This window comes from Micromonospora chalcea, from assembly GCF_028768405.1.
Taxonomy (GTDB): domain Bacteria; phylum Actinomycetota; class Actinomycetes; order Mycobacteriales; family Micromonosporaceae; genus Micromonospora; species Micromonospora chalcea.
In genome coordinates this window covers 3,101,176-3,157,392 of record NZ_CP118233.1, presented here as the reverse complement: position 1 = coordinate 3,157,392, position 56,217 = coordinate 3,101,176, and the positions used below count along the sequence as shown (strand labels likewise).

The following is a 56,217-nucleotide window of genomic DNA, read 5'->3' as shown; positions in this document are numbered from 1 at the left end:
GTTCGCCCCCGAGCCGGGCGACGTCTACCTCACCTCCCAGGCCGACGCCGACGCCAGCTTCGCGCTGCGCCCCGGCGACACGGTCGAGACGCTCGCCGCCGCGTACGAGGCGGCCTGCGACGAATCCCGGCGGGTCGCCGCGCGGTTCGACCTCGACCACGTGGTGCCGCACCCGCAACTCGGCGAGGTGTCGCTGCGCTGGGTGCTGGTGCACCTGATCGAGGAGACCGCCCGGCATGCCGGGCACGCGGACATCCTGCGCGAGCTGACCGACGGCGAGACCGGCGCGATCTGACGCCTCAGGCCCGGGGCAGCAGCCCGTCCGGATACTCCATCCCGTCGTGCGTACAGGCCGCGGCGGCCACCCGGGCGGCGTACCGGGCCGCGTCGAGCACGTCCGCGCCGCGCAGCCGGGCGGCGATCACCCCGGCCGCGAACGCGTCCCCCGCGCCGTTGGTGTCCACCACCGGCCCCGGCGGGGTGGCGGCGGGCACGTGTGCGGGCGGCGCGCCGGGGGTGTGCAGCGTCGCGCCGGCCGCGCCGCCGGTGACCAGCACCGTGCGCGGCGCCAGCTCGGCCGCCTCCTTCGCGGCCCGCTCGCCGAGCCGGGTGTCGCTGACGAAGACCAGGTCCGCGATCCGGGCGAACGGACGGTGGTAGTCGTTCTCGCCGTCCCAGTCGTGCAGGTCGGTGGAGACCGACGTGGCGGCGCGCAGCACCGGCAGCGAGTCCCGGGCCCAATCCATGATCGACAGGTGGACGTGGGTCGCTTCGGCCACGAGCGCGGCCAGCTCCGCGTCGGCGAACGGTGCCGGCCCCGACCACGGGCGCGGGTCGTGCAGCGACATCCGCCGCCCGGCCGGGTCGACCAGGTTCACCGAGCGGCGGGTGCCGGCCGGCGCGTCCGCGAGCGTGGACCGCACCGAGGTACGCGCCAGCGCCGCCCGCACCACGTCACCTGCCGGGTCGGCGCCCAGCACGTCGACGAGCGCCACCCGCAGGCCGAGCGCGTGCGCGGCCAGCGCCACCCCGGCGCCGGTGTTGCCGATCCGCATGTCGATCGGCGGCACCAGCAGCGAGTCGGCGACGGGCGGCGGCAGCGCGGGCACCTGGACGCGGACGTCCACACCGAGCCCGCCGAGCACGAGAAGGTCGACCATGGCGCCGACGATAGCGACGCCCGGCGGCCTATCCTGACTCCCCGGGCGCCGTCTTCCGGCCCCGGCGTCGGCGAGGGGGAGCAGTGCTGGTCATCCACGGGCTGTGGCTGCCCGGTAGCGGGCTCGCCCTGTGGGCCGAGGACAGCACGCGCCCGGCGCGCGGGCCCCGCCGGCCCGGCCGCGTCCCGCGCGAGCGCCCGCACCCGTTCGCCGCCGACCACGCCACGCTCGCCGCCGCGCTCGACGGCATGCCGGGCGAGCCGGTCTCCGTCCTGCTGGACCTGCCGACCCGCGCCGGCTCGCCGGTGGACTCGCCGGAACTGATCCGGGCCACCGTCGGGGAACCGGTCCGCGGCCCGGTCACCCGCGCCGGATGGCGGGTCCCGGCCCTGGGGTACGCCCCGGACGCCGCGTACGAGCTGCTGCGCGTGCCGGCGCCGGGCCCGGTCGGGGCGAGCCTGCGTCACCTGTGCGAGCTGGCCGAATTCGCCACCGACCTGGTCGCACGCGGCCGGCTGCTGCCGGTCGCGCTCGACGCGTACCCCGGTGGTGGTGGACCCGACGGCGGGCCGGCCGCGACCGGCCGGCGTGCCTCGGCGCGGCGGTCACCGGCGGCCTCCGGCGCGAGGGCCGGGCGGCGGTTGCGGGCCGTCGGGGCGGACGACGTGGCGACCGGGTGGGCGCTCTGGCGGCCGCTGCTCACCGGCACCGACGCGGGCTGGGCGCGCGACCTGGCGACGGCGTTGCCACCGGCGGCCCGCGCCGCCCGGGAATGGGGGCCCGAGCCGTGGGGCCCGGCAGCGGCGTCGGTCGGTGCGGGCGAAGGCCCTGGCGGGGCCGCCGCCCCGGTGTCGGCGGATGTGCGGACGGACGCCGCCGGGCCCATGCCGGGCGGGCGCTCGCCGAGCGGGTCCGTCCGGGACAGCAGCCGGGCGGGCGGACCGGCGGGCGGCGCGTGGGCCGGGCGATCCGGCGACATCGGAGCCGGTGCGCTGGTCGCCGAGGCGCTGGACGCGCTGGTCGACGCCGCCGCCCGGGTGGCGCTGGCCGACACCCGGCTGCACCGGGGAATGCGCCCGGTCGGCGCGGTGCCGCGCTGGCTGGCCGCGCTGACCGGCCCGGAGCGGGCGTTCCCCGCCGAGCCGGACGCGCTGGCGACGCTGCGCGACGAACTGGACGCCTGGCAGCGCGACGCCGCGGGCGGCGCGGTACGGGCCACGTTCCGCCTGGTCGAGCCGGACGTCGACCCGGTCGCCGAGCTGGTCGAGGACGCCGTCTGGCGGGTCGAGTTCGGCCTGCACCCGGCCGACGAGCCGGGGCTCGTGGTGGACGCCGCGCACATCTGGCAGCGGCCCGCGCCGGCGCTGGCCGCCCGGGGCGTGGAGCCGCAGGAGACGCTCCTGGCCGAGCTGGGCCGGGCCAGCCGGCTGTGGCCCGAGGTGGACGCCGCGTTGCGTACCGCCGCGCCGGAAGGCATGGAACTGGACGCCGACGGCGCGCACCGGTTCCTGCGTGAGGGCGCGCCGGTGCTGCACGCGGCCGGGTTCGGGGTGCTGCTGCCGTCGTGGTGGCGGCGTTCCTCGTCGCGGCTCGGCGCGCGGCTGCGGGCGCGCAGCCGGAGCGCGCCGGGAGCGGTGGCCACAAGCGCCGGGAAGCTGGGGCTGGACGCGCTCGTCGACTACCGCTGGGAGCTGGCGCTCGGCGACCAGCCGCTGACCGCCGAGGAACTGGCGTCGCTGGCCGACCTGAAGTCGCCGCTGGTCCGGCTGCGCGGCCGGTGGGTCGAGCTGGACCCGCAGCGGCTGGAGGCCGGGCTGAAGCTGCTGCGCTCCTCCGGCGAGCTGACGGTGGCCGACCTGCTGCGGATGGGACTGTCCGGTGACGACAGTGCCGGTGAGCTGCCGGTGCTGGACGTGGTCGCCGACGGCGCGCTCGGCGAACTGCTCGCCGGTGAGGCGGAACGGCGGCTCACCCCGGCCGACCCGCCGCCGGGTTTCACCGGGACGCTGCGGCCGTACCAGCGGCGCGGGCTGGCCTGGCTGGCGTTCCTCCAGTCGCTCGGGCTCGGCGGCATCCTCGCCGACGACATGGGGCTGGGCAAGACCGTCCAACTGCTCGCGCTGCTCGCCGGTGACCCGCCGGAGGCCGGGCCCACGCTGCTGGTCTGCCCGATGTCGCTCGTCGGCAACTGGCAGCGGGAGGCGGCGAAGTTCGCGCCCGGCCTGCGCGTACACGTGCACCACGGCGCCGAGCGCGCCCGGGGCGAGGGCTTCGCCACCGCGGTGGGCGAGGCGGACCTGGTGCTCACCACGTACTCGGTGGCCGCCCGGGACGCGTTCGAGCTGGCCGGCGTCGACTGGCACCGGGTGGTGGTGGACGAGGCGCAGGCGATCAAGAACGCCGCCACCCGGCAGGCCGAGGCGGTCCGGTCACTGCCCGCGCGGCACCGGGTCGCGGTCACCGGTACGCCGGTGGAGAACCGGCTCGCCGACCTCTGGTCGATCATGCAGTTCGCGAATCCGGGGCTGCTCGGCCCGGCCGCGGCGTTCCGCAAGCGCTTCGCCGAACCGATCGAGCGGCACGGCGACGCCGAGGTCGCCGAGCGGCTGCGCCGGATCACCGGCCCGTTCGTGCTGCGCCGCCTCAAGACCGACCCGACGATCATCACCGACCTGCCGGAGAAGCTGGAGATGGAGGTGGTCTGCAACCTCACCGCCGAGCAGGCAGCGCTCTACCAGGCCGTGGTCGACGACATGATGGCGAAGATCGAGTCCAGCGACGGCATCGAACGACGCGGGCTGGTGCTGGCCACCATGACCCGGCTCAAGCAGGTCTGCAACCACCCCGCCCAGCTGCTGCACGACGGCTCCGCGCTGGACGGCCGCTCCGGCAAGCTGGAACGCCTCGACGAGATCGTCGACGAGGTGCTCGCCGCGGAGGAGAAGGCGCTGCTGTTCACCCAGTACGCCGAGTTCGGCGGCATGCTGCGCGGGCACCTGTCGGCGCGTACCGGTCGGGAGGTGCTGCTGCTGCACGGCGGCGTCGGCAAGGCCGACCGGGACGCCATGGTGACCCGCTTCCAGGCGCCGCAGGGGCCGCCGCTGTTCGTGCTGTCGCTCAAGGCCGGCGGCACCGGTCTCACGCTGACCGCCGCCAACCACGTGGTGCACGTGGACCGGTGGTGGAACCCGGCCGTCGAGGACCAGGCCACCGACCGGGCGTTCCGCATCGGACAGCGCCGCCGCGTGCAGGTACGCAAGTTCGTCTGCGCCGGCACCGTCGAGGAGAAGGTGGCCGCGATGATCGCGGACAAGCGCAGCCTGGCCCGGTCCGTGGTGGGCAGCGGCGAGCAGTGGATCACCGAGCTGTCCACCGACACGCTGCGGGACCTGTTCACGTTGGAGTCCGGGGCGGTGGTCGAGTGAGCCCCCGCTTTGACGACTACCGGCCGCCGCTGCGGGTCGAGGGTGGCCTGCGGGCGCGCAGCACCAGAGGCGCGATCGGGCAGTCCTGGTGGTCCCGGCGCTTCGTGGAGGTGCTGGAGTCGTTCGCGCTCGGCTCCCGGCTCACCCGCGGCCGGGCGTACGCGCGCCGGGGGCAGGTGCTCCGGCTGGACGTGTCGCCCGGCAAGGTCACCGCCGAGGTGCAGGGCTCCCGGCCGCGCCCCTACCCGGTGCGGATCGGGCTGGCCGCGTACCCGGAGAAGGTGTGGCGGCGGCTGGAGTCGGAGCTGGCCGGGCAGGCGTTCTTCAGCGCCCGGCTGCTCGCCGGTGACCTGCCGGCCGAACTGGAGGAGCTGTTCGCCGAGGCGGGCGCGCCGCTGTTCCCGGCCGAGATCGACGAGCTGGACCAGAGCTGCGGCTGCCCCGACTTCGCGGTGCCGTGCAAACACCTGGCGGCCACGTTCTACCTGCTCGCCGAGGCGTTCGACGCCGACCCGTTCCACCTGCTGCACTGGCGTGGCCGGTCCCGCGCCGAACTGCTCGACCGGCTGCGTACGCTGCGCGGCGCCGTGGCGGACGGCGGTGTGCTCGGCGCGGGCGCGGCATCGGTCCCGGGCGCCGGGCCGGACCCGGCGGCGACGACGGGTGTGCCGGTGGTCGGCGCGGCGCGGGCCCTGGCCGGGCTGCCGGCGGTCGAGCCGGACGAGGAGCTGGACCGGTTCTGGCTGGCGCCGGTGGCGCTGCCGGACCGGCCGCCCACGCTCGCCACCGGCCCGGAGCTGCTGCTGCGCCAGCTCGGGTCGCCCGGTGCCGCGATCGGCGGGCCTGGCCTGGCCGAGCGGCTGCGCCGGGCGTACCGGGAGTTCGGCAGCGCCGAGGGCGCGTCGCCCACGGAGTTCGGTCGCGCCGAAGGCGCGCGTTAAGAAGGGGCCCTTCCTCTACCGGAGGCGTTAAGAAGGGGCCCTTCCTTACGCCTACAGCAATCGGCGGCGGAAACGCCACATCACGGCGGCGTTGGCGACCAGCACCACCGCGCAGATCGCCCCGGCCAGCCGTCCGACCAGTACTGTCATCGCCGGTAGCGAGGCCCACAGCACGATCGTCAGCAGCATCATGTACCGGCCCCGGCGTCCCTTTATCCGGCTGTCCAACCGGGCGAAGAACCGAGGGTCGCTCTCCCGCAGACGGCGGGTGATCTGTTCGAACCTGCGCTGATCCTCTTGGCTGAGCATGGCGGTGCCTTCCCCTCACGGCTTCAGCGGTTCGGCGGCATACCCGGATCGGAGGGCGGTCACGCGCCGCCGCTGCTGCTGTTTCGCCGGACCGGACAGGCGGAACGAGGTTCTCAGCGCAGGCTTATCCGTACCTTAAGTTTCGGTGAGGCGGTGAACGCCCCCGGCGGCGTCGCCGGGCTGCGAAACCTCGCGTTCGGGCGGTGCGTGACCGGATCGGCCCTGCTCCGGAGGTCGCCGCGCACTCGCCGCCCCGCCGGGTCCTCCGCGGCGGGCCTGAGCACCGTCTTAAGTGCGCTCACGGGCGCGTCCGGCGTGCCTTGAGCGGCCGGGACGGCCTGGCTACTTTCCCGTAGGCAACTTCTCCGGCAACCGTCGCCGCCCCTGCGCCACCCGACCCCCCCGGGTGGCAGGCGTGCCGGCACTCGAAGAAAACGGGATAGGTACATGGCCGACCTGAACGTGCCACCGCGTCGACCCCGGGACGACCGCGGCTGGGACGGATACCAGCACCCCCATCCGGACGGGTACCGCGACCCGCACGCCGCGCCGTACGCCGGCGCTCACCCCGGCGCCGCGCCGGGCCCGCAGTGGGTCGGACCGGACGGCTTCGCCCCCGCCGCCGGTGGCTACCCGCCGCAGGGCGGCTTCCCCCAGCAGGGCGGCTACGCCCAGCCCGCCGGCGGGTACGGCCCGCCGCCCGGCCCGGGACTGCCCACGCTGGACGACGACGGCGACGAGCCGCCGAACCGGGGTCGCCGCCGCGCGCTGGCCACCCTCGGTGGGGCCGCGGTCGTCGCCGGTGGCGCCGCCTTCGCGCTGTCTCCGCAGGTACGCGGACTGTTCACCGGTGACGCAGCGGCCGGTGACGCCACCGGCACCGTCACCACCGACGGCAACGCGGCGCGGCCGAGCGGCCAGCAGCCCAGCACCGTGCGGACCTACACCGAGCAGAACGAGAGCTACATGGGCTCCCGGGCGGGCGAGGCGCTCAAGCGCAACGCGCCCACCGGCGGCCGGCTCTACGGCAGCCCGGCCGCCGCCGCCGAGGCGACCAAGGTGACCGTGAAGACGGTGCTCGCCAAGGATCCGATCCGGCACCTCGCCACCCGCACCACGTTCGGCGCGACCCCGAAGATGCTCGCCGACATCAAGCGGCTCGGCATCGACGACTGGCTGCGCCAGCAGCTCGAACCGGAGAAGATCGCCCCGACGAAGGCCGAGCTGAAGCTGGCCGAGCTGCAGTCACTCAAGCTCAGCCCGACGCAGCTGCGCGACCAGCGCGAGCAGCTCAACGAGAAGGGCGTCGACCCGGCCCGGGAGACGGTGGACGCCACCATCGCCCGGCAGATCTGGTCGGACCGGCAGCTGTTCGAGGTGATGGTCGACTTCTGGAACGACTTCCTGCACGTCGCCGCCGACTTCGACGGCGGGGAGAACTACCGCAACGCGTTCGACCGGGACGTCATCCGCAAGCACGCGCTCGGCAGCTACCCGGAGATGCTCGTCGCCGCGAACAAGCACCCGGCGCTGCTGCTCTACCTGAACCAGGTCGACTCGCGCAAGGACGCGGTCAACGAGAACCTGGCCCGGGAGAACCTGGAGCTGTACTCCGTCGGCGTCGACGGTGGCTACACCGAGAAGGACGTACGCCAGGCCGCGCTGCTGCAGACCGGACGCGGTGTCGCCGACGGCAAGTACAAGTTCTTCGCCGAGCGGCACTACCTCGGCAAGGTGAAGATCCTCGGGTTCAGCCACGCCAACAACTCCGACGATCCGGTGGCCGCCGACAAGGTCATCGACTCGTACATCCGCTACATCGCGACGCACCCGTCGACCGCCCGGTACGTGGCGCAGAACCTCGCCACCCGGTTCGTCTCCGACACCCCGCCGAAGTCCGTGGTGGACCGGCTCGCCAAGGCGTACACCACGAACAAGGGGCAGATCCGCCCGGTGCTGGCGACGCTGTTCAGCTCCTCGGAGTTCTGGGCCGCGGTCGGCCAGAAGGTACGCCGCCCGATGGAGTACCTGGTCGCCACGTACCGGGCGCTCGGCGTCTCGCCGGACGCGGCCCCCGGCTACTCCGGCGACAATCGGCGGACCCCGTTCGCGCAGGGCCTGCGGCAGATCCAGGACAAGATGCGCGAACTCGGCCAGTACCCGATGGGCAAGCCCACCCCGGACGGCTACGCCGACGTCTACCTGGCCTGGACCTCGGCCGGCACGATGATCGATGGCTGGAACGAGGCGGGCGACCTGATCGCGGGCTACCGCAAGCAGTTCACCTTCGCCAAGCCGGAGAAGCTGGTGGCGAAGCCGCCGGCCACCGCCGGGGCGTACGTGGACGCGCTGGCCCAGCGCCTGGTGCACCAGAAGCTCAGCGCCAAGGAGAAGAAGCTCGTGCTCGCCGTGGCCGGGGTCGCCGAGAGCGCCAAGGTCGACGCCACCTTCAACGGGGCCATCGCCGCTGTCGCGCGGACGATCCTCGCGTCCCCCCAGCACCACCTCCGGTGAGGCATTCGATGGAGATGACCGTGAACCCGTACCCCCTGCACCCCGAATGCCCCGACCTGCGGCGGCTGGCCGACAACCCGGCCGAGGCGCTGCTGCGCGCGGAGGCGGACATCGTCGCGGCCGAGAGCGCGGCCGAGGCCGACCGGTACCGCCGGCTGGAGGAGATCGAGGAGGCGCAGCAGGACGGCCGGGGCGTCACCCGCCGTACCTTCGTCGCGGGCGCCGCGGCCACCGCGACCGCGCTGGCGACGGCCCAGTTCGTCACCACGTCGGCGTCGTTCGCCGCGACCAAGACCGGCACGCTGATCCACGTCTTCCTCTACGGCGGGCTGGACGGGCTGAGCCTGGTCGCCCCGGCGAGCGACCCGGTGCTCACCAAGGCCCGCCCGGACCTGCTGCTCGGCGAGGACTCGCTGGCGCTGGCCCGCGGCTTCAAGCTGACCAGCGCGTTCGCGCCGCTGGAGAAGTGGCTCAAGGCCGGTCAGCTCGGCTTCGTGCCGGCCGCGTCCGACCCGCGGCTGTCCCGCAGCCACTTCCAGGCCGCCGACGCCTGCAACCTGGGCGGCCTGCCCGGCGAGACCGGCGGCCGGGGCTGGCTGGACAGCCTGGTCGACGCGCTCGGCAAGGGCACCGCGTTCCGCAGCGTCGGCATCGGCAGCACGCTGCCGCGCTCGCTCGTCGGCGTGAACGGCGCGATCTCCCTCAACAGCGTCGGCGACCTGCGGCTCAACGGCGACGACAAGTTCCGGGCGGCCACCGAGAAGGCGATCCGCGGCCTGTTCACCGGCATCAACCACCCGGTGGAGGAAGCGGTCATCGAGGGCATGGGCGCGCTCGCCACCGCCCAGAAGCTCGCCGCGAAGCCGTACGCCGCCGCCGAGGGCGTCGAGTACCGGGGCGTCGGCAACTCGTTCAAGCAGCTCGCCCAGCTCATCAAGGGCGGCGCGAACGTGCGGGTGGCCACCGTCGGCATGGGCGGCTACGACACCCACGAGAACCAGGGCACCCGCGAGGGCGGCCAGCTCTGGCGGCGGCTCAACGAGCTGGCCGCCGCGATGGCCGCGTTCTTCACCGACCTGGGCGACCAGGCGGCGGACGTGACGATCATGGTGTCCAGCGAGTTCGGCCGCCGGGTCGCCTCGAACGGCGGCGGCACCGACCACGGCCACGGCGGCGTGGTCACCGTGCTGTCCGGCCGCAAGCTGGCCAGCTCGCTGCTCGGCACCTGGAACGGGCTGGACAAGTTGGACAGCGGCGACGTGCCGGAGTACAACAACATGTTCAACGTCTACGGATCGGTCGCGCAGGGCCGCTTCGGCCTGACAAACGCCGAGGTGGACAAGATCTTCCCCCGGCAGAAGTTCACCCCGGTCAAGATCTACGCGTGACGTACCAGGAAACCCGCGCCGCCGGCCGTCGTACCGGGCACTCCGCCCCGTACGGCGGCCGTCCGGCTGCTCCCGTACCCCCGGCTCGTCCGCGCCGCGGACCCGGCGCCCGGCGGACGCTCGCCGCGCTCTTCTGGCTCGGGCTGGTCGCCGCGGTGGTGCCGTGGTGGCTGGACACCCCGGCCGGGTCGCTCACCGACACCGCCGACCTGCTCACCGCGGGCGGCCGGATCACCGGCCTGATCGCCGGCTACCTGCTGCTGGTCCAGGTGCTGATGATGAGCCGGCTCGGCGTGCTGGAACGCGCGCTCGGCGGCGAGCGGATCTCCCGGCTGCACCGGGACCTCGGCGCGACGCTGCTGGTGGCGGTGCTCACGCACATGTCGCTGCTGGTGGTCGGCTACTCCCGGCAGGAGCGCAACTCGGTGCTCGCCGAGGTCGGCGTGCTGCTGACCGACTACGAGGACATGATCACCGCGTTCGCCGCGGCCGGCGTGCTGGTCACCGTCGCGGTCACCGCGGTACGCGCGGTGCGCCGCCGCCTGCCGTACGAGCTGTGGCACCTGCTGCACGCGGCCAGCTACCTCACGCTGCTGCTCGGCTACGCGCACCAGTTCAGCAACGGCGCGCAGCTGCACCAGCCGGGCCTGGTGCGTACCGGCTGGATCGCCGGATACGTGCTGGTGGTGGCAGCGCTGGTGTGGGGCCGGGTGCTCGCGCCGCTGGCGTTCAACCTGCGGCACCGGCTGCGCGTCGCCGACGTCGTGGCGGAGAGCCAGGACACCGTGTCGGTCTACCTGACCGGGCAGCGGCTCAACCAGATCGACCTGCTCGGCGGGCAGTTCTTCCGCTGGCGGTTCCTCAACCCCGGCTGCTGGTGGCAGTCGCACCCGTTCTCCGTCTCCGCCGCCGGCAACGACAGGTGGCTGCGGATCACGGTGAAGGTCGTCGGCGGGTACACCGCCGAGCTGCGCGACCTGACGCCGGGCACCCGGGTCTGGGCGCAGGGTCCCTCCGGCACGTTCACGGCCGCGCACCGCACCCGGGAGCGGACGCTGCTCATCGCCGGCGGCAGCGGCATCGCCCCGCTGCGGGCCATGCTGGAGGAGCTGCCGCCCGGCGCGGCGCTGATCTACCGCGCGAGCACCCCGGCCGACGTGCTGCTGCACCAGGAGCTGGACTGGCTCGCGCAGGCCCGGCAGACCTCCGTCTGGTACGTCGTCGGCCGCCGTGACGACCCCGGCCCCCGCCAGGTGATGAACCCGGAGGGGCTGCGCCGCCTGGTGCCCGACCTGACCCGGCGCGACGTCTACCTGTGCGGCCCGGGCGGCCTGGTCGACGAGGCGGTCGCCGCGCTGCGCGCGGCCGGCGTGCCCCGCCGCCAGATCCACCTGACCGCGTTCGAGCTGTAGGAAAGGCACCACCATGCGTCGCGCGCTCCTCGCGATCACCGGACTGGCCGCCGGCACCACCGCGCTCGTGGTGCTCAAGGGCGCGCCGGGCAGTGGGCAGACCCTGCCGGACGCGCCGGTGGCGCTGGCTCCGGTCGCCCCGGGCGGCTCGGCCGCGCCCGAGCCGCCGTCGCCCACCGCCGCCGCGTCCGGCAGCGCCACGCCGTCGTCGCGCGCCTCGGCGAAGCCCACCCCGAAGGCATCCGCCGACCGTAGCCCGGCCAGCCGGGGCGGCACCCGTACCAGCACCGCACCCGCCGCGCCGCGGACCACCACCAGCGCGCCGAAGGTCACCACCCGCACGGTGACCGGGCCGTCGGTCACCTACGAGTACGGCTCACTGCAGGTGCGGATCACGCTCAGCGGCAGCCGGGTCGTCGACGCCACGGCGATCGGACTGCCGCTGGGCGGGCAGTCCGGGCAGCGCAGCGACGACGTGCAGGCCCGCTACAGCGGCACGTCCGGTGAGGTGGTGGCCCGGCAGAGCGCCAACCTGAGCACCGTCTCCGGGGCCACGTACACCAGCACCGCGTACAAGCAGTCGTTGCAGGCCGCGCTGGACAAGGCGTGACGGTTCGTTCCGGCCTGCGCCGGGTCGAGCACGTCATGGGTACGGCGATCAGCCTGGACCTGGCCGACGACCTGCCCCCGGGGACCCTGCACGAGCTGGCCGAGGACACGTTCGGCTGGCTGCGCGAGGTGGACGCGCGGTTCAGCACGTACCGGGACGACAGCGAGGTGTGCCGGATCGACCGGGGCGAGCTGCGGCCCGCCGACGCCTCCGCCGACCTGCGCGCCGTGCTGGCGGCCTGCGCCGACCTGTGGACCGCCACCGACGGGTTCTTCGACGTGTACGCGACCGGGCGGCTCGACCCGTCCGGCTACGTCAAGGGCTGGGCGGCACAGGTCGCCTCGGACCGGCTGGTGGCCGCGGGCTCGCCGAACCACTGCGTGAACGCGGGCGGCGACGTGCGGGTACGCGGCCACGACGCGGCCGGACAGCCGTGGCGGATCGGGGTGCGGCATCCCTTCGACGCGGCGGCGACCTGTCTGGTGCTGACCGGCACCGACCTGGCGGTCGCCACCTCCGGCGTGTACGAGCGCGGGCACCACGTGCTCGACCCGCGTCGAGGCGTACCGGCGAAGGGCTTGCGCTCGGTCACGGTGGCGGGCCCGGACCTGGGCGTGGCGGACGCGTACGCGACAGCCGCGGTGGCCATGGGTGAGCCGGGCCTCGCCTGGCTGGACCGCCTGCCGTCCCCCTGGCAGCACGCCGTGGTCACGGAGGAAGCCCACCTGCACCACTCCCGCGCCCTCCCCACCATCCCCACCCCAGCGCGATGATCAAGGAGTTTGTGTCCGTTTAGCCCGCGCTGGAGGACACAAACTCCTTGATCAACGGCATCGGCGGGGGTGAGGGGTGAGGGGGGTCAGCGGAGGGGGCGGTGGAGGATGGCTGGGCGGGAACCCGTCGGGCGGGGGCGGCCGGGGCGGACGCCCAGGGGACGGGTGAAGGCCCACGGGTGCACACGGCGGCGGGGCCGCGCCGGCTCGGTGCCGCCGGTGTGGCGGGCCGCGTCGTCCCTGGACATCCTCAAACCCCCGCTCCGGCGCGCACGCGCCCTCGCCAGGTTCAACGATTCCGGTGCCGGGGAGGTCGCTGTCGGCCACCCGTCCGGGGCGGACGGGTGGGTCAGCGGCCCCGCCGGGGCAACGGGAGGTGGCCGGGGAACAGGTCCGCGCCGAGCGTCACGCCGGCCGCGTGTAACGCGGCGATCAGCGCGTTCTGCACCAGGTACGAGTCGGGCAGTTGCCAGCGGGCCTGCTCCGGGGCGACCGCCCAGCGCACCGTCCCCTCGGGCAGCCGGGTCGGCGGGGCCGGGATCCACGAGCCGGGCCCGTGCCGCACCACGTGGAAGCAGTGCTCCAGTTCCGGGCGCAGCGGGTCGCCGGGGCGGACCAGGAACATCCAGCGGCCGGTCGGGGTGACCAGCGCCGGGCCGCGTACGCCGGGCCCGGCGGGATGGGTGGCGACCGCGTCCAGCACCTGCCGGCCCAGGTGGGCGGCGACCTCGAGGACGTCGAACGCACGGCCGGTGGGCAGCAGGACGCCGTGCGGGCGGCTGCGCCACCAGGTGGCCACCCGGGCCGGGTCGGTGCTGGCGGCGTGCTCCCAGTCCTCCAGGGCGGGGTGGCAGCCCACCGTGGGGCAGCCGGCCCGGCCGCAGACGAAGCGGCTGTTGGCCAGGCAGGCGCCGGGCGTGACCGGCCAGCCGTGCAGCGCGTACCGCACCGCGACGCGGCGCAGGCGGACCCGTTCCAGCGGGGACAGATGAGCGACGCGCGGCCGGACATTCCTCCACATGTCTGACATCCCCTCTCGTCCCGCGAAACCGTCCACATGCCACACGTCGAAAGCCGTCACTGCCGAAACTCACGCTCGTTGTGGTGACTAACGGTCGGTGCAACTTGCACGAAAACTACGAGAACTGGCTGGTCGGTGGACGCACAACCTGTGCGATCGGGGCAAGCCTGGGGGACGTGGGGGGACCGGCCGGCGCCGTGAGGGGGAGGGAGCAGGGATGGACGAACTACCCATAGGCCGGCGGGTGGCGTACTGGCGGAGCCGGCGCAAGATGTCCCAGCAGGTCTTCGCCGACCGGCTCGGCAAGTCCAAGAGCTGGGTGGACAAGGTGGAGCGTGGCGTCCGCCGGCTGGACAAGTTCTCCGTCCTCTACGAGATCGCCGACATCCTCCAGATCGACGTGCAACTGCTGCACGGCAAGGACCCGGAGCGGCGCACCGACGCGCTCAACTGCATCGACCAGGTCGAGGTGGAGGAGATCCGCACCGCCCTGGAGCGGTACGACTCGATGAGCGCCTACTTCGACGCGGCGCCCTTCCCGCCGCCGCTGGCCGACATGCGCAAGGCCGTCAACCACGCCTGGCTGACCTACCAGTACGGCCGGTACGGCATGCTCACCCGCGCGCTGCCGAAGCTGCTGCGCGACGCCCAGGCGGCGGACGCCGGCTACGCCGCCGACGAGCAGGTACGCGAGGCCGCCCACCTGCTCGGGCAGGTCTACCAGATCGCCTCCTCGGTGCTGCGCAAGCTCGGCGAGTGCGACCTCGCCTGGCTGGCCGCCGACCGGTCGATGGCGGTGGCCCAGCGCGCCGACGACCCGCTGCTCGCCGGGATCGCCACCACGAGGGTCTGCAACGCGCTGGTCGCGATGGGCCGTCCCCGCCCCGCGCTGGAGCTCAACGTGCGCATCGCCGGCCGGCTCGCGCCCGGCGGCGACAACGACGTGCGGCCCGAACGTCTCTCCGTCTACGGCATGCTGCTGCTCCAGGGCGCGATGGCGGCCGCCCGGATCGGCGACTCGGCGACGGTGGACGACCTGCTCGCCGGCGCCGACGAGGCGGCCAAGCTGCTCGGCGGCGACCACAACCACTACTGGACCTCCTTCGGCCCGACCAACCTGGAGCTGCACCGCGCCGCCGCGGCCGTCGAGCTGGGTGACGGCGGCCGGGCGGTGGAGACGCACCTGCGGCTGTCCGAGCCCGCGTTCAACGCGCTGCTGCCGGAGCGGCGCGCGCACCACCTGCTCGACCTGGCCCGGGGCTACTCGCAGATCGGCGACGTGGCGAGCGCGGGGGACATGTTGCTGCGCGGCGACCGGCTCGCGCCGTCCGAGATCCGGTGCCGGCCGATAGCGCACGAATTGATGTCCGAGATTCTCCGTCGCACACGTGGTGCGCCGCCTCAGCCGATCGCGGAGTTGGCTGAGCACATGGGAGTCGGAGTATGAGCGGTCCGGAGACCGCGAGCGAGCACCGGCGGGTGCTCTACGTCATCGCCTGCGGTTCGCCGCTGGCCCGTCACGTCGGCCGGCTGGTCGACCTCGCCCAGCGGGAGGAGTGGACGGTCTGCGTGGTCACCACGCCCGACGGCGCGAAGTTCGTCGACCGGGCGGCCCTGGCCCGGCAGACCGGCCACCCGGTCCGTACGCACTACAAGAACCCGGGTGACCTGGACGTGCTGCCACCGGCGGACGCCATGCTGGTGTGCCCGGCGACGGTCAACACGATCAACAAGTGGGCGGTCGGCATCACCGACACCCTCGCGCTCGGCCTGCTGGTCGAGGCGCAGGGGATGGGGGTGCCGATCGCTGCCGTCCCGTACACGAACGAGGCGATGGCCGGGCACCCGGCGTTCCGGGCCAGCCTCGACCGGCTGGCCGGGTGGGGCGTCCGGGTGGTCTTCGGCGACCACGTCGTACGCCTGCATCCGCCCGGCACGGGGGAGCGGCGCGCGGACGCCTTCCCCTGGGACGCCGGCCTGGCCGCCCTGCGCGGCGCGGACCGGCCGGTCGCCCCGGTCGGCTGACGGTGTGAGCGTGGCTCCCGGCGCGCCCGGGAGCCACGCCCGACGGCGGTCGGCGTGTAGCGGCCCGGACGCCGGTAAGCTGGCCGCCCGTGAGCACAACCGTCGCCGACGTGGTGGCCGCCCTGGACCGCCGTTACCCGCCCGCCTGGGCCGAGGAGTGGGACCGGGTCGGCCTGGTGGTGGGTGAGCCCGACCACCCGGTACGCCGAATCGCCTGCGTGGTGGACGTGGTCCCGGAGACCGTGGACGAGGCCCTCGAAGCCGGCGCGGACATGATCGTCGCGCACCACCCGCTGCTGCTGCGGGGCGTCTCCTCGGTGGCCGCCACCACGTACAAGGGCCGGATCGTGCACCGGTTGATCAAGGCGGACGTCGCGCTGTACGTGGCGCACACGAACGCCGACGTGGCCGATCCCGGCGTGTCCGACGCGCTCGCCGCCCGGTTCGGGCTGACCGGGCTGCGCCCGTTGCACCCGCCCCGCCCCGGCTCGCCCGCCGCCGGGCCCGGCCGGGGCATCGGCCGCATCGGCGAGCTGCCCGAGCCGATGACGCTCGCCGAGCTGACCCGGCTGGCCGCCGCCGTGCTCCCGGTCACCGCCTGGGGAGTTCGCGCCGCCGGGGATCCCGGGCGTATGGTTCGTACCCTCGCCGTCAGCGGCGGCTCGGGGGACGGCTTCCTCGCCGAGGCGACCGCGGCCGGGGTGGACGCGTTCCTCACCGCGGACCTGCGTCACCACCCGGCCGGGGAACACCTCGCCGCGGGTGGCCCGGCGCTGCTGGACGCCGCCCACTGGGCGACCGAGCGACCCTGGCTGGACGACCTGGCCGCCCACCTGGCCGGCGCGCTGGGCGTCGAGACCGTGGTGTCCGACCTGGACACCGACCCGTGGACCGTGCACGCCGCCGCGCCCCGGCCGGACGACAAGGAGCCCCGACGTGAAGGCTGACCCGAAGGTGCAGCGCCGCCTGCTCGACCTCCAGGCGATCGACACCGCGCTGGCGCAGCTCGCGCACCGCCGCCGCAGCCTGCCGGAACGCGCCGAGCTGGAGGCCCTGGCGCGTGAGCTGTCCGCGCTGGAGGACGAGCGGGTCCGCGCCCAGGTGGCGGTCGACGACCTGGACCGGGACATCGCCCGGATCGAGAAGGACGTCGACCAGGTGCGGGCGCGCAAGAACAAGGACGAGGCCCGGCTGGCCTCGGGCAGCGGCCCGGCCCGCGAGCTGGAGGCCCTCCAGCACGAGCTGGTCTCGCTGAACCGCCGGCAGAGCGACCTGGAGGACGCCGAGCTGGAGCTGATGGAGCAGCGGGAGACCGCGCAGGGCGTGCTCGACGGCATCGAGAGCCGGCTCGCCGAGGCCCGCGAGCGCCGCGCCGCGACCGAGCAGCGCCGCGACGAGGCCCTGGCCGAGATCGCCAAGGAGGAGGACTTCAAGCGCACCGCCCGCCAGCCGCTCGCCGGTGACCTCCCGGCGGACCTGGTCGGCCTCTACGACAAGATCCGTGAGGACACCGGGCTGGGCGCCGCGCTGCTGACCGGGGGCCGCTGCGGCGGCTGCCGGCTGGACCTGTCCGGCGCCGACCTGGCTCGCATCCGCAAGGCCGACCCGGACGACGTGGTCCGCTGCGAGGACTGCCGGCGGATCATGGTCCGGACCAACGAGTCGGGGCTGTAGCCGCCGTGGCGGTGCGCGCGGTAGTGATCGAGGCCGACGGCGGCTCCCGGGGCAACCCGGGCCCGGCCGGTTACGGCGCCGTGGTCCGGGACCCGGAGACCGGCGAGGTGCTGGCCGAGCGGTCCGAGTCGATCGGCACCGCCACGAACAACGTGGCCGAGTACCGGGGCCTGATCGCCGGGCTGGAGGCCGCCGCCGAACTGGGCGCGGCCGAGGTCGAGGCGCGGATGGACTCCAAGCTGGTGGTCGAGCAGATGTGCGGCCGCTGGCAGATCAAGCACCCCGGGCTGCGCCCGCTCGCCGCCCAGGCCGCCGGGCTGGTCGGCCGGTTCACCGCCGTACGCTTCACCTGGATCCCCCGGGAGCGCAACCGGCACGCCGACGCGCTCGCCAACGCGGCCATGGACGCCGCCGCGTCCGGCGCCGCGCCGGAGGCGAAGGCCGAGGCGCGGGAGGCGGCGCTCGTCCGGGCCACCGGCACCGACCCGGCCACCACGCCCGCCTCCTGGGAGCCGCGCCCGACCGAGGAGGCCACCCGGCTGATCCTGGTCCGGCACGGCGAGACCGAGCGCACCGTGTGCAAGCACTACTCCGGCCGGGGCGACGTGCCGCTGACCGAGCGGGGCCGGGCCCAGGCCCGGGCCACCGCAGCCCGGGTGGCCGCGCTGGCGCCGTCCGTCGCGGCGGTGGTCAGTTCCCCGCTGTCGAGGTGTACGGCCACCGCCGAGGCGATCGCCGCGCGGGTCGGCAACCCGCCGGTACGCACCGACGACGACCTGATCGAGTGCGACTTCGGCGTCTGGGAGGGGCACACGTTCGCCGAGGTACGCGAGCGCTGGGCGGCGGAGCTGGACGCCTGGCTCGCCTCCACCCGGGTCGCCCCGCCGCAGGGCGAGTCGTTCGTGGCGGTCGCCGAGCGGACCGGGCGGGCCGTCGACCGGCTGCGGTCGGCGTACCCGGGGGAGACCGTCGTGGTGGTCTCCCACGTCTCGCCGATCAAGCTGGTGCTGCGCGACGCGCTCGCCGCCGGCGACGCGTTCCTGCACCGGCTCTACCTGGACACGGCGGGCATCTCGGTGCTGGACCTGTACCCGGACGGCGGCGTCGCGGTCCGCTCGGTGAACGACACCTCGCACCTCACGGACGCCTGACGGCCGTTCGGCGCATGCCGGCGGCCGTTTGGCGCATCGACATCACCCGATCGGACGTGACCCCCGTCACAGGGTCGTAGCCTCCGGCCGTCACATGGCCCGCTACGAATGCCCGGAGGGGTGTCACATGTCCGAACCGGAACCGGAGGCGCTCGACACGGCGCGATCCAGGGCGAAGGACAAGAGTCCCTGGAACTGGTTGCTCTTCATCCCGATCGTGGTGCCGCTGATCCCGGCGCTGTTCAACGCCGACTCACCCCGGCTGTTCGGGTTCCCGCGGTTCTACTGGCTGCAACTGGCCTGGATCCTGCTGGGCGTCGGCACCACCACGCTGGTCTACCAGATGACCAAGAAGCGGGGTGACCACTGATGTGGCGGGACCACCTCACCGAGATCATCGTCTTCACGCTGTTGTTCCTGCTGGTCAGCGCCATGGGCTTCGTGGCGGCCCGGTGGCGCAGACCGACCGACATGGCCCACCTGGACGAATGGGGGCTGGGCGGGCGCAGCTTCGGCGGCTGGATCACCTGGTTCCTGGTCGGCGGTGACCTCTACACCGCGTACACGTTCGTCGCCGTCCCGGCGCTGATCTTCGGGGCCGGCGCGGCCGGCTTCTTCGCGGTGCCGTACACGATCGTCATCTACCCGCTGGTGTTCCTGGTGCTGTGCCGGCTCTGGTCGGTCTCGCACCGGCACGGCTTCGTCACCCCCGCCGACTTCGTCCGCAACCGGTTCGGCTCGCCGATCCTGGCGCTGCTGGTCGCGATCACCGGCATCGTCGCCACCATGCCGTACATCGCGCTGCAACTGGTCGGCATCGAGGCGGTGCTCAAGACCATGGGCGTGACCGGGGACAGCGCGCTGGCCCGGCACCTGCCGATCATCATCGCGTTCGCGATCCTGGCCGCGTACACGTACCAGTCCGGGCTGCGCGCGCCGGCGCTGATCGCGTTCGTCAAGGACTCGCTGATCTACATCGTGATCCTGGTCGCGGTGATCTGGCTGCCGTACAAGCTCGGCGGCTGGGGCGCCATCTTCGACGCCGCCGACGCGAAGTTCCAGGCGTCACCCGCGCCTGGCGACGGCATCCTGCTCAACCAGAACAACCAGATCCAGTACGTGACGCTGGCGTTCGGCTCGGCGCTGGCGCTGTTCCTCTACCCGCACAGCATCACCGGTGTCCTGGCCAGCCGGAACCGCGACGTGATCAAGCGGAACATGTCCGCGCTGCCCGCGTACAGCCTGCTGCTGGGGTTGATCGCGCTACTCGGCTACATGGCCATCGCGGCGAACGTGAAGCCGCTGCCGGGCGCGAAGGAGGGCACCACCGACGGCAACACAGTCGTGCCGCTGCTGTTCGACCAGCAGTTCCCGGACTGGTTCGCCGGGGTGGCGTACGCCGCCATCGGCATCGGCGCGCTGGTCCCGGCGGCGATCATGTCGATCGCGGCGGCGAACCTGTTCACCCGCAACATCTACAAGGAGTACCTGAAGCGCGACGCCACCCCGGCGCAGGAGGCGAACGTCTCGAAGATCACCTCGCTGGTGGTGAAGGTCGGCGCGGTGGCCTGCATCGTCTTCCTCGACCCGCAGTTCTCCATCGACCTGCAGCTCATCGGCGGCGTGATCATTCTGCAGACGCTGCCGGCGGTGGCGCTGGGCCTCTACACCCGCTGGTTCCACAGGGGCGCGCTGATCGCCGGCTGGGCCGCCGGCATGGGCCTGGGCATGTGGATGCTCTACCAGATCGGCAACCCGGCGACCGGCAAGAAGCACTTCGCCGGGTCGGCGTTCCCGCTGGAGAAGTTCGGCTTCGACACGCCGAAGACCATCTACGTGGGCATCGTCGCGGTGCTGGTGAACCTGGTGGTGGCCGCGCTGCTCACGCTGGTGCTGCGCGCCGCGAAGGTGGCCGACGGCCCCGACCACACCACGCCGGACGACTACTTCGCCGACGAGGACGACCCGCGCGTGACGCCCTCCGCCGACGCAGCCCGCGAGCCCGTGGCATGAAAGGAAGGGCCCCTTATTAACGCCTCGTGCATTGAAAGGGGCCCTTCCTAACACCCTCAGCGGCGGCGGGTGCGCGCGTCGAGCGCCTCGTTGAGGCGGTGCAACATGTCCGCGAGCGTCTCCCGGTCCGCCTCGGGCCAGGCGGCGAGGATGTCGCCGTACAGCCGGGTGCGGGCCGCCCGGACGGCGGCCATCCGCTGGAGCCCGGCCGCCGTCGCGGAGATCACCGTGCCGCGCCCGTCGGCCGGGTCGGGGGTACGCGAGATCAGGCCGTCGCGCTGGAGCGCGGAGACCTGCCGGGTGACTGTGGAGCCGTCCAGGCTCAGCCGTGCGGCGAGCGCCGAGACGTTCTGCGGGCCGGCCGCGTCCAGGTGGCGCAGGATCACGTACGCGGCGCGGTCGAGCAGCCGGTGCTCCATCGTGCCGGTGCCCCGGCGGGTGGCCTCGCCGAGCCGCATTAGCAACGCGACCTCGGTTTCGATCCGGCCGAGGGTGACTTCGGTGCCGTGGACGTCCTCGCTCATAGCTGTATGATACAAGAAAATTACCTGTACAATACAGCTATCTGGGAGGTTGCGGAGTGGATCGCCGATCCGAGCCCAACCGCAGTGCCATCTACGCCACCACGCTCGTCGCGTTCCTCGCCATTGCCGGCATCGCCGTCGTCGACCCGATCCTGCCCGCCATCGGCGAGGCGATCGGCGTCACCGCCTGGCAGGTCGAGCTGCTCTTCACCGCGTACATCGCGGTCATGGCCGTCGGCATGATCCCGGCGACGCTGGCCAGCGGGCGGTTCGGTTTCAAACCGGTGCTCGTCACCGGCGTCTCCGTCGTCGGCCTCGCCGCGATCCTCGCCTCCTTCAGCAACGACATCGTGCAGCTCTCAGTGCTGCGCGGCGTCTGGGGCCTGGGCAACGCGATGTTCTTCGCCACCGCCATGGTGGTGCTGGTCAACCTCGCGAACGACAGGGAGTGGGTGGTCGGCCTGTTCGAGACCGCCCTCGGGCTCGGCTTCGCCGTCGGCCCGCTCATCGGCGGCCTGCTCGGCGAGGTGAGCTGGCGGCTGCCGTTCTTCGTCTGCGGCGTGTTCATGGTGCTGGCGCTCGGCGTCGCCGCCCGCAAGCTGCGCGAACCGGCGAACAAGCAACCACCGGTACGCGTCGGCCAGATCTTCGCCACCTACCGCAAACCCGCGTTCGTGACGCTGTGCGTGGTCACCGCCGCGTACAACTTCGTCTTCTTCGTCGTACTCGGCTACACGCCGCTGTTCCTGCGCCTCGACGTCATCCCGCTCGGCCTGGCGTTCACCGGCTGGGGCCTCGGCCTCGCCGCCGGCATCCTGCTGATCGGGCACCGGCTGGCCCACCGCATCGGCGCGGTGCAGACCGTCGGCGTCGCCCTGCTCGGCCTGCTGGCCTGCATGGTCGCGTTCGCCACCTCCACCGGCACCGCCATGTCGCTCGTCGTACTCGTCGTCGCCGGCCTGTTCATGGGCCTCGCCAACGCCAACCTGACCGACCTGGCACTCGGGCTCGGCTCCGCCGACCGGCGCGTCGCCACCGGCGCGTTCAACCTGGTGCGCTGGGGCGCCGCCGCACCCGCGCCGATCATCTCCGGCAAGCTGGCCGAACACGGCCTCGCGCTGCCGTTCTGGGTCGGCTTCGCGGTGCTCGCCGCCGGCGTGCTGGTCTACCTCGCGTTCGGTCACCTGATGGCGGCCGGCTACGGCGAACGGGTCATCTGGAACCGGGCCGCCCGCCGTGCCGAGCACGCCCCGGAGGAGCCGGTGGGGGAGGCGTACTGACGCTCCGGTCTTGCCCCGGGCGGCGTCAGGTCAGCGCGCGCCACAGCAGGTAGCACCCGATGGCCGTGCCGAACACCACGATCACCGTCTTCAACACCACCTGCGGAAGCCGGCGGGCCAGCCGCGCGCCCGCGTACCCGCCGAACAGCGTGGCCGGCGCGACCACCGCGACCGCCGCCCAGTTCACCGGGCCGAACAGGGCGAACACCACCAGCGTGGTCAACCCCACCACGGCCGAGAGCAGGTTCTTCACCGCCGACACCCGGGCCAGCGTCGCGTCCAGCACCAGCGCCAGCCCGGCCACCAGCATCACCCCGAGGGCCGCGCCGAAGTAGCCTCCGTACACGGTGCCGAGCGCGACCATGGTCTGCACCGTGACGGTACGGCGGCGCGCGCCCAGCCGTTCCGGATGGCCGACCAGCCGGCGCAGCGGACCCTGGAACGCGAGTACGGCGGTAGCGCCGAGCACCAGGAACGGCACCACCAGCTCGAACGCCCGAGCCGGGGTGGCCAGCAGCAGCGCGCACCCGGCGATCGTGCCGAGCACGGCGGTCGGCAGCAGCGACCACAGCTGCCGCCCGCGCGGCAGGTCCATCCGGCTGCCCGCCACGCTTGCCACGTACCCGGGAAAGACCGACACCGAGTTGGAGACGTTCGCCGCCACCGGCGGCAGACCGGTGGCGATCATCGCCGGGAACGTGATCAGCGAGCCACCTCCGGCCACCGCGTTGACTGTGCCCGCGGCGAGACCGGCGGCGAGCAGGAGCGCGGCGTCGGAGAGATCCATGGTCCCCCGAGGCTAGTCGGTCGGGCGGGCGAACGCGCATCGCGCCGGTTCGGGGAGGTGGCTGTATCGAGAGCCGGTTGATGCCGGCACCTCCCCGAGGTGGTGGGCGGGAAATGGGCGCGGCGGGTGCGTCGTTAGGATGAGAGCGCGACGGACGAGTCGACCGGGCGGTCGCGTCGACGGGCTCCGGCCCGTCGCCGAGGAACGTCCGGACTCCACAGGGCAGGGTGGTTGCTAACGGCAACCCGGGGTGACCCGCGGGACAGTGCCACAGAAAACAGACCGCCGGCCCGTAACGGGACGGTAAGGGTGAAACGGTGGGGTAAGAGCCCACCAGCACCCCGGGTGACCGGGGTGGCTCGGTAAACCCCACCCGGAGCAAGGCCAAGAAAGGGCCGTCACCGCAAGATGACGACCCGCGCAGACGCTTGAGGGCTGCCCGCCCGATGTCTGCGGGTAGGCCGCTGGAGCCTGCCGGCAACGGCAGGCCGAGATGGATGGCCGCCGCCGGTGCGCCTACGGGCGTGCCGGGCACAGAATCCGGCGTACAGGTCGACTCGTCCGTCGCCCACCAGGTGAGCCGCCCGCTCTTGGTCGGCGTTCGACGCCCCTGTGACGGCCCCGACGGCCCAACGACGGCCCAACCACGGCCCAGGAGGGTGGCGGCACTGCCCGCTATCGTCCTCGCATGTTCGTCGAGATCATCGGAGATCAGCCACTACCTGACGCAGTCGACCGGGACGACGTGGAAGACCTCCTGGAGCAGGCCATCGGCGACGAGGGCAGCGTCACGGGTGCCGGCACAGGCGACGGGCGTTGGCACCTGGACGTCGAAGTGGACACCGCCGGACGGCAGGCACAGCTACTCGTGCGGCGGCTCGCACAAGCACTCGTCGACGCTGAGCTCGGCTGGGTGCGCGTCCGACCTGAGGCAGAAGACACGGGATTGCCTGCCTCGGCACTCGTCTGAGCCGTACCGTCGCCGAAGCGCGACGCACGACCTCTTCCTCCCGAAAGACTTTGTCATCCCACCAGCTGGTTGAGTCGCGCACGAGCTATTCGGGTAGCGAGCCCTGGCCCGGCAAGGAGTATGACGAGCATGCCGGCCCCGATCAGCGGGAACGGGGCGAGTGTTTGCACACTGCTGGTCACGTAGCCATCCCTGGTCGCGACGAACTGTGGGTCAGTCTCCGACACATAGATGGTGACGCTTTCGCCTCGCGAGTAGCCGGGCCCATTACCCCAGGCGCTCTCCAAGGGAACGCTCCAGGTTCGGCCACGAGCCACGTACGTGGCATGATCGCCGAACTTGAACCCCTCCATCACTGCTTGGACCGGTTCGCCGGTCGCCACGAGTTGGCGGATGCGAACTTCAGTACGGCGCGGCTGAAGGATTCCCCCGGCGACAGACAGGCACCGACCAGATAGCACAGAACGATGCGCAGCCAGGACCGAGCTATCCAATCGAACAGCGGCACAGGACTGTGAGGCTGGTGTGAAGAGACCTAGGCTGACGTCCATGCCGCGGAGCATGCAGTGATCGACCTGGACGACCACGATCACCAGTCGGCGGGGTCGGGTACCACCGTCCATGACCGTCTCCTGGCCAGACAGAAGATGATCCTGCGGCTCGTCGCCGCTTTCGTGGTCGGCGTTGTGCTTGGCGGCTTCGGTGTCAGCCAACTGCGGGACTCGCGTGATCAGCGGGAGCGGAACGCCGTGGTCGCATTCGTGGCCTTCCCTCAATCGGCCGACTCTGGAAGCGCGGCCTCCGCGGGACCCGTCCGACTGTCCGGGTATTTGGCGTTGGCCAACGCCGGCCCCGGGCCGATCACCGTTCGTCGGGTTCACGCAAAGAGGCCGGGCGTCGTGATACACAGCATCGGATCGCCCCGGTTGTTACCGCCTGGCAGCACCGGTCAGCTCGCGGTCGAGCTGTGGTTCGATTGCTCGGTCGCACGCCTCCAGCGAGAGCCGCTGCCGCTAGGGTTGTCGGTCGAGACCGATGACAAGCAAGGCAGAAGGGTCAGCTACCCCGTCGCTCTCGTAGGAAGCGACTGGGAGCGCGAGGCTCTGAGCAAGTGTTCACGCATAGGCACGGTGGGCTGACGCGTAACGAACCAAGGCCAAGCGCTGAAGCGGATCTCTGCGCGGCTGCCCCTCGTGCCCGCTGCGCACTCCGCTACTGCCCCTCACCGCCCCTGAAGTTCTCGCCTACAGTGCCGGCTGTGGATCTCGCTGACTGCGTGGGGCGTGTGCTCGAACTGCGGACGCTCGACCTCGCAACGCAACCTCCACCCAGTCCCGGGCCCGCTGCTCTACCCGTGGTGGGATACGACTTCCTGGCTCTGTATCTGAGTGTCACCGAAGAGTTCGACGACAACGTGCAGGTTCTTGAGGTCCTGGAGCGCTTCGAACAGGACTGCGCCTCTCTCGAAGAGGCGTTGAGCCGGCTGTGGGGACCAGCCGAGAGCGTGGACCTACGGCCGTACATGGATCTCATGGTGCGGGGAGAGAGCGTTCCGGAACTTCCCGGGTTCCTTCTCGGCGTCATGTCGGATGTGGCTGTGTGGCGCTTTGCAGATCGGAGTATCTGTGTCGGCGTCGGGGTGTCGGACACCCACGGCCCGGTGGTCCTGGTAGCCGCAGCGGGCGAGCTGTAGCGGGAGCGTGCTTCGGGGCGTTTGTGCTGGTAGTAGTTCCGGTTCCGCCCATCGGGATCCGTGCTCAGCGAGGATACTTGTGGGGTGGGGGATCTTTTCTGAGCAGCGCGAGCGAGATCGCGATCACGGCGAGGCCCAGGCCTGCCAGCACGGTCGGCGCCTGCAGGAGAAGATCCTCCGTCGCGTACCCGTCAGGCGTGGCAGCCCTGGTCGGATCCGTCCGGTCGACGCGTACATCGAGTACGTCCCCGACGTGGAACTCACTCTCGTCGAGTTCGCTGGAGAACCGCTTCCGGTGCCGTATGCCGTCGAACGTGTAGTCCACGGTCAGCCTCGTGGCGGCGAACGATCGGCTGATCTTGAACCGTTCGACGTGAACCACCTGGCCGGTCGTCTCGGCGCCGGCGAGTACCCGCTCGTCGATCGCCGTGCTCAGCCGATCGTGGAGCAGCATCCCGCCGCCGACCAGAAGGGTGCCCAGGACAACCGCCAGGACCAACTTGAGTTCCCGTCGGCCGAACGGGCTCGCCATTGCCGGTCCTCCCAGCATCCTCGGGATGAGTGCGTTGTAGCACGTCCTCGCTCGTCGCCAGCCGCCATGGCCGCCGGCGCTGCAACCCGTGCCACTCTGCGATGATCACGTGTGACCTCCTACGTGTCCCACACCACCGTGGACTGTGCCGACGCCTATGCCCTGTCCCGCTGGTGGGCATCGGTTCTGGACTACCGCGAGGACCCGGTCGACCCGAACGAGCCGGGCCATGAGGAGTGCATGATCTACTCGCGGGACGGGCGGCACCGCCTGCTGTTCATCGAGGTGCCGGACGCGAAGCGGGTCAAGAACCGCATCCACCTCGACCTGCGCCCGGTCGAGGGGACGCGCGACGAGGAACTGGTCCGGCTGACCGGGCTGGGTGCGGCGGTGGTGGCCGACCGGCGGGAGACCGACGGCACCGGCTGGGTGGTGCTCGCCGATCCGGAGGGCAACGAGTTCTGCATCCTCCGCAGCGACGCCGAGGTGGCCGCCACCCGCCCGTGACAGCGATCGAGCCCAGGTGCTCGACCTGGCTCCCACCGATCTTGGAGTTGTGGCGCCCACAACGCCCCGTTTCGCGAAGTTCGGCAGGCACCACAACTCCAAGATCGACGGGGAGAGCGAGAGGTGGGGGGACGGGGAGGGCGGGGAGAGCGGGCAAGGGCGGGGAGAAAGCCGGCGGGTTGCTTGTGGCACGCTGCGGTGGTGATCGAGCTTGCGGACATCCAGGCGGCCGCCGACCGGATCGCCGACGTCGTGGTGCACACGCCGACCCTGCCCAGCCCGGGACTGACCGAGCTGCTCGGCGTACCTGTGACCGCCAAGCTGGAGCTGCTGCAACGTACCGGATCGTTCAAGGCCCGGGGCGCGGCGGCGAAGCTGCTCGCGCTCGACGACGCCGAACGGGCGGCCGGGGTGGTGGCGGTCAGCGGCGGTAACCATGGCATCGCGGTCGCGGTGATGGCCGGCGCCCTCGGGGTGGCGGCGGCAGTGGTGATGCCGCGCAGCGCGCCCGCCCGCGCGGTCGAGATTGCCCGCGCGGCCGGGGCGGACGTGCGGCTGACCGAGGACATGGCCGGCGCGTTCGCGCTGATGAACCGGCTGCGGGACGAGGGTGTGACGCTGCTGCACCCGTTCGACGACCCGATCGTGCTGGCCGGGCAGGGCACTGTCGGGCTGGAGCTGGCCGAGGATGCCGGTGAGCTGACCGACGTGCTGGTCAGCATCGGCGGCGGCGCGCTGATCTCGGGCGTGGCGGCGGCGCTGCGGGCGCGCCGGCCGGGGGTACGCGTCTGGGGCGTGGAGACCGAGGGTGCGCAGGCGATGTCGCAGGCGATCGCGAAGGGTGGCCCGGTCGAGGTGCCGTTGTCGTCGATCGTCACCACGCTCAGCGCGCCCAGCGTCTCGCAGCTCACCTACGATCACGTGACCGCGCTGGTCAGCGACGTCCTCGTGGTCTCCGACGCCGAGGCGGTGCGGGGCACGCTGGAGTTGGCCGAGCACGCCAAGGTGTGGGCCGAGCCGGCCGCCGGTTGTCTGCTTCCTGCCGCCCGCCGGGTGGTCGAGCGGGTGGGCGGTGACGCCCGGCTGGGCCTGGTGGTCTGCGGCGGCAACGCCACGGTGGCCGACGTGACGACGTGGGCCGGCCGCTTCGGCGTCTGACCCGCCGGGCACGGGACCACCGAGCACGGGACGGCCGCGCCGGAGCGGGCGACCGCCGCGCACAAGCTACCGAACCTGGGGTACGCCGGCCGGCTCGGTTCGGACGGGTGGGACCGAGCGGCCGGCGTACGTCAGGACGTGGTCGGACTGACCCCGTCGAGCAGCTCGGCGAGCTTGGCCGCGGTGGTCGGGGCGTGCAGGTGCAGGCGCGCCACGTTGATGCTGTCCGTGCCGACCACGGCGAGCAGGGCCTGGCCGTTGATCGCGTACACGCTGAGGTAGCCGCCCGCGTTGCGGACCGTGGACTGCTGGAAGTCGCCCTGTCCGAGCCGGAGCCCGACCTGGCGGCCGAGCCCGTACGTGGTGGCGGCGAGCGCGGCCAGGTCGTCCGGGTCGGCGCCGTTCTGCAGGTTGTGCGTGACGAGCAGGCCGTCGACGCCGCCGAGGACGCACCCGTGCACGCCGGGGATCTGCAACCGCAGCGCGGACAGTTCCTGGGCGATGGCCGGGTACGGCAGGGTCGGGTTGCCGGCCAGCGAGGGCGGAAGCGCGCGTGGTGGCGGCAGGGTGCCGGTCTGGGGGCGCGTACGGCGGGGGAGGTCGTCCACCCGGCTCACAGTTCCAGGCTCTCCTCGATCGTGCGCAGTTGGTGCCGCGCCATCGCGAGGTTGGCCCGGCTCTTGCTGACCATCAGGTAGAGGAACAGGCCCTTGCCGGTGCGGTTGCTCAGCGGGCGGATCAGGTGGTACTGGCTGCCGAGCGTGATCAGGATGTCCTCGATCTCGTCGTCGAGCTTGAGCATCTCGATGGTGCGCAGCTTGGCGCGTACGACGTCGGTGTTCCCGGCGGCGGCGACGGTCAGGTCGATCTCGCCGGTGCCACCGGCGACGCCGAGGGTCATGCCACTGGTGTAGTCGACGAGCGCGGCGCCGATCGCGCCGTCGATGTTCATCGCGTTCTTCAGCGCGATGTCAAGGTTGCCCACGATTTCTCTCCCCAACTCGGGCCGCTGTCCGCTGGAAGCGCGACAGCGGATTCGTCCGTCGAGGCTCGCATATGGAGGTGCGAGGTGCACACGGACCACCGGTGATCCACCTGAGCGGGCCCTCCGGACGGGCCACCGGTCCCGCGGGAGGGACCACGCCGTCCATCGCCGATCGCCGTCCGTCCCGGCAAGACGGTGCATCCATGCTATGTAGAGTTCCGATAGAGTGCCGCTGTGCGACTGACCATCCCGGTGGCGAAGGTGCTCTCGGCGCTGCTCGCCGAACCCGAGGCGCCGCGCTACGGCCTCGACCTGATGCGGCTCACCGGCCTGCCCAGCGGGACGCTCTACCCGGTGCTGCACCGCCTCCAGGCGGCCGGCTGGCTCACCGCCGACTGGGAGGCCGTCGACCCGGTCGCCGCCGGCCGCCCGGCCCGCCGCTACTACCGCCTCACCGGGGAGGGCATCCGCTCGGCCCGGCTGGCGCTGGCCGAGCTGCGTGCCCTCGTACCCGCCGAACGTGCCGGCGCGGACCCGGCGTGGTGACCCGGCGGGTGGCGCGTACCGCCGGGGTGTTGCTGTTCGCGCCGCCGGCCTGCCTCGCGGTCCTCGTGGCCGCGGCCGCGGCGATGGCCCTGGCGCACGGGTGGCTGGAGATGCGCGCCGCCGCGCAACTGCCGGCCTGGTCGGCGCTCACCGCGCTGCTCGGCGTGGCGCTCGCGCTCGTCGTCGCCCGGGCCGCGCGCCGGACCGTACGCGTGGGGGCGCTGCCCACCGCGCTCGGCGTGGTGCTGCCGATCGCCGCGACGGTGACCGCCACGTCGGCGCTGCTCGCCGCCCGGGGCGAGAGCCGGGTGGGGGAGAAGGTGCCCGGGGTGCTGCTCTGGCTGGCGCTGCTGGTCGCGGCGCTGTGGGCCGCCGGGGCGCTGGCACGCCGGGGCCGGGTCCGGGCCGCGTGGCTGGCCGGGCTGCTCGGCGCGCTGGTGGCGGCCGACGCGGCGGTGGTGCTCGCGGTGGTCACCTCGATCCCGGCCGGCGCGCCCGTGGCGGACGGCCTGCCGCCGGACTCGGTGGACCGGATCTCCGCGCCGCTGTGGCTGTTCACCTGCTGGACCGACTCGTCGTTCGGGCTGCCCCGGCCGACCGGCTGGGAACGGTTCCTCATCACCGACCGGGTGCTCGTCGAGCCGATGTTCTACCTGGCGTGCACGCCCTACGTCCTGGCGTACGCGATCGCGGCGGCCCGGCCGGCGGCGGCCGCCGCGCCCGTCCCGGCTCTCGCCTGAAGGGTCAGGAGTTCCAGCTCAGCGCCCGGCCCGCCCGCTCGTAGTGCCGTGCCAGCTCGGCGTCGATCCGCGCGGCCCGTTCCTCGGTGAGCGTCACGGCCGGATCCTGCCAGGGCCGCGCGCCGAGCATCCGGTGCCGCAGGCCGTTCGGCGGGTGGGTGGCGAACAGCGAGGTTTCCTCCCGGACGGTGAGCTGGCGTTCCAGCGACAGCCGTTCGGTAGCGGCGTCCAGCGCGCGCCCCGTCTCCACCCGCCAGGCGTCCGGCCCGTGTCCGCCGCGTACCGCGTTGCGCACCACGGTGGCCACCGTGTCGGTACGCAGCAGCGTGTCCATCAGGCGGGTCGCACCAGCGGTGCCACCGGCGCGGGCGGCCATCTCGTCGGCCAGGTACTCGGCCCGCTGGCTCTCCCGCAGCGCGGTGGCGACCAGCACGACGTGCCCGGCGAACAGCAGCCGGGACAGCGTCCAGGACGCCAGGCGCCCGAGCCATTCGCCGACCATCACCAGCAGCCCGCCGCCGTCGGAGCCGCCCCGGGGCCGGAACAGGTCGGCGGCGTTGCCGAGCATGGTCAGCGCCGGCTGGGTGACCGGCCTGCGCCGTACGTCGCCGTTGACGAAATGGCCCAGCTCGTGCCCCAACAGCGCCACCCGCGCGGGCCCGTCCAGTGCACCCCACAACGGCAGCCCGAGGCCGAGCACGCGCCGCCGGCGCAGCCCGACCGCTGTCGCGTACGCGTTGATGCCGCCGTCGACGCTGATCACGTGCGGCATCGGCGCGCCCACCGCCGACGCCACCTCGCGGACCAGGGCGTGCAGCTCCGGCGCCTCCTGCGCGGTGAGCACGTCCAGGTCGCCGTCGATCCGGCCGAAGCGCGGGCGCAGCGCCACCGCCAGCGCGATCAGCGCCACGCCGCCGACCACGGCGAGGTTCGGGAAGGGGTACGCGAACAGCAGCCACACGCCGGCCACCGCGAGCCCGGCCACACCGAGCAGGAGCAGCACCGAGATGCCGGTGACGAGGAGGCCGGCGAACCCCGGCCCGGTCGACTTCAGCGACCGGGCGACCAGGGCGGCGTACTGCTGACGGGTGAGCCGCGCGGCGAGCCGGTGGGTCCGCCGGTCGACAGGCGACCAGCCGAACTCGGGCGCCTGGCGGCGCGCGTCGTAGGTGTCGAGGTTCCAGTCGCATCCGGGGCACCACGGCAACGCCCCGTCCAGCGACACCGGCGTCGTGCCGCAGCGCGGACAGGCCCCCGTGCCCGTCGTCATGGTGATCACGAGCGCCGATCCTGTCCGGTTCGCACCACTGGCGGTACCCGCCGTTCGGACGAGGACGGGCTTGCGCGGTTCCCCACCGCAACCGTCCCGACCAGGTCTAATGTGGAGAAGCGTGACTATTTGGGCCGTTCCGGTGGCGGACGGGCGGTTACCAGTGCACAGTGATCGCATGAGCGACGACGGAAGTGGTGGGCACTACTACTGGTGCACGCGACACCACCGGGTCGAGACCGATGCCGACGTGTGTCCCGCACGGCACGTTCTCGGACCGTACGCCTCAGCCGCCGACGCGGACAACGCCCTGCAGACGGTGCGGGAGCGGAACGACGCGTGGGACGCCGAGGACGCCCGTTGGGCCGGGGAGGGCCGCTAGACGGCGCGGGAGGGCCCGCGTCGAGGTGATCCGTGCTCCCGCGAGGGCGGGAGCACGTCCCCAGGAAAGGGAACCGAGATGGCCGAAGCACAGCAGGCCACCCGCCCGGCCGCGAAACGGACGACCGCGAAGAGGACCGCCGCGGGCAGGTCGACGACGGTCACCAAGGCGTCGCCGAACGCCTCGGGCGCCGGCGCCGGACGGACGCCGGCGAAGAAGGCGGTGGCGAAGAAGGCGGCCGCCAAGAAGGTCGTGTCGGCGGTCCGCGGGGCGCCGGCCACGAAGGCCACCACCAGGACGACCGCCAAGAAGACGGCCGCGAAGAAGGCTGGTACCCGGACGGCGCCGGCCGGCCGGGCCACCGCCAAGAGCGCGCCCGCCAAGAAGGCCACCGCGAAGAAGACGACGGCGAAGAAGACCACCGCGGCGAAGAAGACGACGGCCGCGAAGAAGACCACCGCCGCCCGGAAGAGCACGGCGGCGAAGTCGACTGTCACCGCGCGCAAGAGCACCACCGCGAAGAAGGCGCCGGCCCGCAAGACGACCGCGAAGAAGACGGCGGCGGCGACGAAGGCGACCGGAGCGCGGAAGGTCACCGCGGCGGCGAAGAAGACCACCGCCGCCAAGAAGACCACAGCGGCGAAGAAGGCTCCGGCGAAGAAGGCCACCGCCTCGACCCGCCCCACGGCGCGCAAGGCGGCGGCGAAGAAGGCGCCCGCGCGCAAGACCACCACCACGGCGAAGAAGACCACAGCGGCCAAGAAGGCGCCCGCCCGCAAGACCACCACCGCCAAGAGCACCGCCCGGAAGGCGCCGGCCCGCCGCGCCTGACCCCCGCCGCCCTCCCGCGGGGCGCCGCACGGACACGGCGCTCGCCCCGAAGGGCGGAACGAGCGGGGCGCTGTCAGGATTGACCACGTGGTGATCCGACGCGTACTGGCGCCCCGTATCGACTTCGGCGCGCTGCGCCGCGAGCTGGGACTGCCCGAGAGCTTCCCGGCCGCGGCGCAGCGCGAGGCCGACGCGGCCGCAGCCGCGCCGCCACCGGCCGTCGCCGACCGGACCGACGTCCCGTTCGTCACCGTCGACCCGGCGACCTCGCGCGACCTCGACCAGGCCATGCACCTCGCCCGCCGTCCCGGCGGCGGCTACCGCGTCCGGTACGCGATCGCGGACGTGCTGACCCACGTACGCCTCGGCGGTGACCTGGAGGCCGAGACGTGGCGCCGGGGGCAGACGGTCTACCTGCCCGACGGCAACGTGCCGCTGCACCCGCACACGCTCAGCGAAGGGGCGGCCAGCCTGCTGCCCGACGCCGACCGGGCCGCGGTGCTCTGGACCGTCGACCTGGACGCCGACGGCGCCACCGTCGCGGTCACGCTGGAGCGGGCGCTGGTGCGCAGCCGGGCCAAGCTCGACTACGGCGGCGTGCAGCGCGACGCCGACGCCGGCCGGCTGCCCGAGCCGATCGCCCTGCTGCCCGAGATCGGGGCGCTGCTCACCGCCCGTGGCCTGAGCCGGGGCGCGATCAACCTGCCGCTGCCGGAGCAGGACGTCGAACCCGACGGCGACGGGTGGCGGCTGGTGCTGCGCGGCCCCGGCCCGATGGAGGAGCACAACGCCCAGATCTCGCTGCTGACCGGGATGGCGGCGGCCGACATCATGCTGGCCGGCCGGATCGGGCTGCTGCGCACCATGCCGCGTCCCCGCGCGGAGGCGGTCGAGCGGCTGCGGCTGGCCGCCGGACCGCTCGGCGTGCCCTGGCCGGACGGCACCCCCGTCGGTCAGGTGCTCGACGGGCTGGACACCTCCCAGCCCCGGGTGGCCGCCTTCGTCGACCAGGCCGCCGAGCTGATGCGCGGCGCCGCGTACACCGCGTTCGACGGTGAGCTGCCCGAGCAGCCCGAGCACGGCGGGGTGGCGGCCGCGTACGCGCACGTCACGGCGCCGCTGCGGCGGCTGGCCGACCGCTACGCCACCGAGGTCTGCCTGGCGCTGCACGAGGGCCGGGAGGTGCCCGAGCAGGTGCGGGCCGCGCTGCCGAAGCTGCCCGAGGTGATGGCCACGACCGACCGGACCGCCGGCGCGGCCAGCCGCGGCGCCGTGGAACTGGCCGAGGCGGTGCTGCTCGCGCACCGGGTGGGGGAGACGTTCGAGGCGGCCGTGCTCGACGTCGACGAGCCGCGCCCGGCGGGCAACGGCCGGTCCGGCCGACCGCCCGGCGGCACGATCGCGCTGGACGAGCCGCCGGTCCGCGCCCGCTGCACCGGCGAGCTGCCGCTGGGCGAGCGCGTCCGGGTACGCCTCACCGTCGCCGACCCGGCCCAGCGCCGGGTCGCCTTCGAACGGGCCTGACCAGCGGCCATTGTCACAGCATCGGGATGCACCGCACGCCGCCTCGCTTTGCGAGGATGAGCGCATGGCTTACGACGCGACCACGCTGCCCGACGTCTCCGGGCTGACCGTCGGCATCATCGGTGGCACCGGCGACCAGGGACGAGGTCTCGCCTACCGGTTCGCCCGCGCCGGGCAGAGCGTGCTGATCGGCTCCCGCACCGCGGAGCGGGCCTCCCAGGCCGCCGCCGAGATCGCCGCCCTGCCCGGGGTGCCCGACGGCGCCATCGTGTCCGGCGGCGACAACGAGGACGTGGCCCGGCGCAGCGACGTGGTGATCGTGGCGGTGCCGTGGGACGGGCACGCGGTCACCGTCGCCGCGCTCGCCGAGCCGCTGGCCGGCAAGATCGTGGTGGACTGCGTCAACCCGCTCGGCTTCGACAAGCAGGGCCCGTACGCGCTCGACGTACCAGAGGGCAGCGCGGTGCAGCAGGCCGCCGGGCTGCTGCCCGAGTCCCGGGTGTGCGCCGCGTTCAACCACGTCAGCGCGCCGCTGCTGGCCGACCCGCAGATCGACCGGATCGACCTCGACGTGCTGATCTGCACCGAGGACCGGGAGGTGGCCGGCGTGGTGGCCGCGTTGGCCGCGCGGATCCCCGGCATGCGGGGCATCTACGCCGGCCGGCTGCGCAACGCCCACCAGATCGAGGCGTTCACCGCCAACCTGATCGCGATCAACAAGCGCTACAAGGCGCACGCCGGCATCCGCGTCACCGACCTCTGAACCGCCGCGCGCCGCGCGGCGCGCGGCGCGCGCGCGTGTTAAGAAGGGGCCCCTCCTCTACGCCAGGCGTTAAGAAGGGGCCCTTCCTTACACCCTCAGAAGGTGTGCTCGGCCGCGGGGAAATCGCCGCCGCGTACCTCGTCGGCGAACCGGCGGGTGGCGTCGGTGAGCGCGCCCGCCAGGTCGGCGTAGCGCTTCACGAAGCGGGGCGCCCGGCCGGTCCGCAGCCCGGCCATGTCCTGCCACACCAGCACCTGCCCGTCGGTGTCCGGGCCGGCCCCGATGCCGACGGTGGGGATGGCCAGCTCGGCGGTGACCCGCTTGGCGACCTCGCCCGGCACCATCTCCAGCACCACCGCGAACGCGCCCGCCTCGGCCACCGCCCGCGCGTCGGCGAGCACCTCCTCGGCCGCCTCGCCCCGGCCCTGCACCCGGTAGCCGCCGAGCGTGTGCTCGCTCTGCGGGGTGAAGCCGATGTGCGCCATCACCGGGATGCCGGCGCCGGTGATGGCCTCGATCTGGGCCGCGCAGCGCCGTCCGCCCTCCAGCTTCACCGCGTGGCAGCCGCCCTCCTTCATGAACCGCACCGCGGTGCGCAGCGCCTGCGCCGGGCCCTCCTCGTACGAGCCGAACGGCAGGTCGCCGACGATCAGCGACTGCTTCGTGGCCCGCACCACGGCGCGGACCAGCGGCAGCAGCTCCTCGGCGGTCACCGGCAGCGTGGTCTCGTAGCCGAACACGTTGTTCGCCGCCGAGTCGCCGACCAGCAGCACCGGGATGCCCGCCTGGTCGAAGATCGAGGCGGTGTACTGGTCGTACGAGGTGAGCATCGCCCAGCGCTCGCCGCGCTCCTTGGCGGCGATCAGGTCGCGGGTGCGTACCCGCCGGGTGGCCGGGCCGCCGTAGAGCGCCGTCACCTCGGCCGGGGTGGACTCCACCATGACAATCTCCTTCCTCGAGGCCGCGCACGCGGTCCCCGGGTTCCCCGCGATCGTCGCACCGGGCGACGGCCCGCGGGCAGATCGGAGTGGAGGATGTCACTCCCCGGCCGGGGAGCGGTCAGCCGTCCTCGCGCCACCGGTTGGTGATCGGCAGCCGCCGGTCCCGCCCGAACGCCTTCATGGAGATCTTGGTGCCGGGCGCGGACTGCCGCCGCTTGTACTCGGCGGTATCCACCATCCGCAGCACCTTGTCCACCACGGCCGGGTCGTGGCCGGACTCGACCAGGCCGTCGCGGCCCAGGTCGCCGTCGACGTAGCCGATCAGGATCGGGTCGAGCACGTCGTAGTCGGGCAGCGTGTCGCTGTCGAGCTGGCCGGGGCTCAGCTCGGCCGACGGCGGCTTGCCGATCGAGTTCTCCGGGATCGGCGGCGTCTGCCCGCGGCGCGCCGCGTCGGCGTTGCGCCACTTCGCCAGCCGCCACACCAGCGTCTTCCAGACGTCCTTGACCGGGTTGTAGCCGCCCACCGAGTCGCCGTACAACGTCGAGTAGCCCACCGCCAGCTCACTCTTGTTGCCGGTGGTGAGCACCAGGTGGCCCTCCTGGTTCGACAGCGCCATGAGGATCACGCCGCGTACCCGGGCCTGGAGGTTCTCCACCGCCACCCCGGACAGCGACATGTTCGCCAGGAACGTGTCCACCATCGGCTGGATCGGCTCGACCCGGTAGTCCAGGCCGGTGCGCTTGGCCAGGTCCTCCGCGTCGGTGCGGGAGTGCTCGGAGGAGTGCTGACTGGGCATCGAGACGCCGACGACCCGCTCCGGGCCGACCGCGTCCACAGCGATGGCCGCCGCCACCGCCGAGTCGATGCCGCCGGACAGGCCGAGCACCACCGACGGGAAGCGGTTCTTGTCGACGTAGTCGCGCAGGCCCAGCACCAGCGCGTGCCACACCTCGGCCTCGTCGGCGACCGGCTCGATGATCCCGCCGTCCGCAGCCGGTCCGGGCGGCGTGGCCGGGATCGTCGCCACCTCGCCGCGGACCACCCGCATGCCGTCACTGAGCCCACCGGCCTCGCCGGGCGTCCCGGCCGCCGCCGGCAGCTCCAGGTCGTGCACCAGCAGGTGCTCGACGAACTGCGGCGCCCGGGCCAGCAGCGTGCCGTCCGCGGCGACGATCATCGAGTCGCCGTCGTAGACCAGTTCGTCCTGGCCGCCGACCATGTTCACGTACGCGATCGCGGCCCCGGCCTCGGCGGCGCGCCGGCGCACCAGCGGCAGCCGCACGTCGTCCTTGTTCAGCTCGTACGGCGAGCCGTTGATGCTCAGCACCAGCCCGACGCCGGCCTGCCGCGCCGCCGCGAACGGCCCACCGGCCTGCCACAGGTCCTCGCAGATGGTCAGCGCCACGTCCACCCCGCCGACGCGCACCACGGTGAGCATGTCACCGGGGACGAAGTAGCGGTCCTCGTCGAACACGCCGTAGTTGGGCAGGTGGTGCTTGAAGTAGGTGGCGACGACCTCGCCCCGGTGCAGCAGCGCCGCCGCGTTGCGGGCGCCCCTGCCCGGCTCCGCGTCGGAGCTGACCTGCGGCGGGCCGTCGGCGTCCAGGTAGCCGACCAGGACCGGCAGGTCGCCGTGGCCGTCGGCGGCGAGGTCGGCGGCGAGCCGGTGCAGCGCGGCCCGGGACGCGGCCACGAACGAGCGGCGGAAGACCAGGTCCTCGACCGGGTAGCCGGTCAGCATCAGCTCGGGGAACAGGACGAGCTGGGCGCCGGAGCCGGCCGCCTGGCGGGTCCACTCGCGGACCAGGCCGGCGTTGCCGGTGAGGTCGCCTACCGTCGGGTTGACCTGGCACAGGGCGAGACGCAGGGTGGGCATGTCCTCATCTTCCCCCAGCCCTCCCGGCCGAATCCGACCGGTTGGGGCAGACAGGCGTGCCGGCCCGCGCGTCCCAGCGCGGCGGACACGGCGGGACGGCCGGCCGGGGAGGGCGTAACGTCGGCGTAACGAGCCCGGTGGAGACTGGGCGGTCAGGCCGAGCCGGCCCGGCGCCGGTGCGGACGTACGTGTAACGAGGGGTGGAAGTGGACCGTCAGCAGGAGTTCGTCCTCCGTACGCTGGAAGAGCGGGACATCCGTTTCGTCCGGCTGTGGTTCACCGATGTGCTCGGCACGCTCAAGAGCGTCTCGGTGGCCCCGGCGGAGCTGGAGGCGGCCTTCGACGAGGGCATCGGTTTCGACGGCTCCGCGATCGAGGGCTTCGCCCGGGTCTTCGAGTCGGACATGGTCGCCATGCCGGACCCGACGACGTTCCAGGTCTTCCCGTTCGAGGGCGGCGTCAGCGGCGAGAGCGCCCGGATGTTCTGCGACATCTCGCTGCCCGACGGCAGCCCGTCCTGGGCCGACCCGAGGCACGTGCTGCGCCGCATGCTCTCCCGCGCCGCTGACAAGGGCTTCACGTTCTACACCCACCCGGAGATCGAGTTCTTCCTGCTGGAGAACGGCCCGCAGGACGGCTCGGTGCCGATCCCGGTGGACACCGGCGGCTACTTCGAGCACACCACGCACGCCGTGGCGCGGGACTTCCGCCGCCAGGCGGTGCTGGCGCTGGAGCGGATCGGCATCTCGGTGGAGTACAGCCACCACGAGGTCGCCCCCGGCCAGCAGGAGATCGACCTGCGCTACGCCGACGCGCTCACCACCGCCGACAACATCATGACCTTCCGGCACGTGGTGAAGGAGGTCGCGCTCTCCACCGGCGTGCAGGCCAGCTTCATGCCGAAGCCGTTCACCGACCAGCCCGGCAACGGCATGCACACCCACCTGTCGCTGTTCGAGGGGGAGCGCAACGCGTTCCACGACGCCGGTGACCCGATGAAGCTGTCGAAGGTCGCCAAGTCGTTCATCGCCGGGCTGCTCACCCACGCGCGGGAGTACACCGCGGTGACGAACCAGTGGGTCAACTCGTACAAGCGGCTGTTCCCGCAGGCGCTGCCGGACCGGATCACCGAGAGCCCCGCGTACGTCTGCTGGGGTCACCTGAACCGGTCCGCGCTGGTGCGGGTGCCCGCGTACGGCAAGCCGAACTCGGCCCGGGTCGAGGTCCGCTCGCTGGACTCCGCGACCAATCCCTACCTGGCGTTCGCGGTGATGCTCGGCGCCGGCCTCAAGGGCATCGAGGAGGGGTACGAGCTGCCGCCGGGCGCCGAGGACGACGTCTGGTCGCTGAGCAGCGCGGAGCGCCGCGCCATGGGCTACGAGGCGCTGCCGGAGAACCTGGCCGAGGCGATCGACGTGATGGCCGGCTCCGAACTGGTCGCCGAGGTGCTCGGCGAGCACGTCTTCGACTTCTTCCTGCGCAACAAGCGGGCCGAGTGGGAGCAGTACCGCCGCGAGGTCACCCCGTACGAGCGGCAGCGCTACCTGTCTCTCTAGATCATCCTGGCGCGGTGCCGCTATCGTCTGCGGCACCGTCCCGGCACCTGGCCGGGCGGGTGAGCCGGGGAGGCGTTGGGTGCTGGGAGACCTGCTCGACGGGGCGTGGCAGAGCATCGTGTTCGGGATCGTCGGGGTGGCGCTGATGGCCGCCGGATTCCTGCTCGTGGATGTGCTCACCCCGGGCAAGCTGCGGGAGCTGATCTGGGTACGCCGCAACGGCAACGCCGCGCTGCTGCTCGCCGCGAACCAGCTCGGCATCGCCGGCATCGTCTTCACCGCCGTGCTGACCAGCTACAGCTCGTTCACCAAGGGGCTCGCCTCCACTGTGGTCTTCGGGCTGGTCGGCCTGCTGGTGATGGCGCTGGCGTTCCTGGTGCTGGACCTGCTCACCCCGGGCCGGCTGGGCGACGTGATCGCCGCCGAGGAGCCGCACCCGGCCGCCAAAGTCAGCGCCGCCACCCACTTCGGCGCCGCGCTGATCGTCTGCGCCTGCATCGCCTGAGCGGTGTCGTACCCCCGGGTTAGCGTCCGGGGGTGAACCGCACCGATCGCCTCTACGCCCTGGTCGAGGAGCTGCGGGCGGTGTCGCCGCGCCCGCGCAGCGCGAGCTGGCTGGCCCGCCGCTTCGAGGTCAGCACCCGCACCGTCGAGCGGGACATCTCCGCGTTGCAGGGCGCGGGCGTGCCGATCTGGGCCGAGCCGGGCCGCACCGGCGGCTACGTCGTCGACCGGGCGCGCACGCTCCCGCCGGTCAACCTGACGGCGGCCGAGGCCGTGGCGATGGCCGTCGCGCTGCACCGGCTCGGCGGCTCCCCGTTCGCCGCGGCGGCCGGCGCCGCGCTGCGCAAGCTGGTCGCGGTGATGCCACCGGCCGCGGTGGCCGAGGCGCACCGGCTCGCCGGCCGGGTGCACCTGGTCGGCGACGGGCCGGGCACGCCCGTCCCGGCCGTCGTCGCCGACGCGGTCGCCGCCGGGCGGGTGCTGCGCCTGCGGTACGCCGACCGCGACGGCGCCGACTCGGTACGCGACGTGGAGCCGCTGGCCTACCTGGGCAACTCGGTGCACTGGTATCTGGTCGCCTGGTGCCGGCTGCGCGACGGTGTGCGCTGCTTCCGCACCGACCGGATCCGCTCGGTGCGCCCGCTCGCCGAGCCGGTGACCCGGGAGTGGTGTGCTGACGACCTCGATGTGCCGGTCGACCGGGTGCGCCCGCTCACGCTGGTCTGATCCCTGTGGAAACACCGACAGGACGCTGTCGTGTCCCGGCACCACGCTGATTCCTGACGACGTCGGCCGACCGCTGGCGCGAACCTCAGGAGGAAGCATGTCCAGCACGCCCGTGACCTGGTTCGAGATCAGCTCCGACCGCCCGGACGAGGCGCAGCGGTTCTACGCCGACCTGTTCGGCTGGAGTTTCGAGGAGCAGGGCGGCCCGGCCGGGTCGTACCGGCAGACGACCGCCGGCGGTGAGCGGGGGATCGGCGGCGCGATCCGGGGCACCGACGCCGGCAACTACGCGATCTTCTACGCCGAGGTGGCGGACGTCGCGGAGATCTGCCGCCGGGCCGAGGCGACCGGCGGCGTCGTGGTGACGGGGCCGGTGACCACGCCGGCCGGTCTGGTGCGGGCTCTGTTGCGCGACCCGTCGGGCAATCTGCTCGGCGTCTTCACCCCGCCGGCCGGCGGCTGACCCCGGTCCGTCCACCCGTGGCGGCCGGCCACGGTGGAGCGACGGCGGGCGAGAGACCGGTCGATGTCGGGTCCGGTGATCGCCGGAGAGGATCTTGGATGCGCCCCCTACCTCGGGTTATGTTCAAGATCCTCCGAGTCGGACGGCCAACACCGGCCGGCTCGCACAGTCAGGAGAAGCGTATGACCAACGACGGCCACCCCTCTTCCCCCGCCACGGACATCACCGGATCCACTGTGAACCGACGCCGCATGCTGACCATCGCTCTCGGTGGCGCCGCCACCGTGGCCCTGCCCGCGCCGGCCTGGGCGGCCGACGACAAGCGCCCCGGATCGAGCCGGAAGCCGGCGCTCACGTCGGACGATCGCAAGATCATCGCCCAGGTCTCGGCCGAGCGGGCGCTGGCGCACCTGCGCGTCCTCAGCGAGGAGATCGGGCCGCGTATCGGCGGGACCGCCTCGGAGCGGCGTGCCGCCGACTACATCGCCAAGCAGCTCGACCGCCTCGGCTACCAGGTTCGGCTGGAGCCGTTCGCGGTGGCGGACAAGTTCCTCGCCCAGCTCGCCTCGCCGGCCGGGCTGCCCACCGACCTGAACTGGCAGGCCGGCGCCTCCCCGCAGGCCGCGCTGGACACCACAGTCCAGGGTGACGTGGTGGACGTGGGCGCGGGTGCTGAAGAGAACTACCCGGCGAGCGTCACCGGCCAGATCGTGCTCGTCGACTACGTGGCCGCCCGGCGCGAGCAGTTGGTCGCCACCGCTGTGGCGCGCGGCGCGGCCGCCGTGGTGTTCCTCGCCGCCGACGGGGTGCCGCCCCGGCGCAGCAGCGCGTTCTCGCCGACCCTGCCGGGCTCGGCGGGCACGCCGGTGCCGATCCCGGTGGTCGGCGTCGCGCAGGCGCAGAAGGAGCGGCTGCGTGCCCTGCTCGCGGCCGGGCGGCTCACGCTCACGATCTCCACCGTCGCGCACCGCAACCTGACGTCCCACAACGTCATCGCGGAGCGGGTCGGGCGGTCCGGCGCGAACGGGCCGGTCGTCATGGTCAGCGCCCACTACGACACTGTCATCGGCGCCCCCGGCGCCAACGACGACGGTTCCGGCACGGTGCTCTGCCTCGAACTGGCCCGGGTGATGAAGGCGATCCCGGTTGACGCCACCCTGCGGTTCGCGCTGTGGGGCTCGGAGGAGCAGGGCCTGCTCGGCTCGCGTCACCACGTCCGGCAGCTCCCGCAGGCCGAGCGGGACCGCTTCCTGGCGGTGTACCAGAACGACATGGTCGCCACGAGCTGGGACCCGGCCACCCTCTACTGGCTGCTGTCCTTCACCGGCCAGTCCAACCGGGCCACCGACGAGGTGGCCGCCGCCGGTGTACGCCTCGGCTACGACCCGCGGATGTCGCCGGTGACGCAGCGCGGCTCCAGCGACCACCAGTCCTTCCAGGAGGTCGGCATCGCCAGCGCCAACTTCTCATGGCGGGGTGAGACGAGCCCGGCGCTGCTGGAGCCGCCATACCACACCCCGGAGGACACCATCGCCAAGAACATCAGCCTCGAGCGACTCCAGGTCTCCCTCGAACTCATCGGCTGCGCCGCGTACGCGACAGCTCGCTGATTTACTGCCGTCCCCGTGCCGCCGGCCGCGGTGTCACGGGGACGGCGACCGGCGCCGCACCGGGGAGCCCCGGTGCGGCGCCTCTGTCCCGCCCGCCTGGTGTCAGGCGGTGGCCTCGCCGGCGCCGGTCACGAGGAGGGCCGGCCGGCGGGAAACGGCGTGGCCGTGCGGTCACTTGCCGTCCGGGCCGTCCTTGCCGCGCTCGCCGTGCGGGCCGCCCTTGCCGTCGTGGCCGGGGCCACCCGGGAACACGCCCGCCTCGGTGGCCTTGAGCACCGCGTCGGCCTGCTCCTGGGTGAGCTTGCCGTCGGTGACGGCCTGGTCCAGGCGCTCCTTCAGCGCCGCCTGCCGGTCCTCGGTCGACGGCCGCTCCGGCCGCTCCGGGCGGTCGCCCTGCCGCTGCTCGTGCAGCTTCTCCAGCGCCGCGGTGACCTTGTCGGTCGACACGCCCAGCTCCTTGGCGAGCGCCTCGGCGAACTCGGCCTGCCGGTCGGCGTGCTTCTGGCGGCGTTCGTCACCCTGGTCGGTGCTGCTGGCGCTCGAGGACGGCTTCGGGTTCTTGTCGTCGGCGAGCGCCACCGTCGGGGCGGCGATCCCGACGCCGAGCACGCCGGCAGCGGCCAGGCCGGCCAGCAGGTGCTTCTTCGACATCGTGCGGATCATGCGATTCTCCTGTTCGGTGGTGGTGCGATGACGTCACCGACAGTGAGCCCCGGAACTGAGGGCAACCCGTGGCGAACCTGTCAGCAGGCTGGCAATCCCGTCCGGAAGGCCCGTTTTATTCGTGTTGCAGGTGTGCCGGAGCGCCCGCGAGGCTGGGCGAAACCCGACGAAAGGCCACGCCATGACACAGCCTGCCATCCGCGAGATCCCGCTCACCGGGCCGGGCTCCGGCCCGTACTCGATCACGGTCGGGTCCGACGGCGCGCTCTGGCTGGCGCTGGCCGGCTCCGGCGGCGTCGCCCGGCTCGGCCCCGACGGTGAGGTGCGGACCTACCGCGACGACCCACCCGGCAGCCGCCCGCTGATCATCGTCGGCGGCCCCGACGGCGCGCTCTGGTACACCCGCTCGGGCGACGACCGGCTCGGCCGGATCACCGTCGACGGCGAGACCGGCTCGGTGGCGCTGCCGCCCGGCTGCGGCCCGTGCGGGCTGGCGGTGGGCCCGGACGGCGCGCTCTGGTACGCCGGCATGAACGACGACACGGTCGGCCGGGTGAGCGTCGACGGGGAGGTGACGTCCGTCCCGCTGCCGGTGGAGAAGGGCTTCCCGTCGATGCTCGCGGCCGGCCCGGACGACGCGCTCTGGCTCACGCTCAACCAGGCGAACGCGATCGCCCGGATCGACCTGGACGGATCGGTGACGCTGCATCCGCTGCCCACCGAGGCGGCCGGGCCGGTCGGCATCACCCGGGGTGTCGACGGCGCGCTCTGGTTCGTCGAGATCGCCGCCGGGCAGGTCGGCCGGATCACGCCGGACGGGCGGATCGACGAGTTCCCGCTGCCGGACCGCGCGGCACGCCCGCACGCGATCGTCGCCGACCCGGCCGGCGGCTGCTGGTTCACCGAGTGGGGCGCCAACCGCATCGCCCACCTCGACCCCGACGGCCACATCACCGCCCACGATCTGCCCACCCCCGCGTCGGAGCCCCATGGCCTCACGGTCACCCCCGACGGCACGGTCTGGGCAGCCCTGGAGATCGGCGCGGTAGCCCACCTCACCCCGCCCGCGCCGCGTTGATCATGAGGTTGGCGGCAGTTGTGGATCTCTGAACTGCCGCTAACTTCATGATCGCCGGGGCCGGGGCGGGGCCGGGCCTCGGCCTCGGCTTCAGCGGACGGCGGAGGTTACCGTCAGGGTGCCTGTGGTGGCGTCCAGGACCGCGGGGGTGTTCACCGGGACGGTGAGCTGGGCGGGGCCGTGGCCGACGGGCAGGCCGCCGAGCACCGGCACGCCCAGGTCGCCCAGGCGGTCGGTGAGCACGTCCACGACAGTGGTGTCCCAGCCGTCCGCGCACTCGGTGAACTGGCCCACCGCCACCCCGGCGATCCCGTCCAGCGCGCCGCAGCGACGCAGGTGGGTGAGCATCCGGTCGATCTTGTACGGCGGCTCCTGCACCTCCTCGACCAGCAGGATCGCACCGGTCAGGTCCGGCATGTCCGGCGTGCCGATCGACGCGGTGATCAGGCACAGGTTGCCGCCGATCAGCCGGCCCTCGGCCCGGCCGGGCACCCGCACCGGGTACGTCTCCTCCGCCTCGACCGCCGCCACCGTCACCGGCTCGGCGCTGGTCAGCGCGGCGTGCAGCGACTCCGCCGAGCGCAGCGGCGTGCGCTCGTCCCGCCACGCCGCCCCCGGCCCGTGCACCCCGGCCAGGCGGGCGCCCCGCCAGAGCGCGAACTGCAACGCGGTGATGTCGGAGAACCCGGCCACCACCTTCGGGTCCCGGCGTACCGCCGCCATGTCGATCAGGTCCACCACCCGCTGCGCGCCGTAGCCGCCCCGCGTGCAGATCACCCCACGGATCTCCGGGTCGGCGAACGCCGCGTTCAGGTCCGCGGCCCGCAGCGCGTCGTCGCCGGCCAGGTAACCGCGCCGGGCGTACGCGTTCGGCGCGGGCACCGGACGCAGCCCCCAGCCGGTGAGCAGTTCGATGCCACGGGCCACCCGCTCGGGACGGGTCGGTCCGGACGGGGACACCAGCATCACCGCGTCGCCGGGACGCAGGGCCGGTGGGCGCAGGCAGTCGTCGGGCACGATCGCGAGCCTAGGGCCTGCCGGACCGTGCCCTGTCGGCCGCACCGGTTAGCCTCGACGTCGTGGCGACCGCGCTGGTGATCGAGAACGACCCGACCGACGACCTCCGCCGCCTGGGGGAGTGGCTCACCGAAGGGGGCCTGGAGCTGCGCGTGCTGCGTCCGCACGCCGGTGACGCGCTCCCCGCCGACCTGGAGGGATACGCCGCGCTGGTGGTGCTCGGCGGCGACCAGCAGGCGTACCCGGGGTCCGACGGCGCCCCCGGCGCGCCCTGGTTCCCGGCGCTGGAGGGGCTGCTGCGCAAGGCGGTCCGCCAGCGGGTGCCCACGCTCGCGATCTGCCTCGGCGCGCAACTGCTCGCCACCGCGCACGCCGGCCTGGTCGAGCGCAGCCCGTCCGGGCCGGAGATCGGCCCGGCCCTGGTGGGCCGGCGCGACGCCGCCGAGGACGATCCGCTGTTCCGGTACGTGCCGCTGATGCCCGACGTGCTCCAGTGGCACGCCGACGAGATCACCGAGCTGCCGCACGGCGCGACGCTGCTGGCCGCGTCCACCCGCTACCCGCACCAGGCGTTCCGCCTCGGCGACCGGGCCTGGGGCCTGCAGTTCCACATCGAGTGCGACACCGCGATGATCGCCGAGTGGTCCCGCGACTCGGCGGTGCTGGCCGAGCTGGACTACGACCCGGAGCTGGTGGTGGCCGCCTGCGACCGGGTGATGGCCGACGTCGAGGAGGCGTGGCAGCCGTTCGCGATCCGGTTCGCCGCGCTCGCGCTCGGCGAACTGGGCGACGACAACCCGCGCCGCAGCCTGCCGCTGCTCGGGGCCTGACGGTGACCCGGCCGGCCCGCGGGCGCCTGGCCCGCTACGGATTCGCCGAGGGGGACGGCGCTACGCGCGCCGCCGACCTGCTCGGCCCGGACGGGCTCGACCTGTGGCGGCCCCAGACGCAGGAGCCGGCCGACGAACGCGCCGCCGAACTGCTCGCCGCGCTGTCCCGCGCCGCCGACCCGGACCTGGCGCTGCGTCAGCTGCACCGGCTGGTCGAGTCCGAGCGGCGCTCCGGCGACGAGGTGGCCGTACGCGACGCGCTGGCCGCCGACCCCGGGCTGCGCCGCCGCCTGATCGCGGTGCTCGGCGCCTCCTCCGCGCTCGGCGACCACCTGGTCGCCAACCCGGGGCAGTGGGCGGTGCTGGCCACCGAGCCGGACGGGCTCGCCCCCACCGCGGACGGGCGGCTCGACCTGAGCGTGGCCGCCCGGCTCACCACCATGACCGGCGCGGTCCCGCTGCTGCGGCAGGCGTACCGTCTCGCGCTGTTGCGGATCGCGGCGGCCGACCTGACCGGCGGGCGCGGCCTGGAGCAGACCATGGCGGCGCTGTCCGGGCTGGCCGACGCCACGCTGGCCGCCGCCTACGACATCGCCGCCGACGAGCTGCCCGAGGGCACGCCGCGCCCTCGCCTGGCCGTGGTGGCGATGGGCAAGTGCGGTGGCGACGAGCTGAACTACGTCTCCGACGTCGACGTCATCTTCGTCTCCGCCACCGACGACGACCTGCCCGCCGCCACCCAGATCGCCACCCGGCTGATCCAGATCTGCGGGCTGGTGGCCTGGCCGGTCGACGCGGCGCTGCGTCCCGAGGGCAACCGGGGCCCGCTGGTCCGCACGCTCGCCAGCCACCTCGCGTACTACAAGCGCTGGGCCCGCACCTGGGAGTTCCAGGCGCTGCTCAAGGCCCGCCCGGCCGCCGGTGACCTGGAACTGGCCCGGGAGTGGATCGAGGCGCTAGCCCCGCTCGTCTGGACCGCCGCCGAACGCCCCGAGGCGGTCGAGGACGTCCGGTCCATGCGCCGCAAGATCCTCGACAACGTGCCGCCGAAGGAGCTGGAACGCGAGATCAAGCGCGGTCCGGGCGGGCTGCGCGACATCGAGTTCGCCGTCCAGCTGCTCCAGCTCGTGCACGGCCGGGGCGACGAGTCGCTGCGGGTGCCGGGCACCGTGCCGGCGCTGCGCGCGCTCGTGGCCGGCGGCTACGTGGGCCGCGCCGACGGGGAGGCGCTGCTGCGCGGCTACCGCTTCCTGCGCGCCGTCGAGCACCGGCTCCAGCTCCAGGCCCTGCGCCGCACCCACACCGTGCCGACCGAACCGGCCGCGCTGCGCTGGCTCGCCGCCGCGCTCGGCTACGCGGCCACGCCGGGCCGCAGCGCCGTCGAGGAGTTCCGCGCCGAGTGGGTCACCCACGCCGCCGAGGTACGCCGGCTGCACGCCAAACTGCTCTACCGGCCGCTGCTGGAATCCGTGGCCCGGGTCCCGGCCGAAGGGCTGCGGCTCACGCCCGAGGCGGCCCGGCACCGGCTGGAGGTGCTCGGCTTTGCCGACCCGGCCGGCGCGCTGCGGCACCTGCAGGCGCTCACCGGCGGCGTCAGCCGTACCGCCGCGATCCAGCGCACGCTGCTGCCGGTGCTGCTCGACGAGTTCGCCGACGCCCCCGAGCCGGACCGAGGTCTGCTCAACTACCGGCAGGTGTCCGACAAGCTCGGCAGCACCCCGTGGTACCTGCGCCTGCTGCGCGACTCCGGCCCGGTGGCGCGCCGCCTGGCCCGGGTGCTCTCCTCGTCCCGGTACGCGGCCGACATGCTGTCCCGCGAGCCGGAGGCGCTGCGGCTGCTCGCCGAGGACAGCGAACTGACCCCGCGCCCGCGCGAGACGCTCGTCGACGGGTTCGCCGCGGCCGCTGCCCGGCACGACGACCCGGTCGAGGCGATCCGGGCGGTCCGTGCGCTGCGCCGCCGGGAACTGGTCCGCATCGCCGCCGCCGACGTGCTCAGCCGCGCCGGCTCACTCGCGCCGCTCACCCCGCGCCCGGTCGGCGGCGGCGAGCGGCGGCCCACGGTGGTCGACGTGACGGCGGTGGGTACCGCGCTGTCCCACGTCACCGACGCCACGCTGGCCGCCGCGCTGCGCGCCGCCCGTACCGTCCACCCCGGACCGCCCGGCCTGCGCTTCGCGGTGATCGGCATGGGCCGGCTCGGGGGGTACGAGTCCAACTACCTCTCCGACGCCGACGTGCTGTTCGTCTACGACCCGCCGCCCGGCGTGGACGAGAGCACCGCGAGCGCGGCGGCGCAGGCCATCGCCGAGGAGTTGCGCCGGCTGCTGTCCGCGCCCGCCCCCGACCCGCCGCTCGGTGTGGACGCCGACCTGCGCCCCGAGGGCCGGCAGGGCCCGCTGGTACGCAGCCTCGCCGCGTACGCGCAGTACTACGCGCGCTGGTCGCGGGTGTGGGAGGCGCAGGCGCTGCTGCGGGCCCGGTTCGTCTGCGGCGACGCCGACCTGGGCGCCGAGTTCGAGGCGATGATCGAGCCGGTGCGCTACCCGGCCGACGGGCTGACCCGCGAGCAGGTCATCGAGATCCGCCGGATCAAGGCGCGGGTGGAAACCGAGCGGCTGCCCCGGGGCGCCGACCCGGCCACCCACACCAAGCTGGGCCGGGGCGGGCTCGCCGACGTCGAGTGGGCCGTGCAGCTGCTTCAGCTCCGGTACGCCGGCCGGATACCCGAGCTGCGCGGCACCCGTACGCTCGACGCCCTGACCGCCGCCCGCGACGCCGGCCTGCTCGACGCCACCGACGCCGCCGAGCTGGCCGCCGGCTGGACGCTCGCCGCCGAGGTGCGCGACGCGCTGATGCTGGTACGCGGCCGGGCGGGGGACCAGTTGCCCCGGCACGGGGTGGAGCTGGCCGGGGTGGTGCGGCTGCTGGGGCGCGAGGACCAGGGCGAGTTCCTCGACGAGTACCTGCGAACGGGCCGCCACTCCCGCACGGTCGTCCAGCGCATCCTGGAGTCCCCCCTCTAGGCCCTGCGCCCGCCCACGCCTCTTGGTTAGGCGGCGCCTGCCCGGCCCTCGGCCTTGTTCACGTCGGCCGTGCCCCGTCCCGCCCTCGACCTCGCCCCGCCCGGTCCCAACGTCGATCTTGCACTTGCGGCCCTAGCTGTAATGCCTAGCTGCGTCGCCTGTCGTCGGCAGCGGGGAGGCGGTCAGAGGGCGAGGCGGTCCAGCCCGGTGCCACGGGATGCCGGGACCTCGATGGCCGCCCTCGCCTCCGCTGCCGCTGCTGGTCCCGACACGCGAGAAATGCTTTCCGAATCTCAGGAAAGCCGAGAGATCTTGGTAGGGAACGGCCCCTATGGGGGCCATTTCGTACCAAGATCTCCGCCGGGATCAGCTTGTGAGGGTGTAGGTGCCCTCTCGGGGGACCGTCACCGTTGTCCACTTGCCGTCTTGGGTGACTTCGGCGCCGCCTGAGGCGGTCAGCCAGCGATCGTGGCGGACCCGGATCGGGATCGGGCCGGGGGCGGGGGCGCGGAAGGTGATCGAGGCGCCGTCCTGGCTGATCAGCTCACCCGGCGCGCCGACGACCGGGGTGGGCTCGGCCACCGCGTACAGCTTCCAGTGCCGGTCCGACCAGACCTCGGTCAGGTACGGCAGGCCCGTCTCCACCAGCTCCGCCTCGGATCGCCCCACCCAGGAGAACTCGGCGTCGGGCACTGCCACGTACTGCACCGCGTTGTCGGCCAGCCAGTCCCGGTAGGTGACGGGGGTCAGCGGAATGCCGGTGCCGTCCGCGCCGGGCACCGTGGTGAAGAACAGCGGATTGCGGTCGATGTCGGCCTGGCGAAGCCAGCCCCGGGCCAGTGGCACCTCGCCCATCCGGGCCGCCTCCCAGTAGTTGCGGGTCGGCGGCACCTCCACCCGTCCGGTGAGCCCGCGCCGGGCCAGTTCCGCGCGCAGCGGCGCGAAGTACGCCGGGTCGGCCGTCGGATCGTCGGCGCTGCGCAGGTCGGCGGTGACCACCGGCGGCTGCCACCAGCAGACGACAGCGAGCAGCGCGGCCAGCCCGGCCGCACCGGCGGTCCGGGGCAACCGGGGGATGCCCAGCCTCGCCGGTGGCGTCGCCGCGGCGGCCAGCAGCGGCAGCGCGAACATCACCACCAGGCGGGTGGCGTTCAGCCCGACCGGGGTGGGCAGCAACGCCGACGCCAGCACCCCGGCCGCGGACAGCAGCGCGCCCACCCGCACCGGCCGGTACGTCACGAGCGCCGCGACCAGCAGGCTCGTCACCACGGCGTGCACGGTGTCGGTGCGGCTGATGTTCATCCAGCCGCCCTCGCCGAACAGCAGCCCGGTCACGGCGAGCGGCCCGGCCGCGGGTACGGCGAGCAGCAGGCCGTCGGCGTACCGGCGGCTCAGCAGCAGCGCGACGCCGGCGAGCCCGACGAACAGCCCGGCCACCGGGCTGGCCGCGGAGGCGAGCAGCGCGGCGACCACGGCGGCGACGGCCGCCCAGACGCTCCGGCCCGCCCAGATGCCGACGGGGGAGGCCGGCGCGCCGGGGCCGGCAGGACCAGCAGCGGCACCGGCCGCACCGGCATCGGTGCCGGAGGCGTCGACGGCGGCAGCACGTCGGGCGGGCACGGTGAGCGCGAGCAGCGCGGCCAGGCCGAACGCGACGCCGAGGGCGTACGTGACCCGGCCGGAGACCAGGTTGCCGGCGATCGTGACCACGCCGACCAGGCTGCCGAGCAGCGGTCGGGGCACCCGGGTCCGCACCAGCAGGGCGGCGAACGCGGTGGCGGAGGCGAGCAGGGCCAGCGCGCCGGTGACGCGTACGCCGAGCAGCGCCATCAGCGGCGGCGAGACGAGGCTGTAGCCCCACGGGTGCACGCCGCCGTACCAGCGCAGGTCGACCAGGGCGGACGGGTGCGCGGCGAAGAAGTCGGCGCGGGCGACCTGGGCGGACAGGTCCGAGCCGGTGACCGGCAGCGTGAGGTGGAGCACGGCGAGGACGAGCGCGAACGCGGCGGACACCGCCACCACCCGACCGCCCCGCATGCCCACCTCCTGATCGCGAACCACCGTACTGGCAGCATGTCGGGCGTGCCTCACCACCTCTCGCGTTGGATCGGCCTGGCGGGTTCGGTGCTGCTCGCCGTGGCCGCGTTCCTCGGCGGCGCCCTGCCCGACGGCGAGTTGCGTCCCACCCCGGTCAGCATCTGGCAGGGCCCGAACGGGCCGCTGATCATCGGGTTGTGGCTGGTCGGCACCGGGCTGCTGGCGTGGGCGTGGTGGTCTTTGCGGGACCGGGTGCCGTCGTCGCGCTGGGTGCTGGTCACAGTGGCGCTGTGGCTGCTGCCGATGCTCGTCGCGCCGCCGCTGGGCAGCCGGGACGTGTACGCGTACGCCTGCCAGGGCGCCAGTTTCTCGGCCGGGATCAACCCCTACGAGCAGGGCGTGTCGGCGCTGCCCTGCCCCTGGCTGGACACCATCTCCTACATCTGGCGGGACACCCCGGCGCCGTACGGGCCGCTGTTCGTGCTGCTCGCCGGTGCGGTGGTGGAGGCGACCGGGTCGCTGCTCGGCGCGGTCGCGCTGTTCCGGCTGCTCGCCGTGGCCGGGGTGGCGCTCACCGCGTGGGCGCTGCCGGTGCTGGCCCGCCGCTGCGGGGTGCCGCCGCGGCGGGCGCTGTGGCTGGCGCTGGCCAGCCCGCTGGTGCCCGTGCACCTGATATCCGGCGCGCACAACGACGCGCTGATGATCGGCCTGCTCGTGGCCGGGCTGGCAGTGGTGGCGGCCCGGCCGGGGCGGCCCTGGCCGCTGCTCGCCGGTGGGGCGCTGCTCGGACTGGCAGCCGCCGTCAAGGTCACCGCGCTGGTCGTGATGCCGTTCGCCGCGCTCGCCGCCATCGTCGGGGCGTACCGGATCAGGTCGCTGGTCCGCGACGGCGGGTGGGTGGTCGGCGGATCGCTCGTGGCGCTGGCCGGGGTGACGCTCGTCTCCGGCCTGGGGCTGGGGTTCATCAGCGGGCTGGAGCAGGGCAGCCTGGTGGTGGCCTGGACGTCGCCGCCGACAGCGGTGGGGCAGACCGTCGGCTATCTGCTGGCGCCGTTCGGGGTGCACGTCGACGCGCTGCCGGTGACCCGGGCGATCGGCATGGTCGTGCTGGTCGGGGTGCTGATCTGGCTGTGGTTCCGCTCGTTGCGTCGCGGTGAGCCGTTCTGGCACGCCGCGCTCGCGCTCACCGCCACCGTCGCGCTGTCCCCGCTGTTCCACCCCTGGTACTGGCTGTGGCCGCTGGCGGTGCTGGCCGCCACCGCGCACCGCACGCTCTGGTTCTCGATCGTCACCGTGGTGTCGTCGTTCCTGGTGCTCGCCGACGGAACCGGGCTGGCCCGGTACAGCAAGATGCCCGGTGCGCCGCTGATGACGCTGTTCGTGATCGGCGTGGTCGTCTGGTTGGTACGGTCGGCTCGCAAGGGCCGGCAGCCGGTTCCCGCGGACTGAGGAGTGTGCCGGTGAGCGAGGTCGACGGACCGGTCCGGCCGATCGCCGCCGCCGTCGCCCGCTACGCCGGTCTCGCCGGGGCGGTGCTGCTCACCGTCGCCGGGTGGCTCGGCGGCGCGCTGCCCGGCCCGCCCCCGCGCAGCACGCTCGCCGCGATCTGGGCGGCCCCGAACGGGCCGCTGACGCTCGGCTGCTGGCTGGCCGGGACGCTGCTGCTGGTCGGCGCCTGGTGGTCGCTGCGGTGGGGCGCGCCGTCCGGCCGGTGGGCGTACGTGACCGTCGGGCTCTGGTCGCTGCCGCTGCTCGCCGCGCCGCCGATCGGCAGCCGCGACGTCTACTCGTACGCCTGCCAGGGCTGGACGTGGACGCAGGGCCTCAGCCCGTACCGGGTGGGGGTCGCGGCGGCCGGTTGCCCGTGGACCGACTCGGTGTCGCCGATCTGGCGGGACACCCCGGCGCCGTACGGGCCGTTCTTCGTGCTGCTGGCCGGGCTCGCCGTCCTCGCCGGTGGCGGCCTGATCGGGACCGTCGTGGCGCTGCGCCTGGTCGCGGTGGCCGGGGTGCTGCTGACCGCGCTCTGCCTGCCCGGTCTGGCCCGCGCCGCCGGGGTGCCCACCCGCCGCGCCGCCTGGCTGGTGCTCGCGTGCCCGCTGGTCGGCATCCACCTGGTGGCCGGCGCGCACAACGACGCGCTCGCGCTCGGCCTGCTCCTGCTCGGCCTGCTGGTGCTGGTCCGCCTGCCGGGCAAGCCGCGCGCGCTGCTGGTGGCCGGGGTGCTGCTCGGCCTGGCGGTGGCGGTGAAGGCGGTCGCGGTGGTGGCGCTGCCGTTCGCGGCGCTCGCCGCCGTGCTCGGCCGCTACACCTGGCGGGCGCTGCTGCGCGACGGCGGGCAACTGGCCGCGTCGGTGCTCGGCACGCTGCTCGTCGTCTCGCTCGCCACCGGCCTCGGGCTGGGCTGGATCGGCGGACTCGGCCACAGCGGCGACTCGCAGCAGTGGACCTCGCCGCCCACAGCGATCGGGTTCGTCATCGACTACGCCGGTGAGCTGGCCGGGCGGCGGCCCCGGGCGGTCCCGGTGGTGCGCGCCGTCGCGCTGGCGTTGCTGGCCGGGACGCTCGTCGCGCTCTGGTGGCGGGCGTGGACGACGCTGCGGCGGCTCAACGACGCCCGGCAGCGGGTGGCCCGGCTGACAGTGGCCCGGCCCCGGGTGGCGCTGCTCGGCGCGGGACTGGCGCTCGCCGCCACCGTGCTGCTCGCGCCGGTCTTCCACCCCTGGTACGCGATCTGGCCGCTGACGCTGCTCGCGGTCGCGGCGGTGCCGCTGGCCCGGGAGGTGTGGTTCGTGGCCCCCTGCGCGGCGGTCTCGCTGCTCACGCTGCCCGACGGCACCAACCTGGCCCGGTTCACGAAGGCGCCCGGCGCGGTGCTGATGACGGTGCTGGTGGTGGTCGTCGCGGTGGCCGGAGTCCGGGCGGCACTGCGCCGCCGAGCCGCGTGAAACGGCCGGGCCGGCTCCGCCATCGCGGAGCCGGCCCGGCCGGTGCTGACGAGAGCGCTCAGCAGTCGAAGTACATCGCGAACTCGTGCGGGGTCGGGCGCAGGCGCACCGGGTCGACCTCGTTGGCCCGCTTCCACTCGACCCAGGTCGAGATCAGGTCCGGCGTGAACACGCCGCCGTCGAGCAGGTAGTCGTGGTCGGCCTCGAGCGCGGTGAGCACCTCCGGCAGCGAGCCCGGGACCTGCTTGACGTCGCCCCACTCCTCCGGCGGGAGGTCGTACAGGTCCTTGTCGATCGGCGCCGGCGGCTCGATCTTGTTCTTGATGCCGTCGAGGCCGGCCATCATCATCGCCGAGAACGCCAGGTACGGGTTGCTGGACGGGTCCGGCACCCGGAACTCGACGCGCTTGGCCTTCGGGTTGCTGCCGGTGACCGGGATGCGGGTGCACGCGGAGCGGTTGCGCTGCGAGTAGACCAGGTTCACCGGGGCCTCGAAGCCGGGCACCAGACGACGGTAGGAGTTCACCGTCGGGTTGGTGAAGGCCAGCAGCGAGGGGGCGTGGTGCAGGAGGCCGCCGATGTACCAGCGGGCGGTGTCGGACAGGCCGGCGTAGCCGGTCTCGTCGTAGAACAGCGGCTCGCCGCCGCGCCACAGGCTCTGGTGGGTGTGCATGCCGGAGCCGTTGTCGCCGAACAGCGGCTTGGGCATGAACGTGGCGGTCTTGCCCGCGGCCCAGGTCTCGTTCTTGACGATGTACTTGAACAGCTGGAGCTGGTCGGCGGCGTGCAGCAGCGTGGAGAACTTGTAGTTGATCTCCGACTGGCCGGCGGTGCCGACCTCGTGGTGCGACCGCTCGACGGTGAAGCCACCGTCGACGAGGCGCCGCACGATCCGGTCGCGCAGGTCGGCGTAGTGGTCCACCGGGGGCACCGGGAAGTAGCCGCCCTTGTAGGCGGTCTTGTAGCCGCGGTTGCCGCCCTCTTCGATCCGGCCGCTGTTCCAGGCGCCCTCGATCGAGTCGATGTAGTAGAACGACTGGTGGGCGGAGGTTTCGTGGCGGATGGAGTCGAAGATGTAGAACTCGGCTTCGGCGCCGAAGTAGGCGGTGTCGGCGATGCCGCTGGCGGCGAGGTAGGCCTCGGCCTTCTTGGCGACGTTGCGGGGGTCGCGGGAGTAGGCCTCGCGGGTGAACGGGTCGTGGATGAAGAAGTTCAGCGCGAGGGTCTTCTGCGTGCGGAACGGGTCGATGAAGGCGGTGGCGACGTCCGGCAGCAGGAGCATGTCGGACTCGTGGATGGCCTGGAACCCGCGGATCGAGGAGCCGTCGAAGGCGAGGCCGTCGGTGAACACGCTGTCGTCGAACGACTCGACCGGCAGGTTGAAGTGCTGCATCACGCCGGGCAGGTCACAGAAACGTACGTCGACGAACTTCACGTCCTCGTTGGCGAGGTATCGCAGGAGTTCCTCGGAATTGGCGAACACACGTCCTCCTGGCAGGTCCACTCCGGTAGCTAACTACTGGCGACGCTATGGCCGGGGGGTTGCCCTGCCGTGTCTCGTCTGTTTCCGCCGTGTTACGTCGCTTGCGGAGCGTCATCCTAGCGCTGTCTGGTGCGGAATGTCGGAATTTTCGTTGGGGGTCGCGGCGGCGCTACCCTGGCCGCTGTGACCGATACCGCCGCCACACCGGTGCCGCCCGCCACCGATCCCGCTTTCACCCCGCCCAGCCTCGGCCGCCGATTCGGCGCCCTGATCATCGACTGGGTGCTGTGCCTGATGGTCGCCCGGGCCTTCTCCGACCCGGTCCGCGACGGCTGGCCGCCGGTCCTGGTGCTGATCCTGGAGTACGGCTTCTTCATCGGCCTGTTCGCCCAGACCCCCGGCATGTACCTGACCCGGCTGCGCTGCGTCGCCTGGGCCGACGGCGGCCGGATCGGGCTGCTCCGCGGGCTGCTGCGCGGACTCCTGCTGGCCCTCGTCGTGCCGGCCCTGCTCATGGACGAGCACAAGCGCGGCCTGCACGACCGGCT

General features: G+C 73.4%; 52 protein-coding genes, 1 other RNA gene and 2 pseudogenes (2 of these 55 cut by a window edge). 39 read left to right on the top strand and 16 right to left on the bottom strand.

Going from position 1 to position 56,217, the window contains the following annotated elements:
• Positions 1-295 carry the 3' portion of a DinB family protein gene (locus PVK74_RS13495; protein WP_104113050.1) on the top strand. The gene continues 227 nt to the left of window position 1, outside the view, so only the last 295 of its 522 coding nucleotides appear in the window; the start codon falls outside the window, past its left edge; it ends in the stop codon at positions 293-295.
• Between the two features lie 4 nt (positions 296-299).
• On the opposite strand, the gene PVK74_RS13490 is transcribed toward PVK74_RS13495, so the two are convergent.
• Positions 300-1,160 carry a carbohydrate kinase family protein gene (locus tag PVK74_RS13490; RefSeq protein WP_104113051.1) on the bottom strand — a complete coding sequence of 287 codons (861 nt, stop codon included), beginning with the start codon at positions 1,158-1,160 and terminating at the stop codon, positions 300-302.
• Positions 1,161-1,243: 83 nt separating this feature from the next.
• On the opposite strand from PVK74_RS13490, the gene PVK74_RS13485 reads away from it, so the two are divergent.
• Together PVK74_RS13485 and PVK74_RS13480 are read left to right on the top strand one after the other, a co-directional pair.
• A complete protein-coding gene (locus PVK74_RS13485) occupies positions 1,244-4,585 on the top strand; it encodes a DEAD/DEAH box helicase (protein ID WP_274479142.1) in 3,342 nt (1,113 codons plus the stop codon).
• On the top strand, positions 4,582-5,526 hold the full coding sequence (locus tag PVK74_RS13480) for an SWIM zinc finger family protein (protein ID WP_043329244.1): 945 nt from the start codon (positions 4,582-4,584) through the stop codon (positions 5,524-5,526). Before PVK74_RS13485 ends, PVK74_RS13480 begins: the two co-directional genes overlap by 4 nt.
• Before the next feature lie 51 nt (positions 5,527-5,577).
• Here the strand turns inward: PVK74_RS13480 and PVK74_RS13475 are convergent, their stop codons facing one another.
• Positions 5,578-5,835, bottom strand: coding sequence for a DUF3040 domain-containing protein (locus tag PVK74_RS13475; RefSeq protein ID WP_043329246.1), 258 nt, complete (start codon positions 5,833-5,835; stop codon positions 5,578-5,580).
• A 447-nt stretch (positions 5,836-6,282) separates the two neighbouring features.
• Here PVK74_RS13475 and PVK74_RS13470 point away from each other — a divergent pair, with 447 nt between their 5' ends.
• From PVK74_RS13470 to PVK74_RS13450, 5 genes are read left to right on the top strand one after another with little or no spacing between them, the layout of a single operon-like run.
• Positions 6,283-8,349: a DUF1800 domain-containing protein gene (locus PVK74_RS13470; RefSeq protein ID WP_274479141.1), complete on the top strand. Its 2,067-nt coding sequence runs from the start codon at positions 6,283-6,285 to the stop codon at positions 8,347-8,349.
• A gap of 14 nt (positions 8,350-8,363) precedes the next feature.
• Positions 8,364-9,737 (top strand): DUF1501 domain-containing protein, encoded by a 1,374-nt coding sequence (locus tag PVK74_RS13465; RefSeq protein ID WP_223201459.1) that lies wholly within the window; start codon positions 8,364-8,366, stop codon positions 9,735-9,737.
• Positions 9,734-11,149, top strand: coding sequence for a ferredoxin reductase family protein (locus PVK74_RS13460; protein ID WP_210886934.1), 1,416 nt, complete (start codon positions 9,734-9,736; stop codon positions 11,147-11,149). Before PVK74_RS13465 ends, PVK74_RS13460 begins: the two co-directional genes overlap by 4 nt.
• Before the next feature lie 13 nt (positions 11,150-11,162).
• The gene (locus tag PVK74_RS13455) at positions 11,163-11,759 is read left to right on the top strand and encodes an FMN-binding protein (RefSeq protein WP_064448262.1); all 597 of its coding nucleotides are present in this window, start codon (positions 11,163-11,165) and stop codon (positions 11,757-11,759) included.
• A gap of 35 nt (positions 11,760-11,794) precedes the next feature.
• Positions 11,795-12,532 carry an FAD:protein FMN transferase gene (locus PVK74_RS13450; protein WP_274479276.1) on the top strand — a complete coding sequence of 246 codons (738 nt, stop codon included), beginning with the start codon at positions 11,795-11,797 and terminating at the stop codon, positions 12,530-12,532.
• A gap of 349 nt (positions 12,533-12,881) precedes the next feature.
• Here PVK74_RS13450 and PVK74_RS13445 read toward each other — a convergent pair whose 3' ends face one another.
• Complete coding sequence (locus tag PVK74_RS13445; protein WP_064448263.1) at positions 12,882-13,553, bottom strand: bifunctional DNA primase/polymerase; 672 nt, start codon at positions 13,551-13,553, stop codon at positions 12,882-12,884.
• A 217-nt stretch (positions 13,554-13,770) separates the two neighbouring features.
• Between PVK74_RS13445 and PVK74_RS13440 the strand changes: the two genes are divergently transcribed.
• The 7 genes from PVK74_RS13440 to mctP all read left to right on the top strand — a co-directional run bounded on the left by PVK74_RS13440 (position 13,771) and on the right by mctP (position 20,416).
• On the top strand, positions 13,771-15,000 hold the full coding sequence (locus PVK74_RS13440) for a helix-turn-helix domain-containing protein (protein ID WP_069088946.1): 1,230 nt from the start codon (positions 13,771-13,773) through the stop codon (positions 14,998-15,000).
• Entirely contained in the window at positions 14,997-15,578 is a 582-nt protein-coding gene (locus PVK74_RS13435) for a flavoprotein (protein ID WP_030504216.1), read from the top strand. The genes PVK74_RS13440 and PVK74_RS13435 overlap by 4 nt, the downstream gene beginning before the upstream one ends.
• A 110-nt stretch (positions 15,579-15,688) precedes the next feature.
• Positions 15,689-16,525 carry a Nif3-like dinuclear metal center hexameric protein gene (locus PVK74_RS13430; protein ID WP_210872708.1) on the top strand — a complete coding sequence of 279 codons (837 nt, stop codon included), beginning with the start codon at positions 15,689-15,691 and terminating at the stop codon, positions 16,523-16,525.
• Positions 16,515-17,252, top strand: coding sequence for a zinc ribbon domain-containing protein (locus PVK74_RS13425; protein ID WP_274479140.1), 738 nt, complete (start codon positions 16,515-16,517; stop codon positions 17,250-17,252). The genes PVK74_RS13430 and PVK74_RS13425 overlap by 11 nt, the downstream gene beginning before the upstream one ends.
• Before the next feature lie 5 nt (positions 17,253-17,257).
• The gene (locus PVK74_RS13420; protein ID WP_210869239.1) at positions 17,258-18,403 is read left to right on the top strand and encodes a bifunctional RNase H/acid phosphatase; all 1,146 of its coding nucleotides are present in this window, start codon (positions 17,258-17,260) and stop codon (positions 18,401-18,403) included.
• 127 nt (positions 18,404-18,530) lie between these two features.
• A complete protein-coding gene (locus tag PVK74_RS13415) occupies positions 18,531-18,773 on the top strand; it encodes a DUF3311 domain-containing protein (protein ID WP_043329258.1) in 243 nt (80 codons plus the stop codon).
• A complete protein-coding gene (gene mctP, locus PVK74_RS13410; protein WP_069088949.1) occupies positions 18,773-20,416 on the top strand; it encodes a monocarboxylate uptake permease MctP in 1,644 nt (547 codons plus the stop codon). Before PVK74_RS13415 ends, mctP begins: the two co-directional genes overlap by 1 nt.
• Positions 20,417-20,472: 56 nt before the next feature.
• Here mctP and PVK74_RS13405 read toward each other — a convergent pair whose 3' ends face one another.
• Positions 20,473-20,940, bottom strand: coding sequence for a MarR family winged helix-turn-helix transcriptional regulator (locus PVK74_RS13405; RefSeq protein ID WP_064448268.1), 468 nt, complete (start codon positions 20,938-20,940; stop codon positions 20,473-20,475).
• 56 nt (positions 20,941-20,996) lie between these two features.
• Between PVK74_RS13405 and PVK74_RS13400 the strand changes: the two genes are divergently transcribed.
• Positions 20,997-22,220: an MFS transporter gene (locus tag PVK74_RS13400; protein ID WP_210886942.1), complete on the top strand. Its 1,224-nt coding sequence runs from the start codon at positions 20,997-20,999 to the stop codon at positions 22,218-22,220.
• Positions 22,221-22,245: 25 nt separating this feature from the next.
• Here PVK74_RS13400 and PVK74_RS13395 read toward each other — a convergent pair whose 3' ends face one another.
• The gene (locus tag PVK74_RS13395) at positions 22,246-23,007 is read right to left on the bottom strand and encodes a sulfite exporter TauE/SafE family protein (protein WP_064448270.1); all 762 of its coding nucleotides are present in this window, start codon (positions 23,005-23,007) and stop codon (positions 22,246-22,248) included.
• Between the two features lie 155 nt (positions 23,008-23,162).
• Here PVK74_RS13395 and rnpB point away from each other — a divergent pair.
• From rnpB to PVK74_RS13375, 4 genes are all read left to right on the top strand, one after another.
• Positions 23,163-23,571, top strand: an RNA gene (rnpB, locus tag PVK74_RS13390) — RNase P RNA component class A.
• A gap of 124 nt (positions 23,572-23,695) precedes the next feature.
• Positions 23,696-23,977: a hypothetical protein gene (locus tag PVK74_RS13385; RefSeq protein WP_043329266.1), complete on the top strand. Its 282-nt coding sequence runs from the start codon at positions 23,696-23,698 to the stop codon at positions 23,975-23,977.
• A gap of 566 nt (positions 23,978-24,543) precedes the next feature.
• A complete protein-coding gene (locus PVK74_RS13380) occupies positions 24,544-25,116 on the top strand; it encodes a hypothetical protein (protein ID WP_069088961.1) in 573 nt (190 codons plus the stop codon).
• Between the two features lie 119 nt (positions 25,117-25,235).
• Positions 25,236-25,670 carry a hypothetical protein gene (locus PVK74_RS13375; protein ID WP_124779027.1) on the top strand — a complete coding sequence of 145 codons (435 nt, stop codon included), beginning with the start codon at positions 25,236-25,238 and terminating at the stop codon, positions 25,668-25,670.
• Between the two features lie 64 nt (positions 25,671-25,734).
• Here the strand turns inward: PVK74_RS13375 and PVK74_RS13370 are convergent, their stop codons facing one another.
• On the bottom strand, positions 25,735-26,202 hold the full coding sequence (locus tag PVK74_RS13370) for a DUF3592 domain-containing protein (protein WP_187694103.1): 468 nt from the start codon (positions 26,200-26,202) through the stop codon (positions 25,735-25,737).
• Between the two features lie 111 nt (positions 26,203-26,313).
• Here PVK74_RS13370 and PVK74_RS13365 point away from each other — a divergent pair, with 111 nt between their 5' ends.
• Both PVK74_RS13365 and PVK74_RS13360 read left to right on the top strand, forming a co-directional pair.
• Positions 26,314-26,709, top strand: a complete 396-nt coding sequence (locus tag PVK74_RS13365) for a VOC family protein (RefSeq protein ID WP_104112461.1) — start codon at positions 26,314-26,316, stop codon at positions 26,707-26,709.
• 201 nt (positions 26,710-26,910) lie between these two features.
• The gene (locus PVK74_RS13360; protein ID WP_209962772.1) at positions 26,911-27,867 is read left to right on the top strand and encodes a threonine/serine dehydratase family protein; all 957 of its coding nucleotides are present in this window, start codon (positions 26,911-26,913) and stop codon (positions 27,865-27,867) included.
• Between the two features lie 131 nt (positions 27,868-27,998).
• Here the strand turns inward: PVK74_RS13360 and PVK74_RS13355 are convergent, their stop codons facing one another.
• Positions 27,999-28,484, bottom strand: coding sequence for a roadblock/LC7 domain-containing protein (locus PVK74_RS13355; protein ID WP_043329275.1), 486 nt, complete (start codon positions 28,482-28,484; stop codon positions 27,999-28,001).
• Positions 28,481-28,852, bottom strand: a complete 372-nt coding sequence (locus tag PVK74_RS13350) for a hypothetical protein (protein WP_013287772.1) — start codon at positions 28,850-28,852, stop codon at positions 28,481-28,483. The genes PVK74_RS13355 and PVK74_RS13350 overlap by 4 nt, the downstream gene beginning before the upstream one ends.
• A 234-nt stretch (positions 28,853-29,086) precedes the next feature.
• Here PVK74_RS13350 and PVK74_RS13345 point away from each other — a divergent pair, with 234 nt between their 5' ends.
• Both PVK74_RS13345 and PVK74_RS13340 read left to right on the top strand, forming a co-directional pair.
• On the top strand, positions 29,087-29,398 hold the full coding sequence (locus tag PVK74_RS13345) for a PadR family transcriptional regulator (RefSeq protein WP_043329277.1): 312 nt from the start codon (positions 29,087-29,089) through the stop codon (positions 29,396-29,398).
• A complete protein-coding gene (locus PVK74_RS13340; protein ID WP_274479139.1) occupies positions 29,392-30,138 on the top strand; it encodes a hypothetical protein in 747 nt (248 codons plus the stop codon). Before PVK74_RS13345 ends, PVK74_RS13340 begins: the two co-directional genes overlap by 7 nt.
• 4 nt (positions 30,139-30,142) lie before the next feature.
• On the opposite strand, the gene PVK74_RS13335 is transcribed toward PVK74_RS13340, so the two are convergent.
• A complete protein-coding gene (locus PVK74_RS13335) occupies positions 30,143-31,408 on the bottom strand; it encodes a M48 family metallopeptidase (protein WP_274479138.1) in 1,266 nt (421 codons plus the stop codon).
• Between the two features lie 178 nt (positions 31,409-31,586).
• Here PVK74_RS13335 and PVK74_RS13330 point away from each other — a divergent pair, with 178 nt between their 5' ends.
• The 4 genes from PVK74_RS13330 to npdG all read left to right on the top strand — a co-directional run bounded on the left by PVK74_RS13330 (position 31,587) and on the right by npdG (position 34,908).
• Positions 31,587-31,790, top strand: coding sequence for a hypothetical protein (locus PVK74_RS13330; RefSeq protein WP_018787041.1), 204 nt, complete (start codon positions 31,587-31,589; stop codon positions 31,788-31,790).
• A gap of 78 nt (positions 31,791-31,868) precedes the next feature.
• Positions 31,869-32,621, top strand: a complete 753-nt coding sequence (locus PVK74_RS13325) for a histone (protein ID WP_274479137.1) — start codon at positions 31,869-31,871, stop codon at positions 32,619-32,621.
• Positions 32,622-32,708: 87 nt separating this feature from the next.
• On the top strand, positions 32,709-34,145 hold the full coding sequence (locus tag PVK74_RS13320) for an RNB domain-containing ribonuclease (protein ID WP_274479136.1): 1,437 nt from the start codon (positions 32,709-32,711) through the stop codon (positions 34,143-34,145).
• 64 nt (positions 34,146-34,209) lie between these two features.
• Positions 34,210-34,908 (top strand): NADPH-dependent F420 reductase, encoded by a 699-nt coding sequence (gene npdG, locus PVK74_RS13315; RefSeq protein WP_069088968.1) that lies wholly within the window; start codon positions 34,210-34,212, stop codon positions 34,906-34,908.
• 95 nt (positions 34,909-35,003) lie between these two features.
• Here npdG and panB read toward each other — a convergent pair whose 3' ends face one another.
• Entirely contained in the window at positions 35,004-35,849 is an 846-nt protein-coding gene (gene panB, locus PVK74_RS13310; RefSeq protein ID WP_043329285.1) for a 3-methyl-2-oxobutanoate hydroxymethyltransferase, read from the bottom strand.
• 118 nt (positions 35,850-35,967) lie between these two features.
• Positions 35,968-37,728, bottom strand: a complete 1,761-nt coding sequence (locus PVK74_RS13305; RefSeq protein WP_113972569.1) for an NAD+ synthase — start codon at positions 37,726-37,728, stop codon at positions 35,968-35,970.
• Positions 37,729-37,934: 206 nt separating this feature from the next.
• On the opposite strand from PVK74_RS13305, the gene glnA (PVK74_RS13300) reads away from it, so the two are divergent.
• The 5 genes from glnA (PVK74_RS13300) to PVK74_RS13280 all read left to right on the top strand — a co-directional run bounded on the left by glnA (PVK74_RS13300) (position 37,935) and on the right by PVK74_RS13280 (position 42,587).
• Positions 37,935-39,284 (top strand): type I glutamate--ammonia ligase, encoded by a 1,350-nt coding sequence (glnA, locus tag PVK74_RS13300; protein ID WP_036344036.1) that lies wholly within the window; start codon positions 37,935-37,937, stop codon positions 39,282-39,284.
• Between the two features lie 79 nt (positions 39,285-39,363).
• The gene (locus PVK74_RS13295) at positions 39,364-39,789 is read left to right on the top strand and encodes a DUF350 domain-containing protein (protein ID WP_043329290.1); all 426 of its coding nucleotides are present in this window, start codon (positions 39,364-39,366) and stop codon (positions 39,787-39,789) included.
• Between the two features lie 32 nt (positions 39,790-39,821).
• Entirely contained in the window at positions 39,822-40,514 is a 693-nt protein-coding gene (locus tag PVK74_RS13290; RefSeq protein ID WP_166456635.1) for a helix-turn-helix transcriptional regulator, read from the top strand.
• Between the two features lie 97 nt (positions 40,515-40,611).
• Positions 40,612-40,977 (top strand): VOC family protein, encoded by a 366-nt coding sequence (locus PVK74_RS13285; protein WP_064448280.1) that lies wholly within the window; start codon positions 40,612-40,614, stop codon positions 40,975-40,977.
• Positions 40,978-41,228: 251 nt separating this feature from the next.
• Complete coding sequence (locus tag PVK74_RS13280) at positions 41,229-42,587, top strand: M28 family peptidase (protein WP_043329296.1); 1,359 nt, start codon at positions 41,229-41,231, stop codon at positions 42,585-42,587.
• Between the two features lie 171 nt (positions 42,588-42,758).
• Here the strand turns inward: PVK74_RS13280 and PVK74_RS13275 are convergent, their stop codons facing one another.
• On the bottom strand, positions 42,759-43,250 hold the full coding sequence (locus PVK74_RS13275; RefSeq protein ID WP_274479135.1) for a hypothetical protein: 492 nt from the start codon (positions 43,248-43,250) through the stop codon (positions 42,759-42,761).
• Between the two features lie 181 nt (positions 43,251-43,431).
• Here PVK74_RS13275 and PVK74_RS13270 point away from each other — a divergent pair, with 181 nt between their 5' ends.
• Entirely contained in the window at positions 43,432-44,328 is an 897-nt protein-coding gene (locus PVK74_RS13270; protein WP_166456632.1) for a Vgb family protein, read from the top strand.
• A 90-nt stretch (positions 44,329-44,418) separates the two neighbouring features.
• Here the strand turns inward: PVK74_RS13270 and PVK74_RS13265 are convergent, their stop codons facing one another.
• Complete coding sequence (locus PVK74_RS13265; RefSeq protein WP_386956800.1) at positions 44,419-45,294, bottom strand: S66 peptidase family protein; 876 nt, start codon at positions 45,292-45,294, stop codon at positions 44,419-44,421.
• Positions 45,295-45,407: 113 nt separating this feature from the next.
• Here PVK74_RS13265 and PVK74_RS13260 point away from each other — a divergent pair, with 113 nt between their 5' ends.
• The gene (locus PVK74_RS13260) at positions 45,408-46,175 is read left to right on the top strand and encodes a type 1 glutamine amidotransferase (protein ID WP_030504183.1); all 768 of its coding nucleotides are present in this window, start codon (positions 45,408-45,410) and stop codon (positions 46,173-46,175) included.
• Between the two features lie 2 nt (positions 46,176-46,177).
• Positions 46,178-49,201 carry a bifunctional [glutamine synthetase] adenylyltransferase/[glutamine synthetase]-adenylyl-L-tyrosine phosphorylase gene (locus tag PVK74_RS13255; RefSeq protein ID WP_274479134.1) on the top strand — a complete coding sequence of 1,008 codons (3,024 nt, stop codon included), beginning with the start codon at positions 46,178-46,180 and terminating at the stop codon, positions 49,199-49,201.
• A gap of 366 nt (positions 49,202-49,567) precedes the next feature.
• On the opposite strand, the pseudogene PVK74_RS31205 reads toward PVK74_RS13255, so the two are convergent.
• Positions 49,568-50,242, bottom strand: a pseudogene (locus PVK74_RS31205) (hypothetical protein); the annotation flags it as partial.
• A gap of 57 nt (positions 50,243-50,299) precedes the next feature.
• Positions 50,300-51,238 (bottom strand): annotated as a pseudogene (locus PVK74_RS31200) (hypothetical protein); the annotation flags it as partial.
• Positions 51,239-51,274: 36 nt separating this feature from the next.
• Between PVK74_RS31200 and mptB (PVK74_RS13245) the strand changes: the two are divergent.
• Positions 51,275-52,687 carry a polyprenol phosphomannose-dependent alpha 1,6 mannosyltransferase MptB gene (mptB, locus tag PVK74_RS13245; RefSeq protein ID WP_043329305.1) on the top strand — a complete coding sequence of 471 codons (1,413 nt, stop codon included), beginning with the start codon at positions 51,275-51,277 and terminating at the stop codon, positions 52,685-52,687.
• Positions 52,688-52,698: 11 nt separating this feature from the next.
• Positions 52,699-54,186 (top strand): polyprenol phosphomannose-dependent alpha 1,6 mannosyltransferase MptB, encoded by a 1,488-nt coding sequence (mptB, locus tag PVK74_RS13240; protein ID WP_274479132.1) that lies wholly within the window; start codon positions 52,699-52,701, stop codon positions 54,184-54,186.
• A 58-nt stretch (positions 54,187-54,244) separates the two neighbouring features.
• Here the strand turns inward: mptB (PVK74_RS13240) and glnA (PVK74_RS13235) are convergent, their stop codons facing one another.
• Positions 54,245-55,669 carry a type I glutamate--ammonia ligase gene (gene glnA / locus PVK74_RS13235; RefSeq protein WP_043329312.1) on the bottom strand — a complete coding sequence of 475 codons (1,425 nt, stop codon included), beginning with the start codon at positions 55,667-55,669 and terminating at the stop codon, positions 54,245-54,247.
• Between the two features lie 183 nt (positions 55,670-55,852).
• Between glnA (PVK74_RS13235) and PVK74_RS13230 the strand changes: the two genes are divergently transcribed.
• Positions 55,853-56,217, top strand: partial view of an RDD family protein gene (locus PVK74_RS13230; protein WP_420800525.1) — the 5' portion only. The gene runs 37 nt beyond the window's last position; 365 of the gene's 402 nt are visible here — the first part of the coding sequence; the start codon lies at positions 55,853-55,855; the stop codon falls past the right edge of the window.

What these genes read in the sequence shown, in the direction of transcription:
- PVK74_RS13330 (WP_018787041.1), top strand. Translation starts at nt 31,587, where the DNA reads ATGAGCGACGACGGAAGTGGTGGGCACTACTACTGGTGCACGCGACAC.
- PVK74_RS13490 (WP_104113051.1), bottom strand. Translation starts at nt 1,160, where the DNA reads ATGGTCGACCTTCTCGTGCTCGGCGGGCTCGGTGTGGACGTCCGCGTC.
- npdG (WP_069088968.1), top strand. Translation starts at nt 34,210, where the DNA reads ATGGCTTACGACGCGACCACGCTGCCCGACGTCTCCGGGCTGACCGTC.
- PVK74_RS13450 (WP_274479276.1), top strand. Translation starts at nt 11,795, where the DNA reads ATGGGTACGGCGATCAGCCTGGACCTGGCCGACGACCTGCCCCCGGGG.
- PVK74_RS13270 (WP_166456632.1), top strand. Translation starts at nt 43,432, where the DNA reads ATGACACAGCCTGCCATCCGCGAGATCCCGCTCACCGGGCCGGGCTCC.
- mctP (WP_069088949.1), top strand. Translation starts at nt 18,773, where the DNA reads ATGTGGCGGGACCACCTCACCGAGATCATCGTCTTCACGCTGTTGTTC.
- panB (WP_043329285.1), bottom strand. Translation starts at nt 35,849, where the DNA reads ATGGTGGAGTCCACCCCGGCCGAGGTGACGGCGCTCTACGGCGGCCCG.
- PVK74_RS13265 (WP_386956800.1), bottom strand. Translation starts at nt 45,294, where the DNA reads ATGCTGGTGTCCCCGTCCGGACCGACCCGTCCCGAGCGGGTGGCCCGT.
- mptB (WP_043329305.1), top strand. Translation starts at nt 51,275, where the DNA reads ATGTCGGGCGTGCCTCACCACCTCTCGCGTTGGATCGGCCTGGCGGGT.
- PVK74_RS13470 (WP_274479141.1), top strand. Translation starts at nt 6,283, where the DNA reads ATGGCCGACCTGAACGTGCCACCGCGTCGACCCCGGGACGACCGCGGC.
- PVK74_RS13305 (WP_113972569.1), bottom strand. Translation starts at nt 37,728, where the DNA reads ATGCCCACCCTGCGTCTCGCCCTGTGCCAGGTCAACCCGACGGTAGGC.
- PVK74_RS13395 (WP_064448270.1), bottom strand. Translation starts at nt 23,007, where the DNA reads ATGGATCTCTCCGACGCCGCGCTCCTGCTCGCCGCCGGTCTCGCCGCG.
- PVK74_RS13465 (WP_223201459.1), top strand. Translation starts at nt 8,364, where the DNA reads ATGACCGTGAACCCGTACCCCCTGCACCCCGAATGCCCCGACCTGCGG.
- PVK74_RS13415 (WP_043329258.1), top strand. Translation starts at nt 18,531, where the DNA reads ATGTCCGAACCGGAACCGGAGGCGCTCGACACGGCGCGATCCAGGGCG.
- PVK74_RS13405 (WP_064448268.1), bottom strand. Translation starts at nt 20,940, where the DNA reads ATGAGCGAGGACGTCCACGGCACCGAAGTCACCCTCGGCCGGATCGAA.
- PVK74_RS13445 (WP_064448263.1), bottom strand. Translation starts at nt 13,553, where the DNA reads ATGTGGAGGAATGTCCGGCCGCGCGTCGCTCATCTGTCCCCGCTGGAA.
- PVK74_RS13280 (WP_043329296.1), top strand. Translation starts at nt 41,229, where the DNA reads ATGCTGACCATCGCTCTCGGTGGCGCCGCCACCGTGGCCCTGCCCGCG.
- PVK74_RS13335 (WP_274479138.1), bottom strand. Translation starts at nt 31,408, where the DNA reads ATGACGACGGGCACGGGGGCCTGTCCGCGCTGCGGCACGACGCCGGTG.
- PVK74_RS13435 (WP_030504216.1), top strand. Translation starts at nt 14,997, where the DNA reads ATGAGCGGTCCGGAGACCGCGAGCGAGCACCGGCGGGTGCTCTACGTC.
- PVK74_RS13325 (WP_274479137.1), top strand. Translation starts at nt 31,869, where the DNA reads ATGGCCGAAGCACAGCAGGCCACCCGCCCGGCCGCGAAACGGACGACC.
- PVK74_RS13475 (WP_043329246.1), bottom strand. Translation starts at nt 5,835, where the DNA reads ATGCTCAGCCAAGAGGATCAGCGCAGGTTCGAACAGATCACCCGCCGT.
- PVK74_RS13285 (WP_064448280.1), top strand. Translation starts at nt 40,612, where the DNA reads ATGTCCAGCACGCCCGTGACCTGGTTCGAGATCAGCTCCGACCGCCCG.
- PVK74_RS13385 (WP_043329266.1), top strand. Translation starts at nt 23,696, where the DNA reads ATGTTCGTCGAGATCATCGGAGATCAGCCACTACCTGACGCAGTCGAC.
- PVK74_RS13455 (WP_064448262.1), top strand. Translation starts at nt 11,163, where the DNA reads ATGCGTCGCGCGCTCCTCGCGATCACCGGACTGGCCGCCGGCACCACC.
- PVK74_RS13440 (WP_069088946.1), top strand. Translation starts at nt 13,771, where the DNA reads ATGGACGAACTACCCATAGGCCGGCGGGTGGCGTACTGGCGGAGCCGG.
- PVK74_RS13275 (WP_274479135.1), bottom strand. Translation starts at nt 43,250, where the DNA reads ATGATCCGCACGATGTCGAAGAAGCACCTGCTGGCCGGCCTGGCCGCT.
- PVK74_RS13370 (WP_187694103.1), bottom strand. Translation starts at nt 26,202, where the DNA reads ATGGCGAGCCCGTTCGGCCGACGGGAACTCAAGTTGGTCCTGGCGGTT.